At 68.0% G+C, this 54,933-nt stretch carries 56 protein-coding genes (2 of these 56 running past the window's edge); 36 read left to right on the top strand and 20 right to left on the bottom strand.

Annotation, left to right across the window (positions count from 1 at the left end):
• The 3 genes from LCM32_RS12385 to LCM32_RS12375 form a co-directional block, all read right to left on the bottom strand.
• Window positions 1–410, bottom strand: partial view of a DUF1178 family protein gene (locus LCM32_RS12385; RefSeq protein ID WP_224821399.1) — the 5' portion only. The gene continues 22 nt to the left of window position 1, outside the view; 410 of the gene's 432 nt are visible here — the first part of the coding sequence; it begins with the start codon at window positions 408–410; its stop codon lies beyond the left edge, outside the window.
• A gap of 95 nt (window positions 411–505) precedes the next feature.
• On the bottom strand, window positions 506–979 hold the full coding sequence (locus LCM32_RS12380) for an NUDIX hydrolase (RefSeq protein WP_224821378.1): 474 nt from the start codon (window positions 977–979) through the stop codon (window positions 506–508).
• Window positions 980–1,241: 262 nt separating this feature from the next.
• Window positions 1,242–2,303, bottom strand: a complete 1,062-nt coding sequence (locus LCM32_RS12375; RefSeq protein ID WP_224821377.1) for a DUF475 domain-containing protein — start codon at window positions 2,301–2,303, stop codon at window positions 1,242–1,244.
• A gap of 340 nt (window positions 2,304–2,643) precedes the next feature.
• Between LCM32_RS12375 and LCM32_RS12370 the strand changes: the two genes are divergently transcribed.
• The gene (locus tag LCM32_RS12370) at window positions 2,644–3,708 is read left to right on the top strand and encodes a diacylglycerol/lipid kinase family protein (protein WP_224821376.1); all 1,065 of its coding nucleotides are present in this window, start codon (window positions 2,644–2,646) and stop codon (window positions 3,706–3,708) included.
• Window positions 3,705–4,541, top strand: a complete 837-nt coding sequence (locus LCM32_RS12365; protein ID WP_224821375.1) for a metallophosphoesterase family protein — start codon at window positions 3,705–3,707, stop codon at window positions 4,539–4,541. Before LCM32_RS12370 ends, LCM32_RS12365 begins: the two co-directional genes overlap by 4 nt.
• 9 nt (window positions 4,542–4,550) lie before the next feature.
• Here LCM32_RS12365 and LCM32_RS12360 read toward each other — a convergent pair whose 3' ends face one another.
• A complete protein-coding gene (locus LCM32_RS12360; RefSeq protein ID WP_224821374.1) occupies window positions 4,551–4,988 on the bottom strand; it encodes a hypothetical protein in 438 nt (145 codons plus the stop codon).
• Window positions 4,989–5,313: 325 nt separating this feature from the next.
• Here LCM32_RS12360 and LCM32_RS12355 point away from each other — a divergent pair, with 325 nt between their 5' ends.
• From LCM32_RS12355 to LCM32_RS12305, 11 genes are all read left to right on the top strand, one after another.
• Window positions 5,314–5,817 (top strand): CoxG family protein, encoded by a 504-nt coding sequence (locus tag LCM32_RS12355; protein ID WP_224821373.1) that lies wholly within the window; start codon window positions 5,314–5,316, stop codon window positions 5,815–5,817.
• Window positions 5,818–5,970: 153 nt separating this feature from the next.
• Window positions 5,971–6,900, top strand: coding sequence for an ABC transporter ATP-binding protein (locus tag LCM32_RS12350; protein ID WP_224821372.1), 930 nt, complete (start codon window positions 5,971–5,973; stop codon window positions 6,898–6,900).
• Window positions 6,897–7,658, top strand: a complete 762-nt coding sequence (locus LCM32_RS12345) for an ABC transporter permease (protein ID WP_224821371.1) — start codon at window positions 6,897–6,899, stop codon at window positions 7,656–7,658. Before LCM32_RS12350 ends, LCM32_RS12345 begins: the two co-directional genes overlap by 4 nt.
• Before the next feature lie 163 nt (window positions 7,659–7,821).
• Window positions 7,822–8,619 (top strand): S49 family peptidase, encoded by a 798-nt coding sequence (locus LCM32_RS12340; protein ID WP_224821370.1) that lies wholly within the window; start codon window positions 7,822–7,824, stop codon window positions 8,617–8,619.
• A 3-nt stretch (window positions 8,620–8,622) separates the two neighbouring features.
• Complete coding sequence (locus tag LCM32_RS12335) at window positions 8,623–8,805, top strand: hypothetical protein (RefSeq protein WP_224821369.1); 183 nt, start codon at window positions 8,623–8,625, stop codon at window positions 8,803–8,805.
• 8 nt (window positions 8,806–8,813) lie between these two features.
• Window positions 8,814–9,761, top strand: a complete 948-nt coding sequence (locus tag LCM32_RS12330; RefSeq protein WP_224821368.1) for a calcium/sodium antiporter — start codon at window positions 8,814–8,816, stop codon at window positions 9,759–9,761.
• Window positions 9,758–10,561 carry an SDR family oxidoreductase gene (locus LCM32_RS12325; RefSeq protein ID WP_263618177.1) on the top strand — a complete coding sequence of 268 codons (804 nt, stop codon included), beginning with the start codon at window positions 9,758–9,760 and terminating at the stop codon, window positions 10,559–10,561. The genes LCM32_RS12330 and LCM32_RS12325 overlap by 4 nt, the downstream gene beginning before the upstream one ends.
• Before the next feature lie 310 nt (window positions 10,562–10,871).
• Complete coding sequence (uvrC, locus tag LCM32_RS12320) at window positions 10,872–12,773, top strand: excinuclease ABC subunit UvrC (protein ID WP_224821366.1); 1,902 nt, start codon at window positions 10,872–10,874, stop codon at window positions 12,771–12,773.
• Between the two features lie 166 nt (window positions 12,774–12,939).
• Window positions 12,940–13,536 carry a CDP-diacylglycerol--glycerol-3-phosphate 3-phosphatidyltransferase gene (gene pgsA, locus LCM32_RS12315; protein ID WP_224821365.1) on the top strand — a complete coding sequence of 199 codons (597 nt, stop codon included), beginning with the start codon at window positions 12,940–12,942 and terminating at the stop codon, window positions 13,534–13,536.
• A gap of 2 nt (window positions 13,537–13,538) precedes the next feature.
• Window positions 13,539–13,784 carry a molybdopterin converting factor subunit 1 gene (gene moaD, locus LCM32_RS12310; protein WP_224821364.1) on the top strand — a complete coding sequence of 82 codons (246 nt, stop codon included), beginning with the start codon at window positions 13,539–13,541 and terminating at the stop codon, window positions 13,782–13,784.
• Window positions 13,785–13,788: 4 nt separating this feature from the next.
• Window positions 13,789–14,232, top strand: coding sequence for a molybdenum cofactor biosynthesis protein MoaE (locus LCM32_RS12305; RefSeq protein WP_224821363.1), 444 nt, complete (start codon window positions 13,789–13,791; stop codon window positions 14,230–14,232).
• A gap of 272 nt (window positions 14,233–14,504) precedes the next feature.
• Here the strand turns inward: LCM32_RS12305 and LCM32_RS12300 are convergent, their stop codons facing one another.
• From LCM32_RS12300 to ubiA, 3 genes are all read right to left on the bottom strand, one after another.
• A complete protein-coding gene (locus LCM32_RS12300) occupies window positions 14,505–14,834 on the bottom strand; it encodes a hypothetical protein (protein ID WP_224821362.1) in 330 nt (109 codons plus the stop codon).
• Window positions 14,831–17,002 carry an OmpA family protein gene (locus LCM32_RS12295; RefSeq protein WP_224821361.1) on the bottom strand — a complete coding sequence of 724 codons (2,172 nt, stop codon included), beginning with the start codon at window positions 17,000–17,002 and terminating at the stop codon, window positions 14,831–14,833. The genes LCM32_RS12300 and LCM32_RS12295 overlap by 4 nt, the downstream gene beginning before the upstream one ends.
• A 63-nt stretch (window positions 17,003–17,065) precedes the next feature.
• Window positions 17,066–18,043 carry a 4-hydroxybenzoate octaprenyltransferase gene (gene ubiA, locus LCM32_RS12290; RefSeq protein WP_224821360.1) on the bottom strand — a complete coding sequence of 326 codons (978 nt, stop codon included), beginning with the start codon at window positions 18,041–18,043 and terminating at the stop codon, window positions 17,066–17,068.
• Between the two features lie 11 nt (window positions 18,044–18,054).
• Between ubiA and LCM32_RS12285 the strand changes: the two genes are divergently transcribed.
• From LCM32_RS12285 to LCM32_RS12265, 5 genes are all read left to right on the top strand, one after another.
• Window positions 18,055–18,810, top strand: a complete 756-nt coding sequence (locus LCM32_RS12285; protein WP_224821359.1) for a 16S rRNA (uracil(1498)-N(3))-methyltransferase — start codon at window positions 18,055–18,057, stop codon at window positions 18,808–18,810.
• Window positions 18,807–19,661, top strand: a complete 855-nt coding sequence (locus LCM32_RS12280) for a GNAT family N-acetyltransferase (RefSeq protein WP_224821358.1) — start codon at window positions 18,807–18,809, stop codon at window positions 19,659–19,661. Before LCM32_RS12285 ends, LCM32_RS12280 begins: the two co-directional genes overlap by 4 nt.
• The gene (locus LCM32_RS12275) at window positions 19,658–20,278 is read left to right on the top strand and encodes a hypothetical protein (RefSeq protein ID WP_224821357.1); all 621 of its coding nucleotides are present in this window, start codon (window positions 19,658–19,660) and stop codon (window positions 20,276–20,278) included. The genes LCM32_RS12280 and LCM32_RS12275 overlap by 4 nt, the downstream gene beginning before the upstream one ends.
• Before the next feature lie 59 nt (window positions 20,279–20,337).
• Entirely contained in the window at window positions 20,338–21,708 is a 1,371-nt protein-coding gene (locus LCM32_RS12270; RefSeq protein ID WP_224821356.1) for a glutamate--cysteine ligase, read from the top strand.
• A 110-nt stretch (window positions 21,709–21,818) separates the two neighbouring features.
• Window positions 21,819–22,601, top strand: a complete 783-nt coding sequence (locus tag LCM32_RS12265; RefSeq protein ID WP_224821355.1) for a sulfotransferase — start codon at window positions 21,819–21,821, stop codon at window positions 22,599–22,601.
• On the opposite strand, the gene LCM32_RS12260 is transcribed toward LCM32_RS12265, so the two are convergent.
• Window positions 22,598–23,809, bottom strand: a complete 1,212-nt coding sequence (locus LCM32_RS12260) for an NAD(P)/FAD-dependent oxidoreductase (protein WP_224821354.1) — start codon at window positions 23,807–23,809, stop codon at window positions 22,598–22,600. The two genes, LCM32_RS12265 and LCM32_RS12260, sit on opposite strands and share 4 nt — an antisense overlap.
• A 195-nt stretch (window positions 23,810–24,004) precedes the next feature.
• On the opposite strand from LCM32_RS12260, the gene ftsW reads away from it, so the two are divergent.
• Genes ftsW through murC form a run of 3 tightly spaced genes read left to right on the top strand, consistent with a single transcriptional unit; the run spans window position 24,005 to window position 27,692 of the window.
• Window positions 24,005–25,171, top strand: a complete 1,167-nt coding sequence (gene ftsW, locus LCM32_RS12255; RefSeq protein WP_224821353.1) for a putative lipid II flippase FtsW — start codon at window positions 24,005–24,007, stop codon at window positions 25,169–25,171.
• Window positions 25,168–26,286: a UDP-N-acetylglucosamine--N-acetylmuramyl-(pentapeptide) pyrophosphoryl-undecaprenol N-acetylglucosamine transferase gene (locus LCM32_RS12250; protein ID WP_224821352.1), complete on the top strand. Its 1,119-nt coding sequence runs from the start codon at window positions 25,168–25,170 to the stop codon at window positions 26,284–26,286. The genes ftsW and LCM32_RS12250 overlap by 4 nt, the downstream gene beginning before the upstream one ends.
• Window positions 26,283–27,692, top strand: a complete 1,410-nt coding sequence (murC, locus tag LCM32_RS12245; protein WP_224821351.1) for a UDP-N-acetylmuramate--L-alanine ligase — start codon at window positions 26,283–26,285, stop codon at window positions 27,690–27,692. Before LCM32_RS12250 ends, murC begins: the two co-directional genes overlap by 4 nt.
• Before the next feature lie 52 nt (window positions 27,693–27,744).
• On the opposite strand, the gene LCM32_RS12240 is transcribed toward murC, so the two are convergent.
• Window positions 27,745–28,032 (bottom strand): SH3 domain-containing protein, encoded by a 288-nt coding sequence (locus LCM32_RS12240; protein WP_224821350.1) that lies wholly within the window; start codon window positions 28,030–28,032, stop codon window positions 27,745–27,747.
• A 199-nt stretch (window positions 28,033–28,231) separates the two neighbouring features.
• On the opposite strand from LCM32_RS12240, the gene LCM32_RS12235 reads away from it, so the two are divergent.
• The 9 genes from LCM32_RS12235 to recN all read left to right on the top strand — a co-directional run bounded on the left by LCM32_RS12235 (window position 28,232) and on the right by recN (window position 38,110).
• Window positions 28,232–28,471, top strand: a complete 240-nt coding sequence (locus LCM32_RS12235; protein WP_224821349.1) for a DUF2484 family protein — start codon at window positions 28,232–28,234, stop codon at window positions 28,469–28,471.
• Complete coding sequence (locus tag LCM32_RS12230; RefSeq protein WP_224821348.1) at window positions 28,468–28,707, top strand: DUF2484 family protein; 240 nt, start codon at window positions 28,468–28,470, stop codon at window positions 28,705–28,707. The genes LCM32_RS12235 and LCM32_RS12230 overlap by 4 nt, the downstream gene beginning before the upstream one ends.
• Window positions 28,708–28,774: 67 nt before the next feature.
• Entirely contained in the window at window positions 28,775–29,719 is a 945-nt protein-coding gene (murB, locus tag LCM32_RS12225; RefSeq protein WP_224821347.1) for a UDP-N-acetylmuramate dehydrogenase, read from the top strand.
• A gap of 249 nt (window positions 29,720–29,968) precedes the next feature.
• Window positions 29,969–30,847 (top strand): cell division protein FtsQ/DivIB, encoded by an 879-nt coding sequence (locus LCM32_RS12220; RefSeq protein WP_224821346.1) that lies wholly within the window; start codon window positions 29,969–29,971, stop codon window positions 30,845–30,847.
• Window positions 30,847–32,181 (top strand): cell division protein FtsA, encoded by a 1,335-nt coding sequence (gene ftsA, locus LCM32_RS12215; RefSeq protein WP_224821345.1) that lies wholly within the window; start codon window positions 30,847–30,849, stop codon window positions 32,179–32,181. Before LCM32_RS12220 ends, ftsA begins: the two co-directional genes overlap by 1 nt.
• Before the next feature lie 174 nt (window positions 32,182–32,355).
• The gene (ftsZ, locus tag LCM32_RS12210; RefSeq protein ID WP_224821344.1) at window positions 32,356–34,020 is read left to right on the top strand and encodes a cell division protein FtsZ; all 1,665 of its coding nucleotides are present in this window, start codon (window positions 32,356–32,358) and stop codon (window positions 34,018–34,020) included.
• A 335-nt stretch (window positions 34,021–34,355) separates the two neighbouring features.
• Entirely contained in the window at window positions 34,356–35,276 is a 921-nt protein-coding gene (lpxC, locus tag LCM32_RS12205; protein ID WP_224821343.1) for a UDP-3-O-acyl-N-acetylglucosamine deacetylase, read from the top strand.
• Between the two features lie 271 nt (window positions 35,277–35,547).
• Window positions 35,548–36,405 (top strand): outer membrane protein assembly factor BamD, encoded by an 858-nt coding sequence (locus LCM32_RS12200; protein WP_224821342.1) that lies wholly within the window; start codon window positions 35,548–35,550, stop codon window positions 36,403–36,405.
• Window positions 36,406–36,463: 58 nt separating this feature from the next.
• Window positions 36,464–38,110 (top strand): DNA repair protein RecN, encoded by a 1,647-nt coding sequence (gene recN / locus LCM32_RS12195; protein WP_224821341.1) that lies wholly within the window; start codon window positions 36,464–36,466, stop codon window positions 38,108–38,110.
• A 207-nt stretch (window positions 38,111–38,317) separates the two neighbouring features.
• Here the strand turns inward: recN and LCM32_RS12190 are convergent, their stop codons facing one another.
• Both LCM32_RS12190 and LCM32_RS12185 read right to left on the bottom strand, forming a co-directional pair.
• Window positions 38,318–40,105, bottom strand: a complete 1,788-nt coding sequence (locus LCM32_RS12190; RefSeq protein ID WP_224821340.1) for a LuxR C-terminal-related transcriptional regulator — start codon at window positions 40,103–40,105, stop codon at window positions 38,318–38,320.
• A gap of 222 nt (window positions 40,106–40,327) precedes the next feature.
• Window positions 40,328–41,710 carry an FAD-binding oxidoreductase gene (locus tag LCM32_RS12185; protein WP_224821339.1) on the bottom strand — a complete coding sequence of 461 codons (1,383 nt, stop codon included), beginning with the start codon at window positions 41,708–41,710 and terminating at the stop codon, window positions 40,328–40,330.
• Between the two features lie 106 nt (window positions 41,711–41,816).
• On the opposite strand from LCM32_RS12185, the gene LCM32_RS12180 reads away from it, so the two are divergent.
• Entirely contained in the window at window positions 41,817–43,493 is a 1,677-nt protein-coding gene (locus LCM32_RS12180; RefSeq protein ID WP_318246191.1) for a chloride channel protein, read from the top strand.
• Between the two features lie 352 nt (window positions 43,494–43,845).
• On the opposite strand, the gene LCM32_RS12175 is transcribed toward LCM32_RS12180, so the two are convergent.
• The 6 genes from LCM32_RS12175 to cobS form a co-directional block, all read right to left on the bottom strand.
• The gene (locus LCM32_RS12175) at window positions 43,846–44,187 is read right to left on the bottom strand and encodes a DUF427 domain-containing protein (RefSeq protein WP_224821338.1); all 342 of its coding nucleotides are present in this window, start codon (window positions 44,185–44,187) and stop codon (window positions 43,846–43,848) included.
• Between the two features lie 106 nt (window positions 44,188–44,293).
• On the bottom strand, window positions 44,294–46,099 hold the full coding sequence (locus tag LCM32_RS12170) for an aminopeptidase P family protein (RefSeq protein ID WP_224821397.1): 1,806 nt from the start codon (window positions 46,097–46,099) through the stop codon (window positions 44,294–44,296).
• Window positions 46,100–46,292: 193 nt separating this feature from the next.
• Entirely contained in the window at window positions 46,293–48,173 is a 1,881-nt protein-coding gene (gene cobT / locus LCM32_RS12165; protein ID WP_224821337.1) for a cobaltochelatase subunit CobT, read from the bottom strand.
• A gap of 88 nt (window positions 48,174–48,261) precedes the next feature.
• Window positions 48,262–48,585: a hypothetical protein gene (locus LCM32_RS12160; RefSeq protein WP_224821336.1), complete on the bottom strand. Its 324-nt coding sequence runs from the start codon at window positions 48,583–48,585 to the stop codon at window positions 48,262–48,264.
• Window positions 48,586–48,605: 20 nt separating this feature from the next.
• The gene (locus LCM32_RS12155) at window positions 48,606–49,286 is read right to left on the bottom strand and encodes an aspartate/glutamate racemase family protein (protein WP_224821335.1); all 681 of its coding nucleotides are present in this window, start codon (window positions 49,284–49,286) and stop codon (window positions 48,606–48,608) included.
• Window positions 49,287–49,309: 23 nt separating this feature from the next.
• A complete protein-coding gene (gene cobS, locus LCM32_RS12150) occupies window positions 49,310–50,293 on the bottom strand; it encodes a cobaltochelatase subunit CobS (protein ID WP_222490400.1) in 984 nt (327 codons plus the stop codon).
• 180 nt (window positions 50,294–50,473) lie between these two features.
• On the opposite strand from cobS, the gene LCM32_RS12145 reads away from it, so the two are divergent.
• The 4 genes from LCM32_RS12145 (at window position 50,474) to LCM32_RS22155 (ending at window position 52,883) form a co-directional block, all read left to right on the top strand.
• Entirely contained in the window at window positions 50,474–51,031 is a 558-nt protein-coding gene (locus LCM32_RS12145) for a sigma-70 family RNA polymerase sigma factor (protein ID WP_224821396.1), read from the top strand.
• Entirely contained in the window at window positions 51,028–51,726 is a 699-nt protein-coding gene (locus tag LCM32_RS12140) for an anti-sigma factor domain-containing protein (RefSeq protein ID WP_224821334.1), read from the top strand. The genes LCM32_RS12145 and LCM32_RS12140 overlap by 4 nt, the downstream gene beginning before the upstream one ends.
• 152 nt (window positions 51,727–51,878) lie before the next feature.
• Window positions 51,879–52,043 carry a hypothetical protein gene (locus LCM32_RS12135; protein WP_224821333.1) on the top strand — a complete coding sequence of 55 codons (165 nt, stop codon included), beginning with the start codon at window positions 51,879–51,881 and terminating at the stop codon, window positions 52,041–52,043.
• Between the two features lie 114 nt (window positions 52,044–52,157).
• Window positions 52,158–52,883: a DUF4177 domain-containing protein gene (locus LCM32_RS22155; protein WP_412070680.1), complete on the top strand. Its 726-nt coding sequence runs from the start codon at window positions 52,158–52,160 to the stop codon at window positions 52,881–52,883.
• A gap of 42 nt (window positions 52,884–52,925) precedes the next feature.
• Here LCM32_RS22155 and LCM32_RS12125 read toward each other — a convergent pair whose 3' ends face one another.
• A complete protein-coding gene (locus LCM32_RS12125; protein WP_224821332.1) occupies window positions 52,926–53,183 on the bottom strand; it encodes a BolA family protein in 258 nt (85 codons plus the stop codon).
• A 73-nt stretch (window positions 53,184–53,256) separates the two neighbouring features.
• Here LCM32_RS12125 and LCM32_RS12120 point away from each other — a divergent pair, with 73 nt between their 5' ends.
• Window positions 53,257–53,889 (top strand): J domain-containing protein, encoded by a 633-nt coding sequence (locus LCM32_RS12120; RefSeq protein ID WP_224821331.1) that lies wholly within the window; start codon window positions 53,257–53,259, stop codon window positions 53,887–53,889.
• A 245-nt stretch (window positions 53,890–54,134) separates the two neighbouring features.
• On the opposite strand, the gene LCM32_RS12115 is transcribed toward LCM32_RS12120, so the two are convergent.
• Together LCM32_RS12115 and gatB are read right to left on the bottom strand one after the other, a co-directional pair.
• Entirely contained in the window at window positions 54,135–54,605 is a 471-nt protein-coding gene (locus LCM32_RS12115; protein ID WP_224821330.1) for a thioesterase family protein, read from the bottom strand.
• A gap of 251 nt (window positions 54,606–54,856) precedes the next feature.
• Window positions 54,857–54,933 carry the end of an Asp-tRNA(Asn)/Glu-tRNA(Gln) amidotransferase subunit GatB gene (gatB, locus tag LCM32_RS12110; RefSeq protein WP_224821329.1) on the bottom strand. Its footprint extends 1,435 nt past the window's final position, so 77 of the gene's 1,512 nt are visible here — the last part of the coding sequence; its start codon lies off the right edge, out of view — the gene reads right to left on this strand; its stop codon occupies window positions 54,857–54,859.

The following is a 54,933-nucleotide window of genomic DNA, read 5'->3' as shown; positions in this document are numbered from 1 at the left end:
AGGAAGGGCAGGGGCGCGATCGGCACGCCTTCTTCCAGCAGCTTGCGGGCTTCCTCGGGCTTGGCCTCGCCGTGGATCGCGCGTTCGGGCGCGTCGCCTGAATGCATCCGCCAGGCTTCGCGGGCGAAGTCACGGCCGACGTAGTCGGAGTTTTCCTCGACCTTGCGGCGGAACTCGGCGATGGCCTGTTCGGCCTCGTTTGCGGGGGCAGAGAGGGGGCGGGCCTTGGCGGTCTCCGTGTCGTGGGTCGCGCCGAGGCGCGGGGCCATCATCGCCTTTTCCACGTGGGAGGAGCCGCAAATTTCGCAGGTGAGCATCCCCGCGCCGCGCAGCTTGTCGAAGGCATCGGCAGACTGGAACCAGCTGTCGAAGCGGTGGTCGTTGTCACATTTCAATGCGAACTGGATCATCTGCGGACCGTCATAGGGATATGACAGATACATAACAGCGAAGAGGCGGAATTCAAGCTGGCGGCGCGGGCGGGCTGCGGTGGTGCGGGCCGCTCTCAGCGCAGCTTGCGGGGATCGAAACCGCGCAGAAGTTCCGCCAGTTCAGGCTCTTGCACGAGGCTGGCCGCCTTCTTGCGGGAAAACCACGCGCGGCGGCGTTCCTTGCGTTCGGGAAACTTGGCCGCCAGTTTCTTGACCTTCACCGGGAAGACCATGGCCACGCAGGGCACGATGAGATCGTCCTTGGTGGTCTTCAGGTAGGAGAAGGCACCGATGCAGCGGTCGTCGGCCACACCCTGCACGCCCGCTTCCTCGTAGGCTTCGCGCAGGGCGGCCTCGGCGGGGGTGCGGTCGGGCATCGGCCAGCCCTTGGGCACGATCCAGCGGCGGGTGGTGCGGCTGGTGATCAGGAGGACCTCGATCGTGTCGCGGCGGGTGCGGTAGCAGAGGGCGGAATACTGCAGCAAGGCATCCGCCCGGTCCGCGGCCAGCATCGCCGCGTGGGATGATTTCTTGCCCTGAAAACTCACCAAACGCCTCCCCCGGAACCGCTGTGCCCTGCCGGTACGCCGACAGGGGGTGCGGCTGCCCCGGTTCGTTATTCGTCTGATGCTGACTTGCGTCAATGACAGGGGGGTGACAGCCCGTTTGTTTTTTCCCCTTTGTGGAACGGACGCATCATATCCGGGCGACCAATTGGGCGGCCTGTCGGGGCGCTGTGGAGCGTCGGGGCCGGACAGGCAACAGGCGGCCCCGGGGGACCGCCTGCAGGGTCGGATTAGCCGTGAGGCCTCAGGCCATCGCCGCGCGCCGGTTCCAGCGGATCGAGGACCAGAGCGAGACACCGATCAGCGCCGCCCCGCCAAGGCCTGTGATCACCTCGGGGATATGGACCAGCGATTGCAGGTACATGATCACCGAGAGGATCAGGATCGCGTAGAAGGCCCCGTGTTCGAGGAACCGGTATTCCGCCAGCGTGCCCTTCTCCACCAGCATGATCGTCATCGAGCGCACGTACATCGCCCCGATGCCGAGGCCGATGGCGATGACGAACATGTTCTGGCTGAGCGCGAAGGCCCCGATCACCCCGTCGAAGCTGAAGGAGGCATCCAGCACCTCGAGGTAGAGGAAGGCCCCCAGACCGCCGCGCGCGGCGGCCGAGGTGGCCGCCTGACGGCTGTCGATGAGCCCGCCCAGAACCTCGACCGCGAGGAAGGTCACGAGGCCGAGAATCGCCGCTTCGATGAAGACGCGGCCCTGATCGCCCGGTTGCAGGTGCGAGAAGGTCAGCGCCAGCAGCAGCACGATGCCCACCTCGATCCCCTTCACGGCGGCGGAGCGCGCCATCCGGGTCTCGATCCAGCCGAGCCAGTGGATGTCCTTGTCCTGATCGAAGAAGTAGTTCAGCGCCACCATCATCAGGAAGGTGCCCCCGAAGGCGGCAATGGGCAGATGCGCGTCCTGCATGATGCGGCTGTACTGCTCGGGCTCGGTCGCGGCGAGGCGGATGGCCTCGATCGGGCCGATCTTGGCGGCGATGACGACGATCAGCAGCGGGAAGACGATCCGCATGCCGAAGACCGCGATCACGATGCCCCAGGTGAGGAACCGATGCTGCCACTCGGGGCGCATCTCCTTGAGCTTGTTGGCATTCACGATGGCGTTGTCGAAGGAGAGCGAGATCTCCAGCACCGCCAGCACGGCGACGATGAAGAGGAAGGAGAGCATTCCGGGAAGGCTCTCGGTGTAAATCCAGCCGACCCCGGCGCCGAGCGCGAGGCCCGCGACGGTCACGACGATGGCCCAGAAGAAATACTGCATCAGGGCGGATTTCGGTTGCGTGGAAGGGGGCATGTTACCTCTCCGATAGGGCGAGGGGACCGCGCGTGCGCGGGAACATGTCCATGTGGTTCAGGATCATGGGTCGCCTGTCTCTGCGGCTGACAAACGGAGGGTGCCGACATCACAAGCGTGCCGCAGACGCTTGCCAGAGGGGCCCGGTCACCCGATCCGGGCGGTCTCATGGGGCCGCGGGATCGCGCTCTCGATACAAGAGCGCCGCGCGGAAGTCGAGGCAGGGCAGGGCCGCGGGGGGCCTGTTGCCCGCAATCCCGCCCCTGCGGACACGCGTGTCGCAACCTTTCGCGGCAGTCGTGCGTTGGGGAGACAACCGCAACCGAAAAGGCCCTGTCCCATGTCGCTCGACCAATCGCTCGACACCTCCCACGACAGCCAGCTTGCCAGCCAGCCCGTCCCTAATCCCGCCCGCGCTCCCACCCGTGATTCCGTCCCCGCCGCGAAAGCCGAGGGGCCCTTTGCCGTGATCGCCAATGCCAAGTCCGGCACCAACGCCCGCGATCAGCAGGCGATCGACCGCGTCATGGAGGTGCTGGAGGAGGCCGCAGGCGAAGGCGATGCCCGGCTCTATCGCTGGTCTCCCGATCAGGACATGGGCAAGCTGGTGGACCGCGCCATCGCAGAGGGCGCCCGGACGGTTATCGCCGCGGGCGGTGACGGCACCGCCATGGCCGTGGCAGGCCAGATGGTGGGGCATGACGCCGCCTTTGCCGTGCTGCCGCTGGGGACGTTCAACTATTTCACCCGGGGTCTCGGCCTGCCGGAGGCCCCGGACGAGGCCGCCCGCGCGCTGCTCGACGCCCGGCCGCATCCTATCCGGGTGGGGCAGGTGAACGGGCGTGTCTTCCTGAACAACGCCAGCCTCGGGATTTACCCGGCGGTGCTGAAGGAGCGCGAGACGGTCTACAAGCGCTGGGGCCGTCGCCGGATCATGGCGCATTGGTCCGTGGCGCGGACCTTCTGGCAGTTCCAGCACCCGATGCACCTGACCATCGAGGCCGATGGCGCGCGGTTTACCCGCCGCACGCCGCTGCTCTTCGTCTCGCGGTCGGCCTACCAGCTGGAGCGCTTCGGGCTGGAGGGGGACGGTGCGATCAGCGATGACAAGTTCGCCGTGCTGATCGGGCGGGGCGAAAGCCGGGCCGACCTCTTCCGCATCGCCTTGCGGCTGGTGACGCGCACCGCGCAGCGCGGCCGGGATTACGATTACTTTGCGGCCGAGAAGCTTCTGGTGCACACCCAGAAGGACCGCACGCTGGTGGCCTTCGACGGGGAGAAATCCCGCGATCCCAGCCCCTTCGACTTCTGCATGTGCGACGAGCCCCTGACGATCCTGCTGCCCGATACGGCCACAGAATCGAAAACAGACACGACCACAGGCACGGCCAAAGGAGAGGCATGAGGCGTATCATCCACCTATCCGACCTGCATTATGGCCGCGTGGATGCGGCGCTGGAGACGCCCCTGATCGAGGCGGTGACACGGCTGAAGCCGGACCTGACGGTGATCTCGGGCGATTTCACCCAGCGGGCCCGGCGTCACCAGTTCGCGCAGGCCCGTGCCTTCCTCGACCTTGTGCCGGGGCCGGTGCTCTGCGTTCCGGGCAATCATGACACGCCGCTCGACAATCTCTTCCTGCGGTTTCTGCGCCCGTTCCATCGCTACAAGCGGTTCATCGACCGCGATCTGGAGCCGGTCTTCGAGGATGATCAGATGCTGGTGGCCGGGGTGAACACGGTGAACCGCTTCGCCTGGCAATCCGGCAAGGTGGGCACCGGGCGTCTGCGTCGGCTGGCCTCGCGGATGGAGGGGGCGGGCGACAGGCTGCGTGTCGCCGTGCTGCACCATCCGCTGGAACATGCGCCGGGCGTGGACAAACGCCTGATGCGCGGAGCCTCTGCCGCGCTGGAGGCGCTGTCGGACAGCGGGGCGGACCTCGTGCTTTCGGGGCATCTGCACCGGGCGGGGGCCGAACCCTTCCGCGCCGTGCCGGGGCTGCTCTTCGTGCAGGCGGGGACGGGGCTGTCCACCCGGTTGCGGGACGGGCAGGGCAATACCTTCAACCAGATCGACTGCGACGGGAAGGTGCTGCGCATCACCCAATGGGATGCCGAACGCGGCGACGCGCCGGGTTTCTTCCCCGCGCCGACGCAGGCGTGGCAGCGCGGCGCGGGGGGCTGGGTGAAGCTCGATCCGCCCAGTGCCGACGCACCGCCTGCGCAGGCAGCCGAATAGAGCCGATGCCTATTGGATCGAGACATCCGCGCGGAAGCTGACGGTCTTGCCGGTGTCCCGGTCATTGCCCATCAGGTAGACGCGGATCGTGTAGGTTCCCGTCTCGGGCAGCGCGACAGAGCCGGTGTTGTCCGCCGACATGGAGCTGTTGAAGATCGCGTAGCCGTCGCTGCCGGGCGGCAGGATGTTGAAATAGACGATGCCATGACCATCGGTCTCGGCGGCATCCAGCTCGACAAAGAGGGTCTGACCGGCCTTCGCGTCTAGATGGTAATCCATGTAGTCGTGGCCGGTGACCTTGCCCTCCAGCATCGTGCCGTAGTTGCCGGGGGCAAACTGCACCTCGGCGGTCATCTGGGCGTTGGCTGGCGGCGCGAGGGACGCGGCAACGGGCAGGGCCAGCAGGGCAAGGACGCCGAGGCCGGCACAGGGACATTGGGATCGCATGGTTTCCTCCACAAATGACGAACCCGGACGGGGTTCGGTAAAATAGGGGCGGCTTCAAGGCGCGGCCCGGTGCGGCACCGGCGCAGGCCGGGCGCGGAAAACAGGTCTTTGGAAACAGGGAGATTGGGCCTCAGCTCCGGCATTCTGTCAAGCGTGGGGCCATGGGCGGGCCCAGCCGGTGCCAAACCGAAGGCCGCCCGGACTGCCCGTAAGGCGGGCGGGGACGGGGCCAGCCGTGACCTCCCGCATGGGCCAGAGGCCCGGCTCTCTTCCCCTTGGCGGGCGGCTCGGCTACCTTCCGGCCAAACGCGAAAGGACGACGCCCATGGAAATGAACGACCAGAAGGTGATCAAGGCCGACCGGATGACGGTCTGGGCCGCGCTGCTGAGCCCCGAGGTTCTGAAGGAATGCGTGCCCGGCGCGACCGAGGTCTCCGGCTCCCCCGAAGAGGGGTTCGAGGCGGCGGTGACCCAGAAGGTCGGCCCGGTGAAGGCCAACTTCAAGGGCAACGTGACGCTCTCCGACATGGTGGAGGGCGAGAGCCTGACCATGTCCGGCGAGGGCAAGGGCGGGGCTGCGGGCTTTGCCAAGGGCGGCGCCAAGGTGACGCTGGCGGACCACGAGGAAGGCACGCTGCTGAGCTACGACGTGGAGGCCAAGGTGGGCGGCAAGCTGGCCCAGCTGGGCAGCCGGATCATCGACGGGTTCGCCCGCAAGATGGCGGACCAGTTCTTCACCCGCTTCCAGGAAGTGCTGGAAGGCCCGGCCGAGGGCGACGAGCCGCCCGAGGCAGAGAAGAAGGGCTGGCTGAAGCGCCTGCGCGGCTGAGGCCAACGCCGCCCGCACCCCGGGATGTGCGCACATGAGCGCAGGTTTCGGGCCGGGTGCTGTGCACTGATGCAGGGACCGCACCCTAGTGTGCGGTCTTTTGCGTATTACATGCCCTGCCTACCCTCTAGGACGACAAGAAGGGGACGGGACATGGCTCCGATCCTGCGGATCAACGATCTGCGCAAGACATATGACGGCGGGTTCGAGGCGCTCAAGGGCGTCACGCTCGACATCGAGGAGGGCGAGATCCTTGCACTCCTCGGCCCCAATGGCGCGGGCAAGACCACGCTGATTTCCACCCTCTGCGGCAACACCCTGCCCACCGGCGGCTCTGCCACCGTTGGCGGGCACGACATCCTCAAGGACTACCGCGCCGCGCGCTCCATGATCGGCCTCGTGCCGCAGGAGATCGCGCTGGAGCCCTTCGAGAAGGTCATCAACACCGTGCGGCTGACGCGCGGTCTTTTCGGCAAGGGGCGCGATGACGCGCTGGTCGAGAAGATCCTGCGTCAGCTCTCTCTCTGGGACAAGCGCGACACGCCGACCAAGGCGCTGTCGGGCGGCATGAAGCGCCGGGTCCTAATCGCCAAGGCGCTGGTCCACGAACCCCGGGTGCTCTTCCTCGACGAGCCGACGGCAGGCGTGGACGTGGCGCTGCGCAAGGGAATGTGGGACACGGTGGCCGAGCTGAAGGCCAGCGGCGTGACCATCATCCTGACCACCCACTACCTCGAAGAGGCAGAGGCCATGGCCGACCGGATCGGCGTGATCCAGAAGGGCGAGCTGCTGCTGGTCGAGGAAAAGGCCGCGCTGATGAAACGGCTGGGCCGCAAGAAGCTGACCGTCCAGCTGCGCAGCCCGCTGAGCGAGGTGCCCGCAGCACTCTCCGGCTTCGATCTGGAATTGGCGGAGGAGGGACACGCGCTGGTCTACACCTACGACAGTCAGGCGGAGCGGACGGGGATCACCCGTCTGCTGGCCGCTCTGGCCGAGGCGGGCGTGGGTCTGGCCGATCTCTCGACCCACCAATCCTCGCTCGAGGAGATCTTCGTCGATCTGGTCGGGGAGGATGCGGCATGAACCTCCATGCAATCGGCGCCATCTACCGCTACGAGATGGCGCGCTTCTTCCGCACGATTTTCCAGAGCTTCCTGTCTCCGGTGATCTCGACCTCGCTTTACTTCGTGGTCTTCGGCACGGCGATCGGCAGCCGGATCGACAGCGTCGAGGGTGTCAGTTACGGCGCCTTCATCGTGCCCGGCCTGATCATGCTGGCGGTGATCCAGCAGGCGCTGAACAACGCGGCCTTCGCGATCTACTTCCCGCGCTTCACGGGGACGTTCTACGAGGTACTGACCGCGCCGGTGAACTTCCTCGAAGTGGTGGCGGGCTACGTGGGGGCGGCGGCAACCAAGGCGCTCTTCATCGGGGTGGTGATCCTCGGGACCTCGACGCTCTTCGTCGACATCTCGATCCAGCACCCGCTGGCGATGGTGGCCTTCCTGCTGCTGACGGGGATCAGCTTCTCTCTCTTCGGGTTCATCATCGGCATCTGGGCGAAGTCCTTCGAACAGTTGCAACTGATCCCGATGCTGATCGTCATGCCGCTGATCTTCCTCGGGGGCTCGTTCTACTCGATCTCGATGCTGCCGCCGCTCTGGCAGAAGATCACGCTGTTCAACCCGGTGGTCTACCTGATCTCGGGCTTCCGCTGGTCCTTCTTCGGCGCGGCGGACGTGCCTGTGGCCCTGTCGCTGGCGGCGATCTGCGGGTTCACGGCACTGGCGCTGGGCGTGATCTGGTGGATCTTCCGCACCGGCTGGCGGCTGCGGTCCTGAGCGGCAGAACAGGGGCGGGCAGGGGGCGGATACGTGCTGCTTGCCCGTCCCGCAGGCAGGCCGCCCGCACATTCCGGGCGCCGGAGGGCGGGGTTTGCGTTTTTCGCGACCCCGCCTCTGCCGTCCCCTTGTTCGCCCCCCCTGCGCTCTCTATTTCGAGGGCATGAAAAGCTGGATTCCCTTTCTCAAGGATCGTCCCACGGTCGCCGTGGTGCGCCTGTCGGGCCTCATCGCCGCCGGGCCGCGGGGCGGACTGAACGACGCGGGCCTCGCGCCCGTCATCGAAAAGGCCTTCCGGCGCGGCAAGCCGAAAGCCGTGGCATTGGCGATTTCCTCGCCCGGCGGCTCGCCGGTGCAAAGCGCGCTGATCGCGGCCCGCATCCGCCGCCTCGCGCAGGAGAAGGAGGTGCCCGTCATCGCCTTCGTCGAGGATGTGGCTGCCTCGGGGGGCTACTGGCTCGCAACGGCCGCCGACGAGATCTATGCCGACAGCTCCTCCATCGTGGGCTCCATCGGGGTGATTTCCGCGGGGTTCGGCGCCCATGTGCTGCTGGCCCGTCAGGGGGTCGAGCGGCGCGTCTACACGGCGGGCAAATCCAAATCCATGCTGGACCCGTTCCGCCCCGAGAACCCCGAGGATGTCGAGAAGCTGCAGCGCCTGCTGGAGCAGATCCACGGCAATTTCATCGCGCAGGTGACCGAACGGCGCGGGCCCAAGCTGAAGCAGGACAAGGACCTCTTCACCGGCGAGGTCTGGTTGGGCGCGCGTGCGCGGGAGCTGGGGCTGATCGACGGCATCGGGCACATGGTGCCGGTGCTGAAAGAGCGGTTCGGCGACAAGGTCCGCTTCCGCAGCTACGGGGTGAAGAAATCCTGGCTGCGGCGCGTCGGCGCCTCGGTGCTGGGCGATGCGGTCATGGGCATCGAGGAACGCGCGGCCTACGCGCGCTTTGGGCTCTGAGCCATGATCCTCAAGGTTGTTATCCTCTTTCTCGTCGCCATGGGTGTCATGGCCATGTTCGGCAAGCTGCGCTTTCCCGGGATCGGCCCGGGCAAGGGGCGGCAGGCGAGGCTTTCCACGAAGAAATGTCCGCGCTGCGGGGCCTACCGGATCGGTAAGGGCCCCTGCAATTGCGGCCAGAAATAGGGGCTGACATGCCTTGGATTCTCTGCGGGGTCGGACTGGCCCTGCTCGTCTTTGCGGGTGATGCACTGGTCAAGGGGGCGGTGAACCTCGCCCTGCGGCTGGGGATCCCTGCGCTCATCGTGTCGCTGACGGTGGTGGCCTTCGGCACCTCCGCGCCCGAGCTTCTGGTGGTGATCGACGCCGTGATCCACGGCAAGCCGGGCCTCGCGCTTGGCAACGTGGTGGGCTCCAACACGGCGAATATCCTGCTGGTGCTGGGGGTGCCCGCGATGCTGGCCACCATGCACAGCAGCCATTTCGACACCCGGCGCAGCTATTACATGATGCTGGGCGCCACGGTGGTCTTTATCGTCTTCTGCCTGACCGGGGAACTTGTCTTCTGGCACGGGCTGGTGATGCTGCTGGCGCTGATCGCCACGCTGGTCGACCAGTACATCGCCGGCCGCAAGGCCCGCGCTGCCTCCGAAGCCGCGGCCGATGAGGAAGACCTCGAAGGGGCCGACCCGGGCATGAAGGGCTGGAAGATCGCTGTCTTTCTCGTGGCGGGCCTGATCGGCCTGCCGCTGGGGGCGAACCTGCTGGTGGACAATGCCTCGATCATCGCGCGCAGCTTTGGCATCAGCGAGACGGTGATCGGCCTGACGCTGGTGGCCGTGGGCACCTCGCTGCCGGAACTGGCGACCACCGTCATGGCCGCGCTGCGCAAGCAGGCCGACGTGGCCATGGGCAACGTCATCGGCTCGAACATGTTCAACCTGCTGGGGATCATGGGCATCGGTGCCATGGTCGGCAACATCCCCGTGGAAGAGAGCATGCGCAGCTTCGACCTCTGGGTTATGCTGGGGGCCTCGCTGCTGCTGGTGCCCTTCGCGCTGATGAAGGTCGACATCACCCGACTGTGGGGTGTGGTGTTGACCGCGCTCTATCTGGTCTACGTTAGCCTCATCCTGTTCTGAACGAGACGAGGGAAGACCGAATGACGAAGGCTCTGGTGACCGGAGGGGCCAAGCGGCTCGGGCGGGCGATGGCCCTGCATCTGGCCGGGCGCGGGTTCGACGTGGCGATCCATTATGCCGGGTCGGAGGAGGCCGCCGAAGAGGTGGCCGCCGAGATCCGCGCCATGGGCCGCAAGGCCGTCACCCTGCAGGCCGACCTGCTGGAGCTGGAGGCCGTGGAGGCGCTGGTGCCGCGCGCCGTCGAGGGGCTGGACGGTGCGCTGACGGTGCTGGTGAATAATGCCTCGCTCTTCGAATACGACCGCATCGGCAAGGTGACGGGGCAGGGCTGGGCCCGCAACATCGACAGCAACCTGCGCGCGCCGGTGCTGCTGACGCAGGCCTTTGCCGCCCAATGCCCCGATCCCGTCCCCGATGAACGCGGCGAGCCGATCGCCCGGGGCCTCGTGGTGAACATGCTGGACCAGCGGGTGCGCAAGCTGACGCCCGAGTTCACCAGCTACACGATCGCCAAGATGGGGCTCTGGGCCTTCACCCAGACCGCCGCCATGGGGCTGGCGCCCCGCATCCGGGTGAATGCCATCGGCCCGGGGCCGACGCTGCAGGCCGCAGGCCAGAGCGACGAGAGCTATGCCCAGCAGAGGGCGAACACGATTCTCACCCGCGGATCGAACCCCTCCGACATCACCGGGGCGCTTGGATATTTCCTCGATTCGCCGGGCGTGACGGGCCAGTTGCTCTGCACCGACGGCGGCCAGCACCTCGCCTGGAAGACGCCCGACATCACCGGGTTTGATTGAGATCAAGACCGGCGTTGCGGGCGACCCTAGGGAAGTTGTGCACTGGTCACGGCGGCGTTACAAACTCGTTACTAAATCTTCAATAATATCAGTCCCTTGCTGTGAGCCCAAAAAAGTTCTCTTTAATATCAGCTAGTTATAAACTTGCCTAAAAAGATCGCAAAATAAGGAACCGCCAGTGTTTCAAGGGAATATCGCACGTCCAGGAAAGTTGTCTGCAGACTTATCCACAGGATCCGTGGATTTGTTCTGCCTTGCCTTGGGCGCCTCGAATTTGCAGACAGGGCCGGGAATCAGAGCCAGCTAAGTCATGACCCAAGGTGATCCAGATACCCCGGTGGAGCAGGCCAGCGACTCACCTGAGTCGCGACTGACCGGCCATGCGCTGATCCAGTCCTACCTCAAGACGCTCGACAGCTCGCCGGGGGTCTACCGGATGCTGGATGCCGAAAGCCGCGTGCTCTACGTCGGCAAGGCGCGCAACCTCAAGGCGCGGGTCTCGAACTACGCGCGGCCCTCGGGGCACTCCGGCCGGATTGCCCGGATGATCCGTCAGACCGCCTCGATGATGTTCCTGACCACGCGGACCGAGACCGAGGCCCTGCTCTTGGAGCAGAACCTCATCAAGCAGCTCAAGCCGCATTACAACGTGCTGCTGCGCGACGACAAAACCTTCCCCAATATCCTCGTCTCGAAGGAGACGGACTTCCCCCAGATCCGCAAGCACCGCGGGGCGAAGAAGGAGAAGGGGGCCTACTACGGGCCCTTCGCCTCGGCCGATGCGGTGAACCGGACGCTGAACCAGCTGCAGAAGGTCTTCCTGCTGCGCAACTGCTCCGACAGCATGTTCTCCTCGCGGACGCGGCCCTGCCTGCTCTACCAGATCAAGCGCTGCTCGGGCCCCTGCGTCGGGCTGATCTCGCAAGAGGACTACGCCGCCACGGTGCGTGACGCGGAACGCTTCCTCTCGGGCCGCTCGACCAAGGTGCAGGAGGAGCTGGCCACCCAGATGGCCGAAGCCTCCGAGGCGATGGAGTTCGAACGCGCGGCCGCGCTGCGCGACCGTATCCGCGCGCTGACGCAGGTCCAGTCGGCGCAGGGCATCAACCCGCGTGCCACGACAGAGGCCGACGTGGTGGCGCTGCACATGGAGGGCGGGCAGGCCTGCGTGCAGGTCTTCTTCATCCGGGCGAACCAGAACTGGGGCAACCGCGATTTCTACCCCCGCGTCGGCCCCGACATCGAGGCGGCAGAGGTGCTGCAGGCCTTCCTCGGCCAGTTCTACGACGGCAAGGAGCCGCCGCGGCTGATCCTGCTGTCGCACCCGGTGGAGGACAGTGACCTGCTGGCCGAGGCGCTCTCGGAAAAGGCGGGCCGCAAGGTCGAGCTCTCGGTGCCGCAGCGGGGCGAGAAGGCGGAACTGGTCGAAAGCGCCGCCCGCAATGCCCGCGAAAGCCTCGCCCGCCGGATGGCCGAAAGCGCGACGCAGGCGAAGCTCCTGCGTGGCGTGGCCGAGGCCTTCGCCCTCGACGCCCCGCCCGAGCGGATCGAGGTCTACGACAACTCGCACATCCAGGGCACCAATGCCGTGGGGGCGATGATCGTGGCCGGTCCCGAGGGGCTGATGAAGAACCAGTACCGCAAGTTCAACATCCGCGGCGATGACCTGACGCCCGGCGATGACTTCGGCATGATGAAGGAGGTGCTGACCCGCCGCCTCTCGCGCCTGCTGAAGGACGATCCCGACCGCAGCAAGGGCACCTGGCCCGACCTCCTGCTGATCGACGGCGGGGCAGGGCAGGTCTCCGCGGTGCAGGAAATCCTAGACCAGCTGGGCCTGCCCGACATCCCCATGGTCGGCGTCGCCAAGGGCGTCGACCGGGACCACGGCAAGGAGGAATTCCACCGCCCCGGCACGCGCCCCTTCGCGCTGCAGATGAACGATCCGGTGCTCTACTTCATCCAGCGCCTGCGGGACGAGGCGCACCGTTTCGCCATCGGCACCCACCGGGCCAAGCGCGCCAAGTCGCAACTCGCCAACCCGCTGGACGAGGTGCCCGGCGTCGGCGCCACCCGCAAGCGCGCCCTGCTGGCGCATTTCGGCTCCGCCAAGGCCGTTACCCGCGCGAACCTCGCCGACCTCAAGGCCGTCGAAGGCATCTCCGACACGCTGGCCGAAACCATCTACGATCACTTCCACGGCACCGGCTGACCGGTCCCGCGGTCCTAACGGGCTGGTGTGCATTTTCTTGCCCCAAGTATCCCGGGGGTCCGGGGGCTGGCCCCCGGTCCCGTCCCCACAGCAGGCCCGCCCCCTCCGCGATGTTCCCGCATCAACCCCGCTTTCCAACCCGCCCCGAAAGCCCTAGATAGTCCTCATGACCCTGACCGTTCCCAATATCCTCACCATCCTGCGCCTGATCGCGGCGCCGGCCATCGCCATCATCTACCTGGCGGTGCCCCGTCCGGCTGCGGATATCGTCGCCCTCGTGGTCTTCGGGGCCGCCTCGGCCACGGATTGGTTCGACGGGCACCTCGCGCGCAAGTGGAAGCAGGTCAGCAAGCTGGGCACCATGCTCGACCCGATCGCCGACAAGGCGATGGTCGTGGTCGCGCTGATGGTGCTGGCGCGTTACTCGCCGATCGCGCCCTGGATCATCCTGCCCGCGGCGGTGATCCTCTTCCGCGAGGTCTTCGTCTCGGGCCTCCGGGAATACCTCGGCGACGTGGCGGGCGTGCTGAAGGTCACGCCGCTGGCGAAGTGGAAGACTGCAAGCCAGATGATCGCCATCGCGCTGCTGCTGGCCAACGGCGCCTTCTGGGCGCTGACTGAGCGGACCGGCTCGATCTGGGCCGATGCGCCGAACGAACTGACGGCAGTGGGCGGCGGCATCCTGATCTGGGTCGCGGCCGCGCTGACCGCGATCACCGGCTGGGATTACTTCGCCAAGGCCAAACCCTACCTGGAGGGCTGAGCATGGACATCCTCTATTTCGCCTGGCTGCGCGAGCGGATCGGCGTCCCGCGTGAGCGGGTCGAGACCGGGGCCGAGACCGTGCGCGATCTGGTGGCCGAACTCAGCGCCCGGGATGAGGGCTATGCGGCGGCCTTTGCCGATCTGTCGGCCCTGCGGGTGGCCCTCGATCAGGAACTCTCGGAGTTCGATGCACCTCTCGCCGGCGTGCGCGAAGTGGCCTTCTTCCCGCCGATGACCGGGGGCTGAGCCCATGGAGATCCGCGTGCAGGCCGAGGCCTTCGATGCCGGTGCCGAGCTGAACCGCTTCTCTGCAGGGGCCGAGGGGGCAGGCGGCGTGGTCAGCTTCACCGGCGTGGTGCGCGACCTGCCCGGCGGCGGGCTGAGAGCCATGGAGATCGAGCATTACCCCGGCATGACCGAGAAGGCGCTGACCGACTTCGCCGCGCAGGCGATGGAGCGGTGGGCGCTGTCGGACGTGCTGGTGATCCACCGCTTTGGGGCGCTCGCGCCGGGGGCGCAGATCATGATGGTGGCCACCGCCGCCCCGCACCGCCGCGCGGCCTTCGAGGCGGCGGATTACCTGATGGACTACCTGAAATCCCGCGCCCCCTTCTGGAAGAAGGAAATCACCGCCGCGGGCGCGGATTGGGTCGCGGCCAAGGCGCAGGACGAGGCCGACCTCGACCGCTGGTGAGCGGGCGAGGTCCTGCCCGTTTTCTTCGAAGAAAACGAACCGGAATTTTTGAAAATTCCGGGCAGCGCCGGTGAGGCGGCGCTCGCCTTTGCGTTGCGGTATCCTTGGGTGCGTCCGCTGCCCCGCGTGCCGCCCGTGTGGGGGAACCCACAGGCCGCCGCGGCTCTTCGCTCTCAGTCGCAAACGAAAAACGGCCCCGCGGGGCCGCTCTCATCCGGGTCTCTCTGTCGGGTCAGCTCCAGACCACCGGTCCAGATCACCCCGCGTCCCCATCACTGGGCGGCGTGGTGCTTCTCGATGTAGCTGCGCAGTTCCTCGGCCTCGTGCCGGGCTTCGCGCAGCCCGTCCATGGCGGCGGAGAGTTCTGCCTCGGTCTGGCTCAGCTGGTTGGTCAGCTCGGCCTCGCGCTGCTGCAGGTAGGTGATCGCCTGATCGCGGGTCTCTTCCGCTTCGTGCAACTCCTGCGCCATCTTCTCCAGCTCGCCCATGTCCGACTTGGACACCCGGGTGAAGCGGTGGATCAACCAGTAGGCAAACCATCCGAAGCAGAAAGCGACGAAGAGGATGATCGCAAGGGCAATGACGAATTCGGTCTTGTTCATTGGGTGGCGCCGGTCCCGTTCGGTTCTTCCGTGGCCTCTTCTGCGCCCGTTTCCCCCTCGGGATCAAGGCCGGATTCGGCGTCAGCCCCGTTCACCTCCGCGTCATCGCCGCTTTGGGACGCAGCCTCGTCCGTGGTCTCGAGCGCCGCATCGCTGATCTCGTCGCCGGAGGCGTCGTCGATTTCGTCGCCCGATCCCTCGATATCCACCGCGTCGGTCAGGTCGTGCATCGGGGCGTCGTCGGTGCTTTCTTCCAGCATCGCATCGCCGCTGCCGTCCTCGGCCAGGGCCTCGGCCGCGCTTTCGGCGACTTCGCCCGTGGTCTCCAGCGCGGCGTCGGTGATCGCCTCGGGCACCTCGGGGGCCAGCAGGCGGAACTCGATCCGGCGGTTCTCCTCGCGGCCCTCCTCGCTGTCGTTGGGGGCGATGGGCTGGGTCTCGCCATAGCCCACGGCGGTGTAGCCCGAGGTCAGCACCCGGCGCAGGCGCAGCTCGTTCAGAACGGCAGTGGCGCGTTCCTGGCTGAGCGCCTGGTTCATCTCTTCGCGGCCCTGGCTGTCGGTGTGGCCGCTGATTTCCAGCGGGATGTCGCCGCAGGTCTTCAGCACCTCGGCAATGTCATCCATGGCGCCCATGGACTCGGCCGAGATCGTGGCCGAGCCGGGTTCGAAGTTGATCTTGGCGACCTTCTGGATCTCGCGCAGTTCCCGCACGCATTCCCCGGGCGTGGGCAGGGAGGCGACCGGGTCCAGCTTCTCCTGGTAGACGACGGAGATGTCATAGCTGGCGCCGTCGCCCAGCTGGGTGGCCAGCAGCTGCGCGATCTCGGCCTGGGCGTTCTCGTTGCCGGTGTCGCCCGCGATCACCACGTCATCGGGCGTCACGGTGACAACGCCGTTGGAGAGCTTGGAGAGCGCCTCCAGCGCGGCCAGCACGCGGATCGTCCAGCCATCGGGCAGGTCCTCGTCGAGCCGCGCGGCGGTGTAGACCGCGCTCGCCCCGAAGCGGGACTGGGCATAGCTCTGGGTCGCATTTCGGGACAGCTCGTCGGCAATGCGGCCGCGTAGCTGCACCATGCCCTCGGGGCTCAGCGTGGCGACGAATTCAGGCGGGCCTTCCTCCTCGTCCTCGCTCGGCGTGACGGGCAGGGTGGCGTGCAGGGCGTAGAGGTCGGGCAGGCTGTTCTCCAGCTCGCCCACGACCCGGTCGAAGAGCCCCTGCGCCGTGCCCTCGGCCGCGACGAGGGAGATGTCGGCATCGGTGAAGGTGATCGACCCGCCGCCCAGTTGGGCCAGCCCGGCGATCCCGGTGGAGACCGCCTGTGCCCAGTCGGGCGAGGGCAGGCCGAGGCCGATCCGGCAGCGCATGGCGCCCTCGAGGCCAGCCGTGCGGGCGGCCTTTTCGATCACCTCGATGTCCTCGGCGTTGTCGGCAGAGCAGGCATCGAAGCGGGCGCCGTTGTCGTCGATCAGGAAACGCACGGTGAAGGGCGCGATGACCGGGCGCGGCGCGGTCAGGGTCAGCGACAGGTCCACGCCGTCGGGCAGGGCCCGTTCCAGCCGGCGCTGCAGGTCGGTCTTGGCGGCGGTGCTTTCGACGGCCGCGTCGATGCGGACGTGGTTCGGCGCGACCGAGATCTTGGACCGCGGCAGCTCGTTCAGCGCTTCGATGGCGAAGGTCAGCGCCTCGATCCAGCCGCCGGGGACGGGGTAGCGCGCGGTCTCCATCAGGTCGGTGATCGTGCCGACGCCGTCGATATCCCCCAGCGTCTCGGTCAGCCGGTCGCGGTTGGTGGCGGCGGGGATCAGCCCGATGAGCGACAGCGTGTCCTCGTTGCGCAGGATCTCGACCGAGAAGTCGGGCGCCTTGATGGCCTCGGCGGCCTGCACCTGCATCAGGTCGATGACCCGGGCCGCGTCCACCACCTGCCCGGTGACGGTGATCGCGTTGAAGCGGGCCGCCTCGCTGGGGGCGGTGCCCGAGAGGTTCACCCGCAGGCCGTCGGCCTGCACCTCGGCCCAGTACATGTTGTGCGTGTCGAGCGTCTGGCGGACGTCGATTTCCGTACGGTCCTCCACCGCTCCGGCCGAGAAGGCGGCGGCGACGAGGCTGAGGACGGCGGCCGAGGTGAAGGCCGAGCTGACGATCGCAAGCGAGGACAGGCGCATGTCTGGCGGGTATCCCGATAGTGGCAGTGGGCGAGTTTTAAGCCGCGCAGGTGCTGCTGTAAATCAGAGCAGGAAGGCGACGGCGAAAAACGGCAGGACCAGAAGGCCCGCGTTCCTGTTCGACCGGAAGAGCGCGAGGCATTTGTCGCCATCGTCGATATCCAGTTGGCGCAGCTGCCAAACCATATGCCAGCCAAGGGCCCAGGGCCCTGCAAGCGCCACGATCAGGGCCAGCGGATTGGCCCCGTCGATCATCGCCCCGATCACGGCCAAGGCCATCAGCGAGACCGAAATCACAAGGAATTGACGCAGCACGCGGGCCGTGTTGCCGGCAAAGAGCCGTGCCGTGGACTTCACGCCGATCAACGCGTCGTCCTCCTTGTCCTGGTGGGCATAGATCGTGTCGTAGAAGATCGTCCAGGCGATGCCGCAGAGATAGAGCGCGAAGGGCGGCCAGGAGAGCGTGTTGCTGTGCGCCGCCCAGGCGAGGATGGCACCCCAGTTGAACGCAAGGCCGAGGAAGACCTGCGGCCACCAGGTGAAGCGCTTGGCGAAGGGGTAGATGCAGACCGGCCCCAGCGAGAGGACCCCCAGCACGATGGCCAGCGGGCCGAAGGTCAGCAGGATGCAGAAGGCGATCAGCGCCTGCGCTACCATCCAGACCACCGCGCCCTTCACCGTGACCTGCCCCGAGGGGATCGGACGTGATTTCGTCCGTGCCACGGCGGCATCGAACTTGCGATCGGTGATGTCGTTCCATGTGCAGCCCGCGCCGCGCATCAGGAAGGCGCCGATGGCACAGCCGATGAAGATCCACAGGTCGTGCCAGCCCGCACGGCCGTCCGCCAGCATGGCAAGGCCCAGGCCCCACCAGCAGGGGATCAGCAGCAGCCATGTGCCCACCGGGCGGTCGGCGCGCGACAGCCGCAGGTAGGGCCGCGTGGCCGCCGGGGCGAGGCGGTCGACCCAGTTGCCCTTGACCGCGTCGGCCACCTGTCCGTCGGGGGCGTGTTGCTCTGGCGCTTGGGCATTCTGGGTCATAAGAAGGGTCCATGGATACGGCGAAAGTCAGGCTCTATGTAGAGCACCCGCTGGGGGCGGGGCAAACCGTTCCTTTGGAACGGGACCAGGCACATTACCTCTTCGGGGTCATGCGCATGGGCGATGGCGATGCGGTCGCGCTCTTCAACGGGCGCGACGGCGAATGGCAGGCGCAGGTGACGCAGGCGGGCAAGCGGGGCGGTGAACTCACCTGCCGGACCCGCTCGAAACCGTTGCAGATGCCGCCCGACCTCTGGCTGCTCTTTGCGCCGATCAAGAAGGCGCGCACCGACTTCATCGTCGAGAAGGCGGCAGAGATGGGCGCGGCGCGGATCGTCCCGGTGCAGACCGATTTCACCAATTCCGAGCGGATCCGGCAGGACCGGTTGCAGGCCCATGCGGTGGAAGCGGCAGAGCAATGCGGCGGCACCTACGTGCCCGAGGTCGCGGATCTGCACAAGCTTGACCGTCTGCTGGCCGACTGGCCCGAGGGGCGACAGCTGATGTTCTGCGACGAGGTGCTGGCCGGGGAACCGGGCGGCGCGCCGCTCTCGACCCTCACGCCCGGCCCATGGGCGATCCTGATCGGGCCGGAGGGCGGCTTCTCCGAGGCGGAGCGCAGCCGGCTGCGGGCCTTGCCCTTTGCGCATCGTGTCGCCCTTGGCCCGCGCATCCTGCGGGCGGATACCGCGGCGGTGGCCGCGCTGACGCTCTGGCAGCAGGCGCTTGGCGACTGGGGCGATGATCGGGGCGGGGAGGGCGCATGAGCGACATGACCCCGGTCCGGGCCGACGATCTGCCCGCGGTCCTCGACTATCTGCGCGGCCAGACCGCCTGCGCCATGTTCCCGCTGGCGAACCTCGAAACCCACGGGCTGGCCACCCAGTCGGGCCACAGCCGCGCCATGTCGGCCTGGGTCCGCTACGAGGACGGCGAGGTCGTGGCCTTCCTCGGCATGACGCGCGATGGCTGGATGCTGCCGGTGCTGGCGGCGGGCGATCCGCTGCTGGATGCCGTGACCGCGCCGCTCTCCATGCGGTCCTACGAGTGGATTCTCGGTGAGGCGGGGGCGGTGCATTCCGTGCTCGACACGCTCGACCTGCGGCACCATCCCATGGGCCTTCTGCGCGACGAGCCGCATTTCGTCCTGCCGCTTTCTGATCTGGTCATGCCCGAAGTCGCGGGGCTGCACCTCGTGCCCGCCGATGCCAGCCGCCTCGATCTGCTGATCGACTGGCGCAGCCAGTACAACACCTATGTCCACGGCACATCTCCGACCGTCGCGGCAGAGCGGGCGGTCATCGACGTGGATGCGATGCTGGAGGCGCAGAGCCACGTTCTGCTGATGCAGGACGACACGCCGCTGGCGGTGACGGGGATCAACGCAAGGGCCGGGACCACGGTGCAGGTCGGCGGGGTCTTCACCCCGCCCGCGCGGCGCGGCGAGGGCCATGCCCGGGCCGCGGTGGCGCTGCACCTCGCCGCCCTGCGCGACGAGACCGGCGCCGAGGAGGCGGTGCTCTTCGCCGCCAGCGACACCGCGGCCGCTGCCTATCGCGCCATCGGGTTCAGCCGGATCGGCACTTATACGATGTGCCGTCTGGCGAGGCCCACGTGAGTTTCATCCGACCCGAGGCGCGCGCGGCGCTCAGCCGCTGGCGCGAGGTGGCCATGGGCCTTGCCGTGGCGGCGCTCGGCCTGTGGTGGGCGCTGACCACCTTCGGCGTGCTTAAGTGGGTGGGCGTGGTGCTGGTGCTGGCGGGCCTCGGCTTTGCCGCCGCGGGCGTGCAGCGGGCGCGGTTCCGCTCTGCCCGGCAGGGACCCGGCGTGGTGCAGGTGGACGAGGGGCAGATCGCCTATTTCGGCCCGCTCACCGGCGGCATCGTGGCCCTGTCGGAGCTGGAGCGGCTGGCGCTGACCGGGCAGGGGCCCTCGGCCCACTGGGTGCTGAGCCAGCCCGGCGCGGAGGACCTCTATATCCCGCTGGGGGCGGAAGGGGCCGAGGCGCTTTTCGATGTCTTCGCCGCACTGCCCGGCCTGCCCACGCGGGAGCTGCTGGCGAAGATGCGGGCCCATGACGCGGCGCCGGATGCGACGCAAGGGCAAGGGTCTTCGCAGGGCACTTCCCCCGGCCCGTCCCGTGGGGGCCTGACCCTTGTGCAGGGTGGCGCGGCATCGGGCGGCCCGGCCAAGGGGGAGGTGATCTGGGAGAAACCGCTCCGCCGGTTGCATTGACACTGCCCGCGTTTGCGCTCACTCCTGACCTCCAAGAAAGCGACAGACCGGAGTATTCCATGTCCATCCCCCAATCCGGCGGCGGCCCGATCGAGCGTCATGAACAGCTGGCAGAATACATGGCCGAGGGCTGCAAGCCCAAGGAAGACTGGCGGATCGGCACCGAGCACGAGAAGTTCGGCTACTGCAAGGACAGCCTGAAACCCATCCCCTATGATGGCGAACGCTCCATCAAGGCCGTGCTGGAAGGCCTGCGCGACCGCTATGGCTGGAACGAGGTTCGCGAAAGCGGCTACCTCATCGGCCTGACCAAGGACGGCGCCAACGTCAGCCTCGAGCCCGGCGGGGCGCTGGAGCTGTCGGGCGCTCCGCTGTGCAACATCCACCAGACCTGCGACGAGGTGAACGAACACCTGCGCGAGGTGAAAAGCATCGCGGACGAGATCGGCGTAGGCTTCATCGGTCTGGGCGCCGCACCCCAGTGGACCCATGACGAAATGCCCCTGATGCCCAAGGGCCGTTACAAGCTCATGGATGCCTATCAGGGCCGCGTCGGCACCACCGGCACCACGATGATGCGCCGCACCTGCACCGTGCAGGTGAACCTCGACTTCGCGACCGAGGCGGACATGGTGCAGAAGATGCGCGTGGCCCTTGCGCTGCAGCCGGTCGCCACCGCGCTCTTTGCCAATTCGCCCTTCTTCGAGGGCAAGCCCAACGGCATGCGCTCCTACCGGTCGTGGGTCTGGCGCAACATGGATGCGGCCCGGACGGGGATGCTGCCCTTCGTCTTTGACGAGGGCTTCGGCTTCGAGGCCTACGTGCAATACGCCCTCGATGTGCCGATGTACTTCGTCTACCGCGACGGCAAGTACATCGACGCGCTCGGCCAGTCGTTCCGCGACTTCCTCAAGGGCGAACTGCCCGCGCTGCCGGGCGAGAAGCCGACGCTGTCGGACTGGGCCGATCACCTGACCACGCTCTTCCCCGAGGCGCGGGTGAAGAAGTTCATCGAGATGCGCGGCGCCGATGGCGGCCCGTGGCGGCGTCTTTGCGCGCTGCCGGCCTTCTGGGTCGGGCTGATGTACGATCAGGGCGCGCTGGATGCGGCATGGGATCTCGTGAAGGGCTGGGACGCCCCGACCCGCGAGGCGATGCGCGTGGCCGCCGGCGATCAGGCCCTCGGCGGCACGGTCAACGGCATCAAGATGCATGACCTCGCCCGCGAGGTGCTGGACATCGCCGAGGCGGGCCTGAAGGCGCGCGCGGCAGAGGGCGCGGGCGGGCTGATCCCCGACGAGACCCATTTCCTCAACGCGCTGAAGGAAAGCATCGCCTCGGGCCAGACCCCTGCAGACGAACTGCTGGCCAAGTACAAGGGCGAGTGGAACGGCGATCTGGATCGGATCTACGCCGAGTATTCCTACTGAGCCAATGCTGAGCCAGAGGCATCTCCCGACGGGTGTTTCGGGAGGTGCCTCTTGATCGCGCTGCGCGACGGCGGGACACTCCCCCGACATGGGGAACCAAGGGGCTGCGTTTGGAACGTCACCTGATCATTTCCGGGCATGGCCGGGCGGGCAGCACGCTGTTCTACACCATGATGCGGCACTGCCTTAAGGACTTCGGTCTCTTCGACTCCGAGATGCCGACGGCGCAGGTGTTGCACCTGCCGGGCAACCAATGCAGCAAGCGGCCCTACGATATCTTCGACATGGCCAAGATCCTGCAAGCCAATACGCGCGGCAAGCAGCTGGACCTGATCGTCATGCTGCGCGATCCGCGCGATATCCTGATCAGCCGCCACCGGGCCGTGCCGGACGATTACTTCATGGCCGCCGACCTGTGCTATTTCATCCAGCCGGGCAAAGTGCCGACCTTCACCGCGCCGGGGCTCTTGCAGATCCAGCGCGGGATCATGCAGGTGGCGCGGTCGGGGGCCTTTCCGCAGGGCATCTTCTACCTGAAGTACGAGGACCTCGTGGCCGATCCCGACAGCATGCAGCAGGCCCTGGCCGCGCAGCTGGGTCTGCGCTTCGAGGGCAGCTTTGCCGAGTTCCACACGGCCGAGATCCCGGCCCACCTGCAGGGCCCGCTGAACGGCGTGCGCGCGCTGGAGGCGGGGCCTGCGCGGAAATGGGCACGGCCCGAGCATCGGGCGCGGATCATCGACCAGTTCACCAAGTTTCCCGTCCTGCACGATGTGCTCATCGGGCTGGGATACGAGACGGACCGCAGCTGGTATGACGCGCTGCTGGCCGGGGACAGCCCTGTCGAGACCGGCGGCGTGGGCAACGATGGCGGCGGGCCGAAGGCGCTCTAGGCCTGCTGCGCGGCCCTGATCGCCGTGGCGCAGGCCATGGCCGAGGCCCAGGCCCACTGGAAGTTGTAGCCCCCCAGCCAGCCGGTCACATCCACGCATTCGCCGATGAAATGCAGCCCCGGGCGCAGGGTGGATTCCATCGTCTTGGAGGAGAGGCCCGCAGTGTCCACGCCCCCCAGCGTCACCTCGGCGGTGCGGTAGCCCTCGGTGCCCGTGGGCTTCACCCTCCAGTGGGTCAGCCGGTCACAGAGCGCGCCGAGGCTGGCGTCGTTGTGATCGGCAAGGTTGCCGCCCAGGTCGAGGTCCGGCGCGATCAGGGTCGGCACCGCCTGCGCAAGGCGCGCGGGCATCATCTCCCCCAGCACGGTGGTGATGGCGCGGCGGCCCGCCTGCTGGCGCGCGGCGCGCAGCCGCTCCAGCGGGTCTGTGCCGGGCAGCAGGTTGATCTCGATCTCCGCGCCGGGCGTCCAGTAGGAGGAGACCTGAAGGATCGCCGGGCCCGAGAGGCCGCGATGCGTGAAAAGCAGCGCCTCGTCGAAGCTGGTGCCCCCGGCGGTGGCGCGCACCGGCAGGGAGAGGCCGGCAAGGGCGCTGAAGGTCTCGGGCGGGAAGGTGAAGGGCACGAGGCCGGGGTGCGTCTCGACGATGGCGTGGCCGAACTGGCGCGCGATGTCATAGGCAAGGCCGGTGGCGCCCATCTTGGGGATCGACTTGCCGCCCGTGGCCACCACGAGGCGCGGTGCCCGCACCGTCCAGGGCCGGGTGTCGCGGTTGAGCGTGACGGCGAAGGCCCCGTCCCCTTCTCCGTCCTGCGCGGTGACACCCTCGATCCGCGTGTCGAGCGCCAGCGTGCCGCCCGCCGCCTCGACCATGCCGGTCAGCAGCGAGACGATCTGGCGTGCGCTCTCGTCGCAGAAGAGCTGGCCGAGGGTCTTCTCGTGCCAGGCGATGCCGTGCTCCGAGACGAGGGAGACGAAATCCCATGGCGTGTAGCGCTTCAGCGCGGATTTGGCGAAATGCGGGTTGGCGGAGAGGAAGTTGGCAGGCTCCGTCCCGGTGTTGGTGAAGTTGCAGCGCCCGCCGCCGGAGATGCGGATCTTCTCGCCCGCCTTGCGGGCATGGTCCACCACCAGCACCCGGCCCCCGCAGTGGGCCGCGCACATCAGGCCGGCCGCCCCGGCGCCAAGGATGATCACGTCATAGTCCATGGCCGCGGGGATGCCGCCTTGGCCCGGCTTTGGCAAGGGGGGACGGGAGAGGCAGGCCGGCGGGATGTGCGCAGGGGCGGGCGGAGGCGTGCCGGGCCGTGGCATTCTGTCTGGCGCGACAGGGGGAAAAAGGCTAGACTTGCCTATCAGACCCCGAAAAGGGGCGGATCAGAGGCAGAAGCGGCAGATTTACCCATGACGGAAATGGTCTATGGCGCGCTCCCCGTGCGGGAAGGCGAACCGATACTCCCTAAATGGTGGCGGACGGTCGACAAGTGGACCATGTCCTGCATCCTCATGCTCTTTGGCGTGGGGCTCTTGCTGGGCTTCGCCGCCTCGCCCCCGCTGGCAGAGAAGAACGGCTTCCAGCCGTTCCACTACGTGCAGCGGCAGGCGCTTTTCGGCGCGATGGCGATGGTGGCGATGATGGTCACCTCGATGATGCCGCCGCAACTGGTGCGCCGCCTCGCGGTGCTGGGCTTCGCGGGCTGTTTCCTCGCGCTGCTCTTCCTGCCGGTCTTCGGGACCGACTTCGGCAAGGGCGCGGTGCGGTGGTACTCGCTGGGCTTTGCCTCGGTGCAGCCCTCGGAATTCCTGAAGCCCGTCTTCGTGGTGACCTGCGCCTGGATGATGGCAGCCGCGCAGGAGATCAACGGCCCGCCCGGACGGCTCTGGTCCTTCGGGCTGACCGTGGTCATCGTGTTCATGCTGGCGATGCAGCCGGACTTCGGCCAGTCGGCGCTGATCCTCTTCGGCTGGGGCGTGATGTATTTCGTGGCCGGTGCGCCGCTGACCCTGCTGGTGGGCATGGCGGGCGCCGTGGTCGCCGCGGGCACCTTCGCCTATCACAACTCGGAACACTTCGCGCGCCGGATCGACGGCTTCCTGAGCCCCGATGTCGATCCGCGCACCCAGCTGGGCTATGCCACCGACGCGATCCGCGAGGGCGGGTTCTTCGGCGTGGGCGTGGGCGAAGGCTCGGTCAAATGGTCGCTGCCGGACGCCCATACCGACTTCATCATCGCCGTGGCGGCCGAGGAATACGGGCTGATCCTCGTGCTGGTGATCATCGCGCTCTATACCTCGATCGTGGTGCGCTCGCTCCTGCGGCTGATGCGGGAACGCGATCCCTTCATCCGGCTGGCGGGCACTGGCCTCGCCGCCATGTTCGCCGTGCAGGCGATGATCAACATGGGCGTCGCCGTGCGGCTGCTGCCCGCCAAGGGCATGACGCTGCCCTTCGTGAGCTACGGCGGTTCCTCCGTTATCGCGAGCGGCGTGGCGGTCGGCATGCTGCTGGCCTTCACCCGGTCGCGCCCGCAGGGCGAGATCGGCGATATCCTCGCGGGGCGTGCGCGATGAGTGAGACGGCACCGCTGCTGATCATCGCGGCGGGGGGCACGGGCGGGCACATGTTCCCGGCGCAGGCCCTCGCGGAGGAAATGCTGACGCGCGGCTGGCGGGTCCGGCTGTCGACCGACGCCCGCGGCGCACGCTACACCGGCGGCTTCCCCGAGGCGGTCGCGGTGGAGGAGGTGGCCTCGGCCACCTTCGCGCGCGGCGGCGTGGCGGCCAAGGCGCTGGTGCCCTTCCGGATCGCGGGGGGCATCTCCTCGGCCGTGCTGCGGATGCAGCGCGAGAAACCGGCCGCCGTGGTGGGCTTTGGCGGCTACCCGGCAATCCCGGCAGTGGCGGCGGCCACGATCCTCGGCCTGCCGCGGATGATCCATGAACAGAACGGCGTGCTGGGGCGCGTGAACCAGCTCTTCGCCAAGCGCGTGGCGGCGGTGGCCTGCGGCACATGGCCGACCGAGCTGCCCGAGGGCGTGCAGGGCTACCACGTCGGCAACCCGGTGCGCGCGGCGATCCGCGAACGCGCCGGCGCCGGTTACATTCCGCCGGGGGATTACCCGCTCTCGCTGCTCGTCATGGGCGGCTCGCAGGGCGCGCGGATCCTTTCGGACCGGGTGCCGGAGGCGATTGCCCTGCTGCCCGACCACCTGCGCCAGCATGTGCGCGTGGCCCATCAGGCCCGCCCCGAGGACATGGAGCGCGTCGCCGCCTTCTATGCCGAGGCCGGGATCAGCGCCGAGGTGAAACCCTTCTTCGACGACGTGCCGCGCCGCATGAGCGAGGCACAGCTGGTGGTGACCCGCGCGGGCGCCTCGACGGTGGCGGATCTGACGGTGATCGGCCGCCCGGCGATCCTCGTGCCGCTGGCCGCCGCCATCCGGGACGAGCAGACCGCCAACGCCAAAGGCATGGTCGAGGCGGGTGCCGCGATCCTTTTGCCTGAAAGCAAACTTGACGCAGCCACCCTTGCGGACCAGATCGCATTGGTACTGGAAAGCCCCGAGGGCGCGCTTCAGATGGCGCGGGCCGCGCTGTCCCTCGGCAAGCCCGAGGCGGCAGAGACGCTGGCCGACATGGTCGCGGCCCTCGCGGCGGGCGAACTGACGGAAAAGGACAAGATGTGAACGCAGCGACGAAACTTCCCGGAGACGTGGGCCCCATTCATTTCGTGGGCATCGGCGGCATCGGCATGTCCGGCATCGCGGAGGTCCTGCTGAACCACGGCTACGTGGTGCAGGGCAGCGATCTGAAGGCCTCCAAGATCACCGACCGGCTGAAGGACCTCGGCGCGCATATCTTCGAGGGCCAGCGGGCCGAGAACCTCGAGCAGGCGCAAGTCGTCGTGATCTCCTCCGCGATCAAGCCGGGCAACCCCGAGCTGGACGAGGCGCGCCGCCGGGGCCTGCCCGTGGTGCGCCGGGCCGAGATGCTGGCCGAGCTGATGCGCCTGAAATCCAACATCGCCGTCGCGGGCACCCACGGCAAGACGACGACCACCACGATGGTGGCCACGCTGTTGGACGCGGGCAAGTTCGACCCCACGGTGGTGAACGGCGGGATCATCCATGCCTATGGCTCCAACGCGCGGGTGGGTCTGGGCGAATGGATGGTGGTGGAGGCCGACGAGAGCGACGGCACCTTCAACCGCCTGCCGGCCACGATCGCCATCGTGACCAACATCGACCCGGAGCACATGGAGCACTGGGGCACCATCGAGGGGCTGCGCAAGGGCTTCCTCGACTTCGTGTCGAACATCCCCTTCTACGGGCTGGCCGTCTGCTGCACCGACCACCCGGAGGTGCAGGCGCTGGTGGGCAAGATCACCGACCGCCGCGTGACGACCTATGGCTTCAACGCGCAGGCCGATGTCCGCGCGACCAACCTGCGCTACGAGAAGGGCATCGCCCATTTCGACATCCTGCTGCAGGCCGAGGACATGAAGATCGAGGGCTGCACCCTGCCGATGCCCGGCGATCACAACGTCTCGAACGCGCTCTCTGCCGTGGCCGTGGCCCGGCATCTGGGCATGAAGGGCGAGGAAATCCGCGCGGCCCTTGCGGCCTTTGGCGGTGTGAACCGGCGCTTCACCAAGGTGGGCGAAGTGAACGGCGTCACGGTAATCGACGATTACGGCCACCACCCGGTGGAGATCGCCGCCGTGCTGAAGGCCGCCCGTCAGGCGACCGAGGGCCGTGTCATCGCCGTGCACCAGCCGCACCGCTACACCCGTCTGCATTCGCTCTTCGATGACTTCTGCGCCTGTTTCAACGAGGCCGACGTGGTCGCCATCGGCGAGGTCTATGGCGCGGGCGAGGAGCCGATCCCCGGCGCGACCCGCGAGGACCTCGTGCATGGGCTGATCGCCCATGGCCATCGCCACGCCCGCGCGGTGACCGGCGAGGATGACCTCGTGCGGCTGGTGCGCGAACAGGCGCGGCCCGGCGACATGGTGGTCTGCCTCGGTGCGGGCACGATCTCGACCTGGGCGAACAACCTGCCGAAACGGCTGGCGGAAGAGCCGGTGGAATAACACCCGAGGGCGAGAGCGAGACCGCGAAGAAGGGGCCCGTGCGGCCCCTTTTTCAATGGTCCTCGATCAGGCAGAGATAGTCGGCATAGACCCAACCCTCGGGTCCATTCACCCCGCCGACCGAGACCCTGTACCACTTGCCGCGCCGCTCCCAGTCCCAGACCTTGGTGCCGGGGCCCAGCTTGGCCCGCATCGGATGGCTGGAGCCCGGACCGCTGCGCAGGGCAAGGAAGTTGTCCCCGTTCGGATTGAGGTGGCAGACGGCAAAGACATCGGGGGCATAGGCCTGCACCGGCGTGGCCAGGAGAAGGGCGGCGGCAAGGGTCTGAAGAACGCGCATCGGGAAACCTCTTTCATGAAATCGGGTAGGGCCGGCAATCGACGCAGCCTAGCATGAAACCCGCCACGGACTGAGCAGCAGGGCGCGGGAGTGGGGCTTTTGTGCCCCAGAGTGCTGAAAAGCCCGGCGCGACAGGGGCGCAGGCTTGTCAGCCCGGCCCGCGGGATCAAAACTCCGGCGAGCGAAAATGAGGTCCCGCATGAGCCTTCCGTGGATACTGGCCTGCCTCTGGGTGCTGGCCGCGGCCCTTGTGGCGCTGCTGCCGATGCGGCTGCAACTCTGGCCCGGGCTGGCGCTAATCCTTGGCGCGGTGGCGATCCTTGTCCTCATCGGGCAGGCCCATGGGGCGGGCATGGCGCTGGTGGCGCTGATCGCTGTCCTTTCGGTCTTCCGGCGGCCGCTCTTCCACCTCGTGAACCGCAAGGGCCGGGTCGAGTGAGCCCGGCTCTGGTGGCGGCCTGCCTCTGGGTGCTGGCGGCGGCGGTGGCGGGGATGATCCCCTCGCGTGACAACCACTGGACGTGGGCCTACGCGCTGATGGCGGCCTTCGTGCCGGTGCTGCTGTGGGTGCTGCTGCGGGATGGCTGGGTCTGGGCGCTGGTGGTCCTCGCTTGCGGCCTCTCGGTCTTCCGCTGGCCGGTGATCTATCTCCTCCGCTGGCTGAAGGCGCGTTAGCCCCGGCTTGCCTTGGCGGGGGCAGGGCGCTACCTAGCCCTGCGATCCCGAAGCCGCAGGAGAGACCATGGCCCGTCCAGACCAGATCGAGACCCGAGGCCGGCTGAGTGCCGACCGCGCCATGGCCGACCTGACGTGGCTGCGGGTGGGCGGCCCGGCGGACTGGCTGTTCCAGCCCGCGGACGAGGATGACCTTGCCGATTTCCTGCGCCAGCTCGACCCGGAAGTGCCTGTCTTCCCCATGGGCGTGGGCAGCAACCTGATCGTGCGCGACGGGGGGCTGCGCGGCGTGGTGATCCGTCTGGGGCGCGGTTTCAACGGGATCGTGGCCGAAGGGTCGCGGGTGACGGCCGGGGCGGCGGCGCTGGATGCCCACGTGGCCCGGCGCGCGGCAGAGGCGGGCGTGGACCTGACCTTCCTGCGCACGATCCCCGGCGCCATCGGCGGCGCGGTGCGGATGAACGCGGGCTGCTATGGCACCTACACGAAGGACGCCTTCGTCTCGGCCCGCGCCGTGACGCGGGCGGGGGAAATCGTGACGCTGAGCGGCGAGGACCTTGCCTTCCAGTACCGGCAGAGCGCGCTGCCCGAGGGCTGGGTGCTGACCGAGGTGGTGCTGGAAGGCCCGGCGGGCGACCCGGCCGAACTGGCCGCGCGGATGGAAGATCAGCTGGCCAAGCGCGACGCGACCCAGCCCACGAAGGACCGCACCGCGGGCTCCACCTTCCGCAATCCGGCGGGCTTTTCCTCGACCGGGCGGGCGGATGACGTACATGACCTTAAGGCGTGGAAACTGATCGACGACGCGGGGATGCGGGGGGCCATGATCGGCGGCGCGCAGATGAGCGAAAAACACTCCAACTTCCTGATCAATACGGGGGCAGCCACGGCCGCGGATCTGGAACAGCTGGGCGAGGAAGTGCGAAAAAGGGTTTTCCAAACCAGCGGTTTGCAGCTAGAGTGGGAAATCATGCGGATAGGTGAAGCCAAGGGCGACAGACCCGGCGACTGACCGCAGGCAGTAAGCTAAAGAAAAACCAACAAGGGCCGAAAATGGCCCGAAGACTTGAGGCACGGAATTGGGTTCGTCGAGCAGGACAAACCCCGACGTGGCGGCAGTGACAGAGTCCGGCGCACGCTTTGCGTGGCGCGGCGCGGCTCGCGTGAACGACGCCAATCGGGAAGAGGGGATGCACCGCGCAGCGGCCTGCATCCTGTCCGTCCGCGCCCAAGGGTCTGCCCCTGATGCGCGGAGGGCCCCATGGCTCAGCTGACCCGCCCCGTCCGTCACGATCCCGCGCCCTCCCTCTGGGCCTATCGCCTTGAACGGCTGATGCTGACCCCGGCGGTGCGCTTCTTCCTGCGCGCGGGGGTGCCCTTCCTGATCACGCTTGGCGCGACCTCGGCCTATCTGGGCGATCAGGACCGCCGCGACCAGGTCCTGCTGACGATCCACGAGCTGCGCGACAAGTTCGAGATGCGGCCCGAATTCATGGTCAAGCTGATGGCCGTCGAGGGCGCGTCCGCCAACGTGGAATCCGACATCCGCGAAGTCGCACAGCTCGACTTCCCGATGACCTCCTTCGACATCGACCTCGACACGCTGCAGCAGACGATCCTCGAGCTGCCGGCGGTCAAGGACGTGAGCCTTTTCATCCGCGCGGGCAACATCCTGCAGATCAACGTGATCGAGCGGCAGCCGGTGGTGCTGTGGCGCTCGCGCGACGGGCTCGACCTCGTGGACCGCGAAGGCGTGGTGGTGGGCGGTGTCTCGACCCGCGCCACCCGCGAGGACCTGCCGCTGATCGCCGGCGACGGTGCCCGCGATGCGGTGCCCGAGGCGCTGCGCATCCTGTCGGCCGCCGCGCCGCTCAAGGACCGCGTGCGGGGTCTCGTCCGGGTGGGCGAACGCCGCTGGGACCTGGTGCTGGACCGCGGGCAGCGGGTGCTGCTGCCGGTGGCCAAGCCGGTGCAGGCGCTGGAGCGGGTGATCGCGCTCGACGAGGCGCAGCAGCTTTTCGCAAGAGATTTGTCGTCGGTGGACATGCGGCTTGCCGCGCGCCCGACGATCCGAATGAACCAGGACGCCGTTGCCCATTGGTGGCTGAGCAAGGACATGTTGGTGGAGGCCGGACAGTAATGATGGATCTGTACGAGAGTCAGCGCGCGATGCGCAACATGCGGCGGGCTGCCATGCAGCGCGGGGTGGTTGCGATCCTCGACGTGGGCAGCTCCAAGATCGCCTGTCTCGTCCTGCGCTTCGACAATGCCGAGCGTGTGACCACCGGGGACGGGGTCGGCTCGCTGGCAGGGCAGGCGGGCTTTCGGGTGATCGGTGCCGCCACGACCCGCTCGCGCGGGGTGCGCTTCGGCGAGGTGGAGGCGATGCAGGAGGCCGAAAAGGCGATCCGCACCGCGATCCAGGCGGCGCAGAAGATGGCCAAGGTCCGTGTCGACCACGTGATTGCCTGTTTTTCGGGCGCCGGTCCGCGCAGCTATGGTCTGGCAGGTGAGGTCGAGCTTTCGGGCCAGATGGTCACCGAACAGGACGTGAGCCGCGTGCTGGCCGCCTGCGACGTGCCGGACTTCGGCGGCGGGCGCGAGGTGATCCACGCGCAGCCGGTGAACTTCGCCCTCGACCACCGCTCGGGCCTCTCTGATCCGCGGGGCCAGATGGGCAACCGTCTGGCGACCGACATGCACATGCTGACCGTGGATGCGGCGGCGGTGCAGAACCTCGTGCATTGCATCCACCGCTGCGACCTCGAACTCGCGGGCATCGCCTCCTCGGCCTATGTCACCGGCATCGCCTCGCTGGTGGAGGACGAACAGGAACTGGGCGCGGCCTGCATCGACATGGGGGGCGGGGCCACCGGCATCTCGATCTTCATGAAGAAGCACATGATCTATGCCGATGCGGTGCGCATGGGCGGCGATCACGTGACCGGCGACATCTCGATGGCGCTGCAAATCCCGCATGCCAATGCCGAACGGCTGAAAACCTTCTACGGCGGCGTCATCGCCACCGGCATGGACGACCGTGAGCAGATCGAGATCGGCGGCGAGACCGGCGATTGGGAACACGACCGCCGCACCGTCACCCGGGCCGAGCTGATCGGCGTCATGCGCCCGCGGGTCGAGGAGATCCTCGAAGAGGTGCGCTACCGTCTCGACGCGGCGGGCTTCGACCACCTGCCGAGCCAGCAGATCGTGCTGACCGGCGGCGCCAGCCAGATCCCCGGCCTCGACGGGTTGGCCAGCCGAATCCTCGGCCAGCAGGTCCGCCTTGGCCGTCCGCTGCGCGTCCACGGCCTGCCGCAGGCCGCCACCGGGCCGGGCTTTGCCTCTGCCGTGGGGATGTGTCTCTTTGCGGCGCACCCGCAGGACGAGTGGTGGGACTTCGATCTGCCCCACGATCGCTATCCCGCGCGGTCGCTGAAGCGGGCCGTCCGCTGGTTCAAAGAGAACTGGTAAACCCCATATCTGGAATAATCGGCAAAATCCCGCGAGTCCGCCCGGACTCGCGGCCATATTTTGTAGGGATTTCCTCTTTTTCGCGTGACGTCACTGCAACAGGTTGTTAAGATTATTCCTGATTAGGCAGAACAATCCCCGGGAATCTGGGGGCAACATCAGGCGGACAGAGCAATGACACTCAATCTTACGATGCCCGGTCACGAAGAACTGAAGCCCCGGATTACCGTGTTCGGTGTCGGTGGCGCAGGCGGCAACGCGGTCAACAACATGATCGAGAAGGCGCTCGACGGTGTCGACTTCGTGGTGGCCAATACCGACGCACAGGCTCTTCAGCAGAGCCGCGCGGAAGCCCGCGTTCAGCTGGGCGTGAAGATCACCGAAGGTCTGGGCGCAGGCGCCCGTGCCGCGGTCGGCGCAGCCGCCGCCGAAGAGAGCATCGAACAGATCGTCGATCACCTGGCCGGCGCGCACATGTGCTTCATCACCGCCGGTATGGGCGGTGGCACCGGCACCGGTGCAGCCCCGATCATCGCGCAGGCTGCCCGTGAACTGGGTGTTCTGACCGTCGGCGTCGTGACCAAGCCCTTCCAGTTCGAAGGCGCCAAGCGGATGCGCCAGGCGGAAGAGGGCGTCGAGGTCCTGCAGAAGGTCGTCGACACGCTCATCATCATTCCGAACCAGAACCTGTTCCGCCTCGCCAACGAGAAGACGACCTTCACCGAGGCCTTCTCGATGGCAGACAACGTCCTCTACCAGGGCGTCAAGGGCATCTCGGACCTGATGGTTCGCCCCGGCCTGATCAACCTCGACTTCGCCGACGTCCGCTCGGTCATGGACGAGATGGGCAAGGCCATGATGGGCACCGGCGAGGGCGAGGGCGACGAACGCGCGACCAAGGCGGCCGAACAAGCCATAGCGAACCCGCTGCTGGACGAGATCAGCCTGCGCGGTGCGAAGGGCGTTCTCATCAACATCACGGGCGGCAACGACCTGACGCTGTTCGAACTGGACGAAGCCGCGAACCGCATCCGCGAGGAAGTGGACCCGGACGCCAACATCATCGTCGGCTCGACGCTGGACACCACCATGGACGGGCGGATGCGCGTCTCGGTCGTGGCCACCGGCATCGACGCCTCCGAGAGCGTGCAGGACATCCCCGTCCCGCGCCGCAAACTGGCAGAACCGCTGCGCCAGCCCGAGGCTATCGAGGCCGAGGTCGTTCAGGAGGCCGCACCGGCCCCCGCACCGCAGCCCGTCGCACAGGCAGCCGCCCCGGTGGCCCGCGTCGAGGAAGAATACGAGCCCGAAGCGGATGAAGAGCCCTCGTTCTTCGACAGCTTCGAGCGTCAGGCAGAAGAGCCCCGTCCGGCGCCCCGCGCTGCCGCACAGGATCACCTGCCCGAGCCTGCCTATCGCCCGCAGCCCGTGCAGCAGGCGCCGGTCCACTACGAAGAGCCCGAGGCGGAGAACTTCGTCGCGCCCCGTCCGCGTCCCGCAGGCCAGCCCTCTCCCGAGGCGCTTGCCCGTCTGCAGCACGCGGTCGCCAAGGCACCCGCGCGTCCCGCGCAGGTTCCGGCACCCCAGCCCCGCGCAGCCGCTCCGGCGGCACCGCAGGGCGAACGCCGGGGTGGGTTCGGCCTCAACAACCTGATCAACCGGATGACCGGCCACAACGAGCAGCCCGCTGCTCCCGTCCGTCAGCCGGCGCCCAAGCCGCAGGCCCAGACCCGCGCACAGCCCAGCCTGCGCGCCCACGAAGCCGAGCCGGAAGAGCGTCACGACCCCGATCAGGAGCGGATCGAAATCCCCGCATTCCTGCGCCGTCAGGCCAACTGAGTGTTACACTCCGGGGTCACAAATGGCCCCGGACGTAGCGTCACACGCGATCAAAAGGCCGCCCTTCGAGGGCGGTCTTTTCTTTTGTATCAAGGGGTTGCATGGGGTGCGCCCGGGGATGCGCAGGGTTCCGCCACGGACGGGCCCGTATGTTGCAAACCGTTGCAAAGAGTGAGTTGAGGGTCTGCCCCCCACGTCTTACCTAGTGATCAGCGAATATGAACAGGCCGTTACCTTCAGCGCGCTTTATCCGTCCAGAACGTGAGAAAGCCACAGGTTTGCGGCCCCGGCCCGGGCAGGATGCCCCGCCGGTCCCGAACCGAAAGGGTAGACCCTTGCAAACGACGATCAAAGCTCCGGTCCGCTTCACGGGTGTCGGTCTGCATTCCGGCGCTCCTGTCCGGCTGACCATCCGCCCCGCGGCCGCGCATCATGGCATCTGGTTCCGCCGGACCGACATTGCCGTGGGCGACGCGCTGATCCCCGCCCGCTGGGACGTGGTGGAGCGGACCCCGCTCTGCACCAAGGTCGTGAACGGGGCAGGGGCCTCGCTCTCCACCGTGGAACACGTGATGGCGGCGCTCGCAGGCTGCGGCGTGACCAACGCCCTCGTGGAAGTTGACGGCCCCGAGGTTCCGATCCTCGACGGCTCCTCCGCGCCCTTCGTGCGTGGGATCCTCGCCCGTGGGCTTCAGCGTCAGGCCGCCCCGGTGCGCGCCTTCGAAGTGCTGAAGACGGTCGAGGTTCGCAATGGCGAGGCCTGGGCCCGTCTGGAGCCGGGCAAGGCACTGGAGATTTCCTTCCACATCGATTTCCCCGATGCGGCCATCGGCGTGCAGGACAAGGTCCTGACCATGTCGAACGGCACCTTCGTGCGCGAGCTTTGCGATGCCCGCACCTTCTGCCGCCAGTCGGACGTGGACGCGATGCGCGCGCAGGGCCTTGCCCTCGGCGGCACGCTGGACAACGCCGTGGTGGTGGATGGTGACCGTATCCTCAGCCCCGGTGGCCTGCGCCACACGGACGAGGCCGTGCGCCACAAGATGCTCGACGCGCTTGGCGATCTCTTCATGGCCGGCGCGCCCCTGCTGGGCCGCTACACCGGCTACCGCGCGGGCCACAGCCTGACCAACACGCTGCTGCGCGCCGCCTTTGCGGAACCGGGCGCCCTGCGGATGGTCACCTGCTCGGCCGACCAGATGGCACAGCTGCCCGGTGCCGGTGTGCACATGGACGAAATTCCCGCTGTCGCCTGACGCATTCGTGACAGGGCCCGGACGGCAAAAGACGACAGGAAAACCGGCCTTCAGGGGCCGGTTTTCTGCATTCAGGGCGGACAGATGCGGGGATTTGACCGATCGCGCCGCCTGTGCCCCCGGACGCCCTTTCCGCCTTGCCGAGACCGGCGGTGCAGGATACTCCATAGGCGTTTTGCACCGGAATTTTTCTGTGCTAGACCCGAATGAACGGCAGGGCCAAGCCACGGCCCCGCTCGATGACAAGGACGGCAAGAGGGTGAGAGCAAGCATGACAGGCGTCGGTTCCAAAGGCCGCGGCGTGATGAAGCTGGCAGGGCCGCTCCTCCTCGCGGCATTCCTGGCAGGCTGTGGCAATGGCGGCGGCACCGTCGACTCGCTGCCGCTGGAGACCTACACCGCCGAACAGATCTACGAGCGCGGCGAGTTCGAAATGGACCGCAACCGCTATGGCGATGCCGCCGATTTCTTCGGCGAGGTCGAGCGGCTCTATCCCTATTCGGAATGGGCCAAGCGCGCGCTGATCATGCAGGCCTTTGCCCAGCATCAGGGCAAGAACTACGAGGAAAGCCGCTCCGCTGCGCAGCGCTACCTCGATTTCTACCCGACCGAAGAAGACGCCGCCTATGCCCAGTACCTGCTGGCGCTGTCCTATTATGACCAGATCGACGAAGTCGGCCGCGACCAGGGCCTGACCTTCCAGGCGCTTCAGGCACTGCGCGCGGTGATCGAGAAGTATCCCGACAGCGACTATGCCCGCTCGGCGATCCTGAAATTCGACCTCGCCTTCGACCACCTCGCGTCGAAGGAAATGGAGATCGGCCGCTACTATCTGAAGAAGCAGCATTACACCGCCGCGGTGAACCGCTTCCGCGTTGTGGTGGAGGACTTCCAGACCACCACCCACACCGCCGAAGCCCTGCACCGTCTGGTGGAAGCCTACCTGTCGCTGGGCCTCGTGGCAGAGGCACAGACCGCGGGCGCGATCCTCGGCTACAACTTCCAGTCCACGGAATGGTACGAGGCGAGCTACAACCTGCTGACCGGCAAGGGTCTGAAGCCCGAGGTGATCGGTGACAGCTGGCTGGCACAGGTCTATCGCCAGATGCTGCGCGGCGAATGGCTGTAACGAACGGGGCGCGGCGCCGCATGGCGCTGCCGCTGGCCTTTAGGGAGTAAGACCACGGATGCTGCGCGGTCTTGAGATCCGTGACATGCTGATCATCGACCGGCTGGAGCTTGACTTCCAGCCCGGTCTGAACGTGCTGACCGGCGAGACCGGGGCCGGCAAATCCATTCTTCTCGACAGTCTCGGCTTTGTCCTCGGCTGGCGCGGCCGCGCAGACCTCGTGCGGCAGGGCGCCGAGCAGGGGGAGGTGACCGCGGTCTTCGACCTGCCTGCCGATCACCCCGGCCGCGCCGTGCTGGAAGAGGCAGGCCTGCCCGCGGGCGAAGAGCTGATCCTGCGCCGGGTGAACCGCTCCGACGGACGCAAGACCGCGTGGATCAACGACCGGCGCGCCAGCGGCGAGGTGCTGCGCGCCCTGTCCGAGACGCTGGTCGAACTGCACGGCCAGCACGATGACCGGGGGCTTCTGAACCCGCGCGGCCACCTTGCCCTGCTCGACGAATTCGCCGCCACCGGCGTGCTGCGCTCGGACGTGCGGGGGGCGTGGCGCGGGCTGTCGCAGGCGCGCCGCGCGCTGGAGGCCGCGCAGCTGGCGCTGGACGAGGTGAAGGCCGAGGAAGACTTCCTGCGCCATGCGGTGGGGGAGCTGGACAAGCTCGACCCGCAGCCGGGCGAGGAGGCAGAGCTCGACGCCCGCCGCCGGATCATGCAGGGCGCCGAACGGGTCCGCGAGGACGTCGCCCGGGCACATCAGGCGCTCAGCAACGACGGGGCCGAGGGCGCCATGGGCGATGCGCTGCGGTGGCTGGAAGGGGCCTCCGACCGGGTCGAGGGCCGTCTGGACGAACCGCTGGCCGCCCTTGGCCGGGCGATGGCCGAACTGGCCGATGCCGCCGACGGTGTGGAACGCTGCCTCGAGGCGCTCGACTTCGACCCCATCGACCTAGAGCGCACCGAGGAGCGGCTCTTCGAGATCCGCGGGCTGGCGCGCAAGCATGGCGTGGCCCCGGACGAGCTGGCGGCCTTCGCCGACGACCTGCGCGGCAAGCTCTCGGCGCTGGATCGCGGGGCCGACGACATCGAGGGGCTGCGCCGGGATCTGGCCGGGGCAGAGGCCGTCTACGACACGGCCGCGGCAGCGCTGTCAAAGGCGCGGGCCGAGGCTGCGGGCAAGCTGGACGCCGCCGTCGAGGGTGAGCTTGCGCCGCTCAAGATGGAACGCGCCCGCTTCGTGACTGAACTGACCGAGGCCCCCGCAGGCCCCGAGGGGCGGGACGAGGCCGCCTTCATGGTGGCGACGAACCCCGGTGCCCCTGCGGGCCCGATCGCCAAGATCGCCTCTGGCGGGGAACTGTCGCGCTTCCTGCTGGCGCTGAAGGTCTGCCTTGCCGCGCCTGACCGCTCCGCCACGATGATCTTTGACGAGATCGACCGCGGCGTCGGCGGCGCCACCGCGGATGCGGTGGGGCGTCGTCTGGCGGCGCTCGCCACCAGCGGGCAGGTTCTGGTCGTCACCCATTCGCCGCAGGTCGCGGCCCTTGGCGCGCATCACTGGCGGGTGGAGAAGAAGGTGACCGAGGGGCAGACCCTGTCCTCTGTCGTGCCTCTGGACCGGGGCGAGCGCGTCGACGAGATCGCGCGGATGATTTCCGGCGACCGGATCACCGAGGAAGCCCGCGCGGCCGCGCAGAGTCTGCTGGCCTGACGCCGCGCAATTGTCTGATATCTTGGGGAGTTTCGAAGCGCCCGGAGCGATCACGATCGGTTCGGGCCAAGGAGCGCCCCGTGGGAGGCGGCCCGGACCCGAACCCACACAACCACAGCACCACTTAACGATTCCATTATAAATATTCTCAGTTTGGGAATCATACCCCAAACAGGGTAAACGACGCCTTTTCGCGTCAAATCTCGCTCAAGCGTTGCCGAAGAGCGGCAGAATATCCCTCCAGCGGGAGAAAAAGAGCAGCTGACCGGTGCCTGCGACCGTGATGTAGCGCGCGCCGGGGAAAGCGGCGGCGCGGTTTGCCACCGTCTCGGGCGGCATCATCGAATCCTGATCGCCATACATCACCGTGACGGGCACCGTGGAGAGGAGGCTGCGCAGCTCGGCGCTCCAGTCGCAGCCGTGGGTTGCGATCACATCGTCGATGAACGCCTCGATGGACGCCCGCTCGCGCGACATGGTGGCCTCGGTGCCCACGGTGATGGCCTCCTGCGTCTCCGGCGCCTGCAGGACGCCGAGGTCATCGGCAGAGGCCCCGAAGAAGAGCCGCATCGCCGGCAGCTTGCCGATGCAGCGCGACATGGCGAAGGTGCCGCGGACCATGTCGGGCAGCAGGTCCGGCGTGTAGCGTGCGCTGCTCTGGATAAAGCGCGGCCAGCGGGCCATGCGGGTATATTGTTCGGCACAGCACAGCGGCAGCAGCGCGGCCAGCCCCACGACCTGATCGAGGCACCCGGGCCGCAGGCCGTGCAGCAGGGCGATGAAGTAGAGATCGTTGTGCTGGCACAGCACCGACACGCGGTCGAGCTCGAGGGCGTCGATCAGGGCGGCGAGGTCCTGGGCCACGGTTTCGCCCCGGGGCGCCTCCGGGGGCAGGGGGCAGGAGCCGCCGAAGCCCGCGCGCAGGGGCACGATCACCCGCAGGCCCTGCGCGGCGGCGGCAGCCTCGGCCTCGGCGGGCCAGCGGCAGAGCGTGATCAGCCCCGGGCTGTAGAGCACGGGCCGCCCGGCCGGGTCGCCGAATTCGAGGTATTCCATCCGCCGCCCGTCGGGCAGGCGCAGCACCCGGAACAGGCGGTCCTCCAGCAGGTGGATGCCGCGGCTGACGCGCGGCTGATGGTCGAGCCGCGCCTCCGGCGGGGCGGTCTCGACGGTGGAGAGCGTGAGGCGGACCAGCTCGGGCTGGCTGCGGGTCTCTGTCTTCTGTTGCAGCGCCTTCACCTGCGCCCGCACGGTCTGGACCGACCGGCCCCGCTGGGTGGCGATCTCGTTGACCGATTGCCCCGCCGCGAGCGAGCGCAGCACCGCGTATTCCGCGGGCGTCAGGCCAAAGGCGGTCTGCATCATGTCGGCGTGGCTCTCGGGCCAGCGAAGCAGCGAGGTGACGACCATCACGTAGTCGGGGCGCGGCTGGGTGCCGGGGGGCTGGCGCTCCGGGTCGGGGAAGACGGGGCGCAGGTTCAGAAGGATCGTGCCGAAGGTCCGCGGATGGCGGATGCGCAGCGTCCGGGCCTGTGCATCGGGGCTGGCCAGCAGCAGGCGGACCTCGGCGGCAAGGGCGCGGCAATCCTCGGGCAGCAGCGGGAAATCCCGCAGCGCGGTTCCCAGCGGCAGGGACAGCACGCCGTCGGCGGCGGCATTCATGGCGCTGATCCGCAGGGCGGCGTCCAGCGTGAAGGCGATGGAGACGGTGATCCGCGACAGGGCGAGGTGATCCTCGCGCGGGCGGCGCTGCACCCGGTCACTGCCGAGCAGGCGGGTCAGCCGGGCAAAATGCGCGGCAAAGTCCGGGCCGGGGACGTGGACATGGCTCCAGCCCGGGGCCTGCGCCTGCAAGGGCGCCACCAGCCGGTTCCACGCATCCAGCACCCCGTCATAGAGCGCCGGGTCTTCGGCGACGGCATAGAGTCGATCCAGGATCTCGTCCTGTAGCCGGTACGACGGAGCGTCCTCGGCCTCCATCGTCATGAACGTCATCGGTGTGCATGGCATCGGTGACAGCCTCCCAAGGGACCTTTCGGTCGTGCTCCGGGCGTCCGCGCGGTGGCGCGGACGGTCCGGGGCGGCACCCCCTCCCCGGGTGCCACGGTGCAGCATAGCCCACATGCGCGCCTCCGGGGAACGATTCCGCGCGGCTGCCTGTTTTTGAGGCGGTACGGGCGGGTGTACCGAAGGCGCGGCTGTGGGCGGCCGCGTCGCTCAGTCCGCGGCGGGCTGGGGCACCAGCTTGCCGGGGTTCAGGATGTTGAGCGGGTCGAGCGCGGTCTTGATCGCGCCCATGGCCGCCCATGTCTCGCCGTGCTCGCGGTCCATGTAGCCCAGTTTGCCCACGCCCACGCCATGTTCGCCCGAGATCGTGCCGCCAAAGCTCAGCGCCAGTTCCACCAGCCGCTCCGAGGCGGCCTTGACCTTGGCGGTTTCCTCGGCGTCCGCGGGATCGTGCAGCAGGATGGCGTGGAAGTTGCCGTCGCCCACGTGGCCGAGGATCGGCCCGTCGACGCCCGCCGCCTCAAGGTCGCTGCGGGTGGCGTTCACGGCCTCGGCCAGACGCGAGATCGGCACGCAGATGTCGGTCACGATGGCCCGTGCGCCGGGCCGTGCCGCGAGGATCGCCCAGTAGGCGGTGTGCCGCATGTGCCAGAGCGCCTTGCGGTCCTCGGGGCGGGTGGCCCATTCGAAGCCGGTGCCGCCGTGATCCGCGACGATCTCGCCGAAGGTTTCGGCCTGTTCCTTGGCACCGGCGTCGGAGCCGTGGAATTCCACCATCAGGTGCGGCATCGGCGGCAGGGTGGTGCCGGAATAGGCGTTCACGGCCTGCACGGTCTCGGTGTCGATGAACTCGATCCGGGCCATCGGCAGGCCCAGCTGGATGGTGTCGATCACCGTCTCCACCGCGTCCTCGATCCGGGGGAAGGCGCAGACGGCTGCGGTGGTCGCCTCGGGCTGGCCATAGAGCCGCAGCGTCAGCTCGGAGATCAGGCCCAGCGTGCCTTCGGAGCCCACGAAGAGGCCTGTCATGTCATAGCCGGCAGAGGACTTCCGCGCCCGGCTGCCGGTGCGGATCACCCGGCCGTCCGCAAGGACGACCTGCATCCCCAGCACGTTTGTGCGCATCGTGCCGTAGCGCACGGCGGTGGTGCCGCTGGCGCGTGTCGCGGCCATGCCGCCGAGGGACGCATTCGCGCCCGGGTCGATCGGGAAGAAGAGGCCGGTGGCGCGCAGCTCCTCGTTCAGGGCCTCGCGGGTCACGCCGGGCTGGACGCGCACGTCCATGTCGGCGTCGTTCACCTCGAGGATGCGGTTCATCCGGCTGAAGTCCACCACGAGGCCGCCCTGCGTGGCCTGTGCCTGCGCCTCCAGCGAGGTGCCCGCGCCGAAGCCCACCACGGGGCAGCGGTGGCGCGAACAAATCCGCATGATTTCCTGCACCTGCTCGACCGTCTCGGGGTAGGCGACCGCATCGGGAGGCGTTTCCGGGAAATGGCTCTCTGAGCGCCCGTGATTGTCCAGATCGGACTTGGAGCGGCTGAGGGCTTGGCCTAGAAAGCCAGAGAGTTCGGTCAATGCATCTTCAATTGCCATCGGGGTCCCCTGATCGGTCAGCGTGCGGACCCTATTCCATGGCGCGGCAAACCGGAAGGCCGGGGGGCCGCAGACGGTACGGAAACGGAAGAGATACGGGAAGAGAATGCGCGAGCCTCTCACGCGGGTGATGGATCAGGCCTATGCGACCTGTCGCAGCGGCTGGTCCGTGGTGCGGATGCGGGGCCCGGGGCAGTTCCTGTTCTGGCTGATCGCGCTCTGCATCGGGATCGCCTCGGGCCTCGCGGCGCTTGGCTTCCGCAAGGGGATCGAAGAGCTTCAGCACTGGCTCTACCACGCCGAAGAGCACGAGATGATCTACCGCGCCGCCTCGCAGCTGCCGTGGTACTGGGTGCTGCTGCTGCCGGTGGCGGGCGGCCTGGTGGTCGGCGTCATCCTCGACCGGTTCACGCCTGACGGGCGCGCCCGCTCGGTCGCCGACGTGATCCAGGGCACCGCCATGAACGACGGCCGGGTCGAGGTGAAGGCCGGGCTTGCCTCCGCCGTGGCCTCGCTGCTGACGCTGGGTTCGGGCGGCTCCTCGGGGCGGGAGGGGCCGGTGGTGCACCTTGCCGCGACCATGGCCACTTGGGTCAACGACCGGATGCATTTCTCGGGCATCACCGCGCGCGACATGCTGGGCTGCGCCGTGGCGGCGGCGGTCTCGGCCTCGTTCAACGCGCCGATCGCGGGGGCGCTCTTCGCGCTGGAGGTGGTGCTGCGCCACTTCGCCATCCATGCCTTCGCGCCGATCGTCATCGCCTCGGTCGCGGGCACGGTGATCAACCGGCTGGAATATGGCGGCGTGGCGGAATTCTCGCTGCCGCCGGAATCGATCCTTCAGTTCTACGAGGAACTGCCCGCCTTCCTGCTGCTCGGCGCGGTCTGCGGCGTGGTGGCAGGCGTGCTGATGCTCTCGATCTTCTGGGCCGAGGATTTCGCCAACTTCGTGCAGCGCGCCACCCGGATGCCCCGCTGGCTGCGCCCGGCCTGTGCCGGGCTGCTGCTGGGGGCGCTGGCGATCTATTTCCCGCACATCATCGGCGTGGGCTATGGCACCACGGCGGCGGCAATCACCGGCAAGCTGCTGCTGGGGGAGGCGATGCTCTTTGCCGTGCTCAAGGTGATCGCCGTGGCGATCACGCTGGGCGGGCGCATGGGGGGCGGGGTCTTCTCGCCCTCGCTCATGGTGGGCGGGTTGACGGGGCTGGCCTTCGGCATCATCGCCACCGGCATCTTCCCCGAGAACTCGGGCTCCGCCACGCTCTATGCCCTCGCCGGCATGGGCGGGGTGGCGGCGGCGGTGCTCGGCGCGCCGATCTCCACCACGCTGATCATCTTCGAGCTGACGGGAGACTGGGCCACCGGCCTCGCGGTGATGGTCACGGTCTCGATTTCCACCGCGCTCGGCACGCGGATGGTGGATCGCTCCTTCTTCCTGACCCAGCTGGAGCGGCGCAACATCCACCTCGCCGCCGGGCCGCAGGCCTATCTGCTCGCCATGTTCCGCGCACAGGGCGTGATGCGCCCGGACGGCACGCCCGGCGCCGCTCCGGCCGAGCCCTGCTGGAAGATGATCGAGGCCGGCACCTACCTCGACGCAACTGCCACGCTTGAAACCGCCCTGCCGGTCTTCGACCGCACCGGGGCCGCCTTCCTGCCGGTGGTGCAGCTGCGCGGCGCGGACCAGCCGCCCGAGCTGATCGGGGCGCTCTTCCACGTCGACGCGCTCAAGGCCTACAACCGCGCCCTCGCCGCCACGGCGGCGGAAGAGCACAGCTGATCCCATCCACTGTTCCGAAATATCCTCGGGGGACGGCCCGCAGGGCCGGGGGGCAGACAGCCCCCTACGACCTTGCCGCATTGCGCTATGGGGCAGGCTCTTGATGCACGATCGCACCAAGGGCTTGGACGTAACTTCCAAGGGATGCCCCGCCCGGCCTCTGGCCGGGCAGCGTCGTCCCGCTCCCATGGGGCGGCGCGTTCGCGCCACCCTGCGGAACGGCGCTGCCCTTCTCGGTCATCTCAATGCCGGAATAGAAACGCGCCCGTCATGGGGCATCTCAGAACGCCTCAAAACAAAAGGGGCCCCGCAAGGCCCCTCCACCGCCCGACGGCGTGCCTGTCAGACCAGATCAGATCTGCTCGACCGTCACAAACTCCGACCCGTAGAAGGCCACGTGCCCGGCGATCCGCGCCACGTCGTCCAGCGGCGCCTCGTAAGACCAGGCCGCATTCTCGATCTCGCCGCTCTTGGTGTGGATCGTGTAATGCACCGCCGCGCCCTTCTTGGCGCAGGTGGTGACGTGATCCGTCGCCTCGAGGAAGGCCATGGCGATGTCCTCCCGCGGGAAGTAGACGACCATGGGCAGTTCGCCTTCGTAAAGCGCCAGGGCTTCGCGGCTTTCGGCCAGGACGGCGCCGCCCGCGCGCACGGACCAGATGCCGTCCGCCTTGATGATGGTGATATCGCTCATGTCTTCAAATCCTCCGCGGCTGGTCCCGTGGTGACCCCTCAACGTAACAGTGTCTTGACGGTGGCACGGCGCGGATGCGGTCAGGCGGCCTGACGGCGCGCCCGGATCACCCGAGCGGGGCCGTGGCGGCAGACAACCACAAAGCGGTCTCCGCGTCCACCCGGGGAGCCAGTTTGTCGCGGCAGAGCCGGTGGTAGCCATCGACCCAGGCCCGCTCCTCCGCGTCGAGCAGGGCAAGGTCGATCAGCCGCCGCTCGATCGGCACCCAGGTGATGGTCTCGAAATCGAGCATGTCGCGATCGTCCGCCCCGGCCAGGTCTCCGGCCTTGCGCACCACCAGAAGGTTCTCGATCCGGATGCCGAAGGCGCCCTCACGGTAATAGCCCGGCTCGTTGGAGAGGATCATCCCCTCGCGCAGCGCCACGTCGCTGATCCGAGACAGCCGCTGCGGCCCCTCGTGCACGCAGAGATAGGTGCCGACGCCATGGCCGGTGCCGTGGTCGTAATCCAGCCCGGCCAGCCACAGCGGGTAGCGGGCAAGCGCATCGAGATGCTGCCCCGCGATGCCGCGCGGGAAGCGCGCCCGGCTCATGGCGATCATGCCCTTGAGGACACGGGTGAAGCAGGCCTTCTCCTCGGCGCCTGCGGCGCCCACCACGAGGGTGCGGGTGATGTCCGTGGTGCCGTCGAGGTACTGGCCGCCGCTGTCCACGACGATCAGGTCGCCTTCGCGGAGCTGGCGGTTGCTCTCCACGCTGACCCGGTAATGGGGCAGGGCGCCATGGGGCCCGGCGCCCGCGATCGTGTCGAAGGAGATCTCCAGCAGCATGTTGGTGTCGCGCCGGAAGCCCTCCAGCGCGGTGACGAGGTCGATCTCGGTGAGGGCGGGCTGCTCGGCGGCCTCGAACCACGCGAGGAAGCGGCACATGGCGGCGGCGTCCCGCAGATGCGCCTCGCGGGTGCCCGCGATCTCGGTGGCGTTCTTGCAGGCCTTGGGCAGCTTGCAGGGGTCTTCCCCCAGCAGCACGGAGGCGCCCGCCGCCTGCAACCGGTCCTGCACCCAGACCGGCGCACTGCCCCGGTCGAGGAGCACCGGGCCATCAAGGCTGTCGAGCCGCGCCCCGAAGGCACCGGTGTCGAGCAGCGTCACCGTGGCGCCCAGATGCTCACGCAGCGCGGCGTCGCATTTTCCGGGCGCGGCGATCAGGTCCACCTGGCCCTCTGCATGGAGCACGGCAAAGCAATGCGGCACCGGGTTGCGGGCGATATCCGTGCCCCGGATGTTGAGCAGCCAGGCGATCGAGTCGGGCAGGGTCAGCACGGCAGCCCTGGCCCCCTGCGCGGCGATCTGGCGGCCAAGGCGCGCAGCCTTGTCGGCCGCAGGCTCGCCCGCGAACTCCAGCGGATAGGGGGTGATCGGCGCCATCGGCGGGGCGGGCTGGTCGTCCCAGATCGCATCCACCGGGTTCGCCACGGGCCTCAAGGTGATCCCGCTGCCCGCAAGGCCGGCTTCCAGCCGGGCGATCTCGTCCACCGCATGGAGCCAGGGGTCGAAGCCGATCACGGCCGCGCCAGTCGCGTTTTCGCGCAGCCAGTCGGCGGGGCGGGTCTCGGGCCAATGCACGGGGGTAAAGACGCCGGCCGCCACCTGCTCCTTCACCTGAACCCGGTAGCGCCCGTCGATGAAGACGCCCGCCACCTCGGGCAGCACGATGCAGAACCCGGCCGATCCGGTGAAGCCCGTCAGCCAGGCCAGCCGCTCGTCATGGGGCGCCACGTATTCGCCCTGGTGGGCATCGGCGCGCGGCACGATGAACCCGGTGAGCCCCTGGCGCGCCAGCTCGGCCCGCAGCGCCGTCAGCCGGGGCGGCCCCTGTTCGGGCGAGGAGGGGCTGTCGAAGCTCTGGAACATGTCGCGGGCCATGGCGGTGCCTTTCCGAATTGCGCGCCTGCGGCGCACGTCCTTGTTGGTCCCCGTGCGGGGCACGGGGACGGGCCTCCGGCGGGGATATTTGAGGGCAAGAAAATGCGGGGTGCCCTCATTTTCTTGCCGGAAATATCCCGGGGTCCGGGGCAGCGCCCCGGGGCCTCGGCCGGGCGGGCCGTCAGCTGACCTTGCGCATCCCCAGCACCCGGGCGCGGGCGCGCGGATCGGTGTCGAAGAGCCCTGCGAGCTGTTCGGTCATGGCACCCGCCAGCTGGTCCACGTCGGTGATCGTCACGGCGCGGTCGTAGTAGCGGGTCACGTCGTGGCCGATGCCGATGGCCAGCAGTTCCACCGCCTTGCGCTTCTCGATCATGGCGATCACGTCGCGCAGGTGCTTTTCGAGGAAGTTGGCCGGGTTCACCGAGAGCGTCGAATCGTCCACCGGAGCCCCGTCGGAGATCACCATGAGGATTTTGCGGACCTCGCGGCGGTTCACCATCCGGCGGTGCGCCCATTCCAGCGCCTCGCCGTCGATGTTCTCCTTCAGGAGGCCTTCCTTCATCATCAGCCCGAGGTTCGGGCGCGCGCGGCGCCAGGGCGCATCGGCGCTCTTGTAGACGATGTGGCGCAGGTCGTTCAGGCGGCCGGGCTGCTGCGGACGGCCGTCCTGCAGCCACTTCTCGCGGCTCTGCCCGCCTTTCCACGCGCGGGTGGTGAAGCCGAGGATCTCGACCTTCACGTTGCAGCGCTCCAGCGTCCGGGCCAGCACGTCGGCACAGATCGCCGCGATCGAGATCGGGCGGCCGCGCATCGAGCCGGAGTTGTCGAGCAGCAGCGTCACCACGGTGTCGCGGAACTCGGTGTCCTTCTCGATCTTGAAGGAGAGCGGCGTGGTCGGGTTGGCCACCACGCGCGCGAGGCGACCCGCGTCGAGGATGCCTTCCTCGCGGTCGAATTCCCACGAGCGGTTCTGCTGTGCCTGAAGACGGCGCTGCAGCTTGTTCGCCAGCCGCGACACCGCGCCTTTCAGCGGGTCGAGCTGCTGGTCGAGGTAGGCGCGCAGGCGCTCCAGCTCATCGGGGTCGGCCAGTTCCTCGGCGAGGACTTCCTCGTCGAAGGAGGCATCGTAGACCGTGTAATTCGGATCGGCGTCGGAGACGGGCTGCGGGGCGGGGGGCTCCAGCGGGGCCTCGCCCTCGGGCATCTCGGCCTCTTCGGACATCTCCTCGTCGGCCATGTCGTCCATGGAGACCTGCGCCTCGGAGCTGTCCTGCTGCTCCTCCTGGCTCTGCTCCGGGGAGGCGTCGCTTTCGGGATCCTGATCCTCGTCCTGCCCGGTGCTATCCGGCTCCTCGTCGTCGTTGCCGCCCTGGTCCTCGGCCTCGTCCGCGGCCTCGTCATCGGTGCCGTCCGGGTCCTCGCCCAGCTGGTCGCCATAGCCGAGGTCCTCGATGATGCGGCGGGCGAAGCGGGCGAAGGCCTGCTGGTCCGAGAGCATCTCCTGCAGGTCTTCCAGCGTCGCGCCGGCCTGTTCCTCGATGAAGGGCCGCCACAGTTCCATGACGTTCTGCGCGCCCTCGGGCATCTCGCGCCCGGTGGCGAGGTGGCGGATCAGGTAGCCCGCGGCCACCGGCAGGGGCGCATCGGCGGCCTGCTTGATCTGGTCATAGCCCATGCGCCGGGCCTCGGCGCCGATCTTGGCGTCGATGTTCTTGGCGGTGCCGGGCATGTCGCGGGCGCCCATGGCCTCGCAGCGGGCGGTTTCCATCGCCTCGTAGAGGTCGCGCGCCATCTGGCCCGGGGGGGCGTATTTCGTATGCGTCGCCGCATCGTGGTAGCGGTGGTGCAGCGCGAGCGCATCGGCGGCACCACGAGCCTGCAGGACCTCGTCCTTGGTCATGCGGCGGCTGACCTGCGGCAGGCGGATCGTGTCGGCGGTCTTGCCCGAGGGGTCGACCGAATAATTCACCGTCAGCTCCGGATCGTTGGCCATGACCTTGGTGGCCTCGGCGAGCGCCTTCTTGAACGGATCTGCGGGGTTGTCGGTGGGCTTGCTCATGGGGAGAGGTAAAGCACTCCGCCGGGGCGGCGGCAAGAGGATGCGCGCAGGGGGCGGAATTTTCGCAGGCCTCCCCGGGGCGGGGCGCTCACTCCTGCGCCAGCCGCGCGGCGCAGTCCTCGGCGATGCGCGCGAGGCGTTCGAAGACGGGGCCCTCGGTCGCGCCGGAGAGCCGGCGCAGGTCGCGTTCGATCGACAGGCGGCGCTGCGTGATGCTGCGTTCGGGGGCCTGCGTGCGGGTGGCAAAGAGGCGGGCGAGTCGCTCGGCCTCCTCCCCGGGCAGGGCAAAGGCGGGCGTGGCACCGTCGAAGCGGGTCAGCGCCCGGTAGAAGGCGGTGCATTTCGCGTTCGGGTCCGCGAGGATCGGCAGGGCCTGCACAGGGACCGGCAGGAGACCGGCCTGCAGGAGCATGAGACACGCGAGACGGCGGATCACAGCTGGGCCCGCCCGGTCGCCAGATCGGCCAGCAGCGCCACGTGAACGTCGAGCGCATCATGGACAGGATAGCCGGGGTCGCGCCCGTCGAAGGCGAGGTTCAGGTCGGTGCCTGCGAGGATCACCGCCTCGGCGCCCTGTTCCTCGACCATCGCGCGGCCCGCGTCGAAGAAGGCCTGCCGCTGTGTCTCGCTGCAGGTGCCGGCGACGGCGACGGACTGGTAGAGCGCGCCGAGCGCGTCCAGATCACCGGTGGGCGCCACCGCCTGAACCCGCGTCATCTGGCCGAAGAGACGGGTGCGCATCGTATTCGCGGTGCCGAGCAGGCCGACCTTCTTCAACCCCAGCCCGGCGAAGTGATCGTCCAGCGGCGCGATGGCGCTGACGAGGGGCAGGGAGGAGAGGGCGGCGGTCTCGGGATAGCAGAAATGCGCCCCGAGCGAGGTCAGCGTGGCGCAGTCGGCGCCCGCGGCCTGTAGACGGTCGATGAGGATGCGGAAGATCTCGGCCTGCGCCTCGGGGCGCCATGCGAGGTTGTTCTCGATCAGTTGGCGGACATCCGCGTGAACGAGGGTCATCTCGAGCGGCTGGCCGGTTTCGGCCACGCGCCGCGCGAGCTTGTCGTAGTAGACGAGGGAGGCCGCGACACCGATACCGCCAATCAGGCCGATATGCATGGCGCGGTCCTCCCCCTCCTGGATCAGCTTGCGATCGAGGCGGCGCTTTCCGGCAGTTCCTCGTCGAAGCAGCGCTGGAAGAACTCGGCCACGGTCTGGCGTTCAAGCTCGTCGCACTTGTTGAGGAAGGTCAGGCGGAAGGCATAGCCCACGTTGCGGAAGATCTCGGCGTTCTGGGCCCAGGTGATCACGGTCCGGGGCGACATCACGGTCGAGAGATCGCCGTTCATGAAGGCGGTCCGGGTCAGGCCGGCGAGCGTCACCATCTGCGCGACGGTCTTGCGGCCCTTCTCGTTGTTGTAATGCGGCGCCTTGGACAGGACGATGGCGGCCTCGGCGTCATGGCTGAGGTAGTTCAGCGTGGCGACGAGCGACCAGCGGTCCATCTGGGCCTGGTTGATCTGCTGGGTGCCGTGGTAGAGGCCGGTGGTATCGCCGAGGCCCACGGTGTTCGAGGTGGCGAACAGGCGGAAGTACTTGTTCGGCGTGATGACCTCGTTCTGGTCCAGAAGGGTCAGCTTGCCGTCGGTTTCCAGAACCCGCTGGATCACGAACATCACGTCCGCGCGGCCCGCATCGTATTCGTCGAAGACGATGGCAGTGGGGTTGCGCAGGGCCCAGGGCAGGATGCCCTCGTGGAATTCGGTAACCTGCACGCCATCCTTCAGCTTGATGGCATCCTTGCCGATCAGGTCGATCCGGGAGATGTGGCTGTCGAGGTTGACGCGGACGCAGGGCCAGTTCAGCCGTGCAGCCACCTGTTCGATATGGGTCGATTTGCCCGTACCGTGGTAGCCCTGCACCATGACGCGGCGGTTGTGCGAGAAACCGGCGAGGATGGCGAGGGTGGTATCGGGGTCAAACTTGTAGGTCGGGTCGATTTCGGGGACGCGGTCGGTGCGCTCTTCGAAGCCTTTCACGACCATGTCCGTATCGATGCCGAAAACTTCGCGGACCGAGATCTCTTCGGTCGGCTTTGCATTGATATCGATGGTTCCGTCGGCCATGGTGTGGCTGTCCTTCTGTTCGAAAATGGGGGCTTGGGGCCCGCGGGGCCCGTCCGCCTTGCAACATATCGAAGAGCTAGACAAGGGAAAGGGCAAAATGGACGTGCCCGATCCCGGGTCGGTGAAGGGCGCCGCCGAAACGGCGGGCAGGTGGGTCAGCCGGGGGAATGCATGGCAACGATGGAACGGGCAGGCACCGCGGCGCTGGAGGAGCTGGAAGATCTCCTCGCCCGCACGGCCATGGGAGATCGCGCGGCCTTCGGACGACTTTATCAGCTCACCTCTGCGAAACTTTTTGGCGTCTGCTTACGTATCTTGTCACGAGAGCAGGAAGCCGAGGACGCCTTGCAGGAAATCTACGTCAAGATCTGGTGCAACGCGGACAGGTACAGGGTGGTCGGATACAGCCCGATGACATGGCTGATCACGATCGCGCGCAACCACGCCATCGACCGGTTGCGCAAGAGGCGGGCCGCGGGCACGTCCCTCGATCAGGCGGAGGACGTGCCCGACGGGACACCAAACCCGGAGGCCTCGGCCATCGCCTCCTCGGACCGGGCGCAGCTTCTGCGCTGTTTCGGCGAGCTTGAACGGGATCGCTCCGACGCGGTGCAGCGTGCCTATCTTCTGGGCGAAACCTATGCCGAACTGGCCAAGCGCTTCGACGTGCCGGTCAACACGATGCGGACGTGGCTCCGGCGGAGCCTGATCAAACTGCGGGAGTGCCTCACGCGATGAGCAGCGCGGCGGACAAGACCAGGGACGAGGACCACATCCTCGCGGCGGAATACGTGCTGGGCCTGCTGGCGCCTGCGCAGGTGGCCGCGGTGGAGAGCAGCCTTGCCACCAATGCCACGCTGCGCGCCGAGGTCGCCGATTGGTCCGACCGCTTCGGGCGGCTGACGGACGACATGCCCGAGGTCACCCCGCCGGCCCGCGTCTGGCATGCCATCACCGGGCGGATCTTCCCCGATGACACCGTGCCCTTCTGGCGCCGTCTCGGCCTGCCGCAGATCGCGGTGGGGGCGGCGCTTGCGGCCGTGGTCCTCTGGGGCGCGATCAGCTTTGACCTGCTGCGCCCGGCGATGCCGCTGCGCACCGACGTGGTGGCCGAGATCGGCCGCGTCGACACCCCGGTGCATTTCCGCGCCGAATACGACAGCGCGGCCAGCGAACTGCGTCTGGTGCGCCTGAACGGCGGGCCGCAGCCGGGACGCGCGCTGGAGGTCTGGCTGATCGCCGGGACGGCCGCGCCAGTCTCTGTCATGGTCTGGCCCGACGGGGCGGAGAGCGTGGAATTGCGCCTGCCGCCGGAACTGGCGAGGGTGCTGTCGGGGGCGACGCTGGCGATCTCGGACGAACCGGCGGGCGGCTCGCCCACCGGGGCGCCCACCGGCGCCGTGCTGGCAACCGGGGTGGCGGAAACCCTCTGACCGGGTTGCCTCGCCGCGGCACATTTCTGCCGAGCCGCGTTTTTTCTTGTCCGACACTGGCCTTGGGAGTATCACCGACCTAGTTGATGCTGCAGTGCCGCGAAACTCGTGTTCGCGCGCCGAGGCAACTGGAATAAAGACTCACTATGTTCATGTTCACCAATTCGAACAGACGCTACCTGACCGCGGGCCTCGTGCTCACCATGACGGTCGTTGCCATTGTCGGCAGCTGGCTTCAGGACGGTCAGGCGACCGCCGGGGGCACGCGGATCGGAACCGCCCCGCTTGCCACCGTGCACCAGAACTTTCAGCGCTGAAACCGGCGGTCCCGCGGGCCGTTGTGCAGGCGCTGACGGCGCCGTGATCGCCCATGGCCCTGTCCCGCGCGCCCCGGACTTGATCAGCCCGCCCATCCGGCGCATAGGAGTCACATGATGCGTTTCGAATACAAGGTGGTGCCGGCTCCGTCGCGCGGCCAGAAGGCGAAAGGGGTCAAGACCCCCGAGAGCCGTTTCGCCCATGCGCTTGAGCAGGTCATGAACGACATGGCCGCCGAGGGCTGGGAATACCTGCGGGCCGAGACCCTGCCGAGCGAGGAACGCTCGGGCCTGACCTCGACCACGACAACCTACCGCCATGTGCTGGTCTTCCGCCGCCCGCGGCCCTCGGACCCGGCGCCGTTCCAGCCGGAACTGCTGGAGGCCGGGGCGCCCAAGGCGATCCTCGTGCCGCCCGCGGCCCCGAGCACGGACCTGAGCGCGCCGGACACGCCTGCGAATGACGCGGGCGCGGCGGCCGAGCCGGAGACGCCCAAGGTGCCGGAGCAGGCCGGGGTCGACCGCCCCGAGATCGAGGCCGAAGACCCGGACGAGACCGGCGATGATACGCCCCCCGCCCCCGGCGGGTCGGGGCGGCTTGGCCCGGCCACCGGGGCAGGCGGCCCGTCGCCCGCGCTTGGTGGGGCCTCGCGCGGTGGGCCTGCGGCCAATGCTCAGGCCAGTCATCAGGGCGGTGCGAAGGAAAGTGCGCAGGACATCGAGAAGGACAATGGCGTCGAGGATACCCAGACCCTCGACACCGGGTTCTCGGAGATGCTGCGCCGGCGCGCCGCGCAGGTGATGGGACGCACCGACACCCCCAAGCCCGTCGAGGAGTAAGGGGGCCAGCGGCGCGATTCCATCGCGCCGCCGCACCGGGCTTCAGGTTTCCAGATGCAGGTTCAGCGCGTGGATGCGGCTGATCAGATCCTCGCCCAAGGCGCTGTGTACGGCCCTGTGGCGGGCGATGCGGGACTGGCCTTCAAAGGCCGGCGACCGCATGGTCACGATGAAGTGGCTCTCGCCGCCATCCTGATATCCGGCGTGTCCCCGGTGCCGTTCGCTGTCATCGACAACCTCCAGCATTTCCGGCGAAAACGCCTGTTCGAGTTTTTCGCGGATCTCTGCCGTCACGCTCAATTTTTCTCTCCAGCCTCTTCAATCTGCTGGCGATCAGTCTAAACTGCATCGCCTGACTCGGAAAGGTGATCGCATGGCCAAGAATGACCCCTTTGGGTTCGACATGTCCGTCTCGTCGGCAAAGAAGAAAAAGAACACGCGCGGTCGGCGCGGGATGTCCGGTGCCTCGGAGACCTCGACGCGCGTCTGCGAACATGAGGGGTGCGAGGAACCGGGTGTCTACCGGGCGCCCAAGGCCCCCGACGTGCTGGATGACTACTTCTGGTTCTGCAAGGAGCATATCCGCGAGTACAACCTGAAGTGGAACTTCTTCGACGGCACGACCGAAGCGGAGATGAACGCCCAGATGTCCAAGGACAAGGTCTGGGAACGCACCACCAAGCCGCTGGGTGATCCCGAGGCGCGGGCCTGGGCCCGGCTGGGGATCGAGGACCCGCACCAGGTGCTGGGGGACAACGCGACCCGCAACCCGGGCCGCAACGCGGGCGCGACCCAGGGTCGCCGCCTGCCGCCGACAGAGCGGCGCGCGCTGGAGATCCTCGAAGGCAAGGACCATTGGACCAAGGCCGAGGTCCGCAAGGCCTACAAGTCGCTAATTAAGGTGCTGCACCCTGACATGAACGGCGGCGACCGCTCTCAGGAAGAGCAACTGCAGGAGGTCATGTGGGCCTGGGACCAGATCAAGGACAGCCGCAACTTCAAGTGAGGCAGCCCCGGCCTGCGGGCCGGCCCTGCGTCGGCCCGGGCGCCGGCAGGACAATTGGGTAGGAAAAAGGGCAGAGGAGCGATCCTCTGCCCTTTTTCTCTGTCTCGGGTTTTCTCTTTCTCAGGCGGTCCGCCCGCAGGCAGGCCCGCCGGGCGCCTCCTGCCCATGTTGCGGCTCTGTAGCGCGCATGGAGGAGACCGGCGGGAAACGGCCCGTGCATCCAGACGACGCCGCCTTGGTCCCCGTCACTTCCGGATTTTCATCGGCGCGCCGACCCACTCGGGCACCGGCTCCGCCGCATGGGCCTTGGCCTCGGCGGCGAGCCGCGCGGCAATCTCCGCGGGGTAGGCGGCGACACGGGGGCCGGACTGGTCGATGTGCAGGCTGATGCCCTCGCCGGTGGCGCTGACCCAGCCATCCTCGTGGAGGATCTCCTGCGCGTAGTGCAGGCTCTTCGGGCCGAGGTCGAGGATGCGGAAGGTCACGCGCACCACCGCGTCCGGCGGCAGCTCCCGCAGGTACCTGATCCGGAACTCGGCAGAATAGGTGGTGTGGCCGCTGCTGCGGGCGTAGGCCTCGCCGATGCCCATCTGGGTGAAGTATTCCTCCACGCCGTCATCGAAGAGCCGACCGTAATAGGCCATGTTCAGGTGGCCGTTGTAGTCGATCCACTCCGGTTTGAGGGTCATCGGGCCAGAGGTGAAGGTATGCGCCATGAGGTCTCCTTTCGCGCCGGAGCCTAGCAGAGGGGCGGCACAGGGCAAGGGCAGGGCCGGGGGCGGGTGCGAGGCTCGAGTGACTGCGTGGTTGCAGGCGACCGGACCGGCCATCTTCCCTGCCACGGCCACAGCTATAGCCGCAGGAAGAGCCCACACAGCGGCCTACGCCGCCCTTCGCACGGCGGGCCCCCACAAACGCGAAAGGGCGGGGAAATCCCCGCCCTTTGCCTGTCTCATCCGTACCGGGCTCAGAGCCCCAGCTTGGCCGCCACGAGGTCGTTCACGGCCTTGGGGTTCGCCTTGCCGCCGGTGGCCTTCATGACCT

The sequence above is a fragment of the Pseudooceanicola nanhaiensis genome (assembly GCF_020171315.1).
In the GTDB taxonomy this organism is placed as follows: domain Bacteria; phylum Pseudomonadota; class Alphaproteobacteria; order Rhodobacterales; family Rhodobacteraceae; genus Pseudooceanicola; species Pseudooceanicola nanhaiensis_A.
This window is presented reverse-complemented; position numbering and strand designations above follow the sequence as displayed.

Bases quoted from the DNA above. Each gene is read 5' to 3' on its own strand.
- LCM32_RS12280 (WP_224821358.1), top strand. From the start codon at position 18,807: ATGAGCGACATGACCCCGGTCCGGGCCGACGATCTGCCCGCGGTCCTC.
- LCM32_RS12145 (WP_224821396.1), top strand. From the start codon at position 50,474: ATGGAACGGGCAGGCACCGCGGCGCTGGAGGAGCTGGAAGATCTCCTC.
- LCM32_RS12295 (WP_224821361.1), bottom strand. From the start codon at position 17,002: ATGCGCCTGTCCTCGCTTGCGATCGTCAGCTCGGCCTTCACCTCGGCC.
- LCM32_RS12185 (WP_224821339.1), bottom strand. From the start codon at position 41,710: ATGGCAATTGAAGATGCATTGACCGAACTCTCTGGCTTTCTAGGCCAA.
- LCM32_RS12235 (WP_224821349.1), top strand. From the start codon at position 28,232: ATGAGCCTTCCGTGGATACTGGCCTGCCTCTGGGTGCTGGCCGCGGCC.
- pgsA (WP_224821365.1), top strand. From the start codon at position 12,940: ATGACCCTGACCGTTCCCAATATCCTCACCATCCTGCGCCTGATCGCG.
- LCM32_RS22155 (WP_412070680.1), top strand. From the start codon at position 52,158: ATGATGCGTTTCGAATACAAGGTGGTGCCGGCTCCGTCGCGCGGCCAG.
- LCM32_RS12285 (WP_224821359.1), top strand. From the start codon at position 18,055: ATGGATACGGCGAAAGTCAGGCTCTATGTAGAGCACCCGCTGGGGGCG.
- LCM32_RS12260 (WP_224821354.1), bottom strand. From the start codon at position 23,809: ATGGACTATGACGTGATCATCCTTGGCGCCGGGGCGGCCGGCCTGATG.
- LCM32_RS12160 (WP_224821336.1), bottom strand. From the start codon at position 48,585: ATGCTCCTGCAGGCCGGTCTCCTGCCGGTCCCTGTGCAGGCCCTGCCG.
- LCM32_RS12350 (WP_224821372.1), top strand. From the start codon at position 5,971: ATGGCTCCGATCCTGCGGATCAACGATCTGCGCAAGACATATGACGGC.
- ftsA (WP_224821345.1), top strand. From the start codon at position 30,847: ATGATGGATCTGTACGAGAGTCAGCGCGCGATGCGCAACATGCGGCGG.
- LCM32_RS12365 (WP_224821375.1), top strand. From the start codon at position 3,705: ATGAGGCGTATCATCCACCTATCCGACCTGCATTATGGCCGCGTGGAT.
- ftsZ (WP_224821344.1), top strand. From the start codon at position 32,356: ATGACACTCAATCTTACGATGCCCGGTCACGAAGAACTGAAGCCCCGG.
- LCM32_RS12240 (WP_224821350.1), bottom strand. From the start codon at position 28,032: ATGCGCGTTCTTCAGACCCTTGCCGCCGCCCTTCTCCTGGCCACGCCG.
- LCM32_RS12155 (WP_224821335.1), bottom strand. From the start codon at position 49,286: ATGCATATCGGCCTGATTGGCGGTATCGGTGTCGCGGCCTCCCTCGTC.
- LCM32_RS12360 (WP_224821374.1), bottom strand. From the start codon at position 4,988: ATGCGATCCCAATGTCCCTGTGCCGGCCTCGGCGTCCTTGCCCTGCTG.
- LCM32_RS12345 (WP_224821371.1), top strand. From the start codon at position 6,897: ATGAACCTCCATGCAATCGGCGCCATCTACCGCTACGAGATGGCGCGC.
- LCM32_RS12190 (WP_224821340.1), bottom strand. From the start codon at position 40,105: ATGACGTTCATGACGATGGAGGCCGAGGACGCTCCGTCGTACCGGCTA.
- LCM32_RS12335 (WP_224821369.1), top strand. From the start codon at position 8,623: ATGATCCTCAAGGTTGTTATCCTCTTTCTCGTCGCCATGGGTGTCATG.
- LCM32_RS12330 (WP_224821368.1), top strand. From the start codon at position 8,814: ATGCCTTGGATTCTCTGCGGGGTCGGACTGGCCCTGCTCGTCTTTGCG.
- cobS (WP_222490400.1), bottom strand. From the start codon at position 50,293: ATGGCCGACGGAACCATCGATATCAATGCAAAGCCGACCGAAGAGATC.
- LCM32_RS12370 (WP_224821376.1), top strand. From the start codon at position 2,644: ATGTCGCTCGACCAATCGCTCGACACCTCCCACGACAGCCAGCTTGCC.
- LCM32_RS12120 (WP_224821331.1), top strand. From the start codon at position 53,257: ATGGCCAAGAATGACCCCTTTGGGTTCGACATGTCCGTCTCGTCGGCA.
- LCM32_RS12340 (WP_224821370.1), top strand. From the start codon at position 7,822: ATGAAAAGCTGGATTCCCTTTCTCAAGGATCGTCCCACGGTCGCCGTG.
- moaD (WP_224821364.1), top strand. From the start codon at position 13,539: ATGGACATCCTCTATTTCGCCTGGCTGCGCGAGCGGATCGGCGTCCCG.
- cobT (WP_224821337.1), bottom strand. From the start codon at position 48,173: ATGAGCAAGCCCACCGACAACCCCGCAGATCCGTTCAAGAAGGCGCTC.
- LCM32_RS12115 (WP_224821330.1), bottom strand. From the start codon at position 54,605: ATGGCGCATACCTTCACCTCTGGCCCGATGACCCTCAAACCGGAGTGG.
- murB (WP_224821347.1), top strand. From the start codon at position 28,775: ATGGCCCGTCCAGACCAGATCGAGACCCGAGGCCGGCTGAGTGCCGAC.
- LCM32_RS12220 (WP_224821346.1), top strand. From the start codon at position 29,969: ATGGCTCAGCTGACCCGCCCCGTCCGTCACGATCCCGCGCCCTCCCTC.
- LCM32_RS12250 (WP_224821352.1), top strand. From the start codon at position 25,168: ATGAGTGAGACGGCACCGCTGCTGATCATCGCGGCGGGGGGCACGGGC.
- LCM32_RS12200 (WP_224821342.1), top strand. From the start codon at position 35,548: ATGACAGGCGTCGGTTCCAAAGGCCGCGGCGTGATGAAGCTGGCAGGG.
- LCM32_RS12300 (WP_224821362.1), bottom strand. From the start codon at position 14,834: ATGAACAAGACCGAATTCGTCATTGCCCTTGCGATCATCCTCTTCGTC.
- LCM32_RS12170 (WP_224821397.1), bottom strand. From the start codon at position 46,099: ATGTTCCAGAGCTTCGACAGCCCCTCCTCGCCCGAACAGGGGCCGCCC.
- LCM32_RS12305 (WP_224821363.1), top strand. From the start codon at position 13,789: ATGGAGATCCGCGTGCAGGCCGAGGCCTTCGATGCCGGTGCCGAGCTG.
- uvrC (WP_224821366.1), top strand. From the start codon at position 10,872: ATGACCCAAGGTGATCCAGATACCCCGGTGGAGCAGGCCAGCGACTCA.
- LCM32_RS12175 (WP_224821338.1), bottom strand. From the start codon at position 44,187: ATGAGCGATATCACCATCATCAAGGCGGACGGCATCTGGTCCGTGCGC.
- LCM32_RS12135 (WP_224821333.1), top strand. From the start codon at position 51,879: ATGTTCACCAATTCGAACAGACGCTACCTGACCGCGGGCCTCGTGCTC.
- recN (WP_224821341.1), top strand. From the start codon at position 36,464: ATGCTGCGCGGTCTTGAGATCCGTGACATGCTGATCATCGACCGGCTG.
- LCM32_RS12180 (WP_318246191.1), top strand. From the start codon at position 41,817: ATGCGCGAGCCTCTCACGCGGGTGATGGATCAGGCCTATGCGACCTGT.
- ubiA (WP_224821360.1), bottom strand. From the start codon at position 18,043: ATGACCCAGAATGCCCAAGCGCCAGAGCAACACGCCCCCGACGGACAG.
- ftsW (WP_224821353.1), top strand. From the start codon at position 24,005: ATGACGGAAATGGTCTATGGCGCGCTCCCCGTGCGGGAAGGCGAACCG.
- LCM32_RS12140 (WP_224821334.1), top strand. From the start codon at position 51,028: ATGAGCAGCGCGGCGGACAAGACCAGGGACGAGGACCACATCCTCGCG.
- LCM32_RS12375 (WP_224821377.1), bottom strand. From the start codon at position 2,303: ATGCCCCCTTCCACGCAACCGAAATCCGCCCTGATGCAGTATTTCTTC.
- LCM32_RS12270 (WP_224821356.1), top strand. From the start codon at position 20,338: ATGTCCATCCCCCAATCCGGCGGCGGCCCGATCGAGCGTCATGAACAG.
- LCM32_RS12355 (WP_224821373.1), top strand. From the start codon at position 5,314: ATGGAAATGAACGACCAGAAGGTGATCAAGGCCGACCGGATGACGGTC.